Raw genomic sequence first — 57671 nt, 5'->3', positions numbered from 1 at the left:
CAGCTCTCTGAGCCTGTTCATTGCTCCGATGGCTACAGTATCGGTGAAAGCAAAGACTGCATCAAATGGTATATTCTTTTGAACTAACATATCCACCAGATTCTTTCCATCATCGAAAGTAAGCCCACTTTTGATGATGGAATTTGTATCTAAAGGTATCTTAAACTTGGTCATTGCGTCTTTGTAGCCTCTAGTTCTCTCGACCGAGTTATATATATCATTTGGACCTTGCAAATGTATAATTTGCTTGCGTCCACTACGAATCAGATGTTCTACCAGAAAAAAAGCCTTTATATAGTCGTCGACAATTACCTGAGGAACATCCAAAGCGTAAGGTATACGATCGTAAAAAACCATTGGCATTCCTTCATCTTGCAATCGTTTGTATTCGGCAATGTTTTCTTTGTAGCTGCATAGACAAACAATAATTCCATCCACCATAAATTGCTCCATCATTTGTAGATTTTCGCGTTCGCGCGTCGGATCTTCGTTAGATTCGGCTATGATGACTTTTATCCCTTGATTGTAAAGCACGTTTTGTATACTGTTGATAACCTGGGATGCAAAAGGAGTAACCATCTCAGGAACAATGACTCCTACTGTATTTGTTCGTCCGTATTTTAGGTTGGTAGCTACCGGATTGGGCTTGTATCCTAATTCTTTAGCGGCTTTAAGCACTTTCTCTTTCGTTTCCTTACGGATATTCTTATCATCTATCAGAGCGCGTGAAACAGTAGATACTGAGATTGTTAGATGCTTGGCTATATCTTTTATTGTGACGCGTTTCATACAGTATTCGGTTTATTCGAATCTAATGTAGTAATTCTGTCCCAAATTTCCTAGTCGAATGAGAACGTTTGCAGATTTTGGGAACGTTCTCGCAATCGTTTGCAGGTATTAATCTTCAAAAATATTATTCTACTGATTACGAACATTATACATTTACACAAGAGAACAATAAAAACACAATAAAATATAGAAATCATGAAAACATCAATTAATTCTTACAACTTCGATCGTCAACAAGTAAAAGCAGGTATCCTACACATTGGTGTAGGCAATTTTCACCGTGCTCACGAAGAGTTTTACATCAATCAGCTACTTAGTGATAAAATACAGAGCAACTGGGCTATCTGTGGTGCTATGCTGCTTCCTAGTGATGAAAAGTTATACAAAGCTCTGAAAGAGCAAAATAATGAATATACCCTCACTGTATGTGGTCGTGACGGTAGAGATGAAGTTTACCGTATAGGATCCTTAGTAGAACTTATTTGGGCTATCGAAAAACCTGAAGCTATAATAGATAAGATAGCTGATAAGGATATCCGCATCATTACATTAACCATAACCGAAGGCGGATATAATATTGATAAAAGCTCAGGTGAGTTTATGTTGGAAGATGAGAACATAAAATACGATCTGAATAATCCTCAAACGCCTAAAACTGCATTTGGATTTGTAGCCGAAGGATTACGTAGAAGAAAAGCCGAAGGAAATGGACCTGTAACAATACTTTCGTGTGACAATTTGCAACACAATGGAAATACAGCCAAGAAAGCATTTACTTCTTTCATTCAGGCACAAGATTCCGAATTGGCTGCATGGGTAGCTCTGAATGTGACATTTCCAAACAGTATGGTCGATCGTATCACCCCGGCTACACGTCCCGATGATATTGAGAGGCTTAATGCTCAGAATGGCACTTCGGATAAAGCTCCCGTTTATTGCGAAGATTTCATTCAGTGGGTTGTCGAAGATAACTTCATTGCAGGACGTCCTGAATTGGAAAAAGTGGGTGTCGAATTTACCGATGATGTTACAGCCTATGAAAATATGAAACTAAGTCTGTTGAATGCCTCGCATACATTATTGTCTTATCCATCTTTCCTTATAGGTTTCCGCAAGGTAGACGACGCTATGCACGATGAACAAATAGTGCAGTTTGTCCGCAATTTTATGAATATTGACATCACTCCGTATGTTCCGGCTCCAGGAAATACTGATCTTGAAGTATATAAACAAACGCTTATCGAGCGTTTCGGCAACAGAACTGTTAGCGATCAGATAGCACGTTTATGCTTCGATGGAATTTCTAAATTTCCTGTTTATATCATGCCTAATCTGGCTAAAATGATTGAAGATAAAGCTGATCTTGCTCGCGTAACCTTCTTGTTTGCTGCATATCGTCACTATTTGAAATATCGTAAAGACGATAATGGACAGAGCTTCGAAATTGCTGAACCATGGATGACATCAGAGGATGAAGCATTGATTAATAGTAATAATCCTGTCGATTTTCTCGGGTTATCTTCTTTTCAGAGTGTAGATTTGAAAGCAGCAGATCAATTTGTAAGTTTATACCAACGAATGGTACAAGATTTAAGCGAAATGGGAACAAGACAACTTCTTGATAAAATTTTAGCATAACCGATACGAATGATTTAAATACGAAAAGCCATGACAACACAAAAGAGAAATACCATAGGACCTTTTTTGGTACTGACATTCATCTATTTTATCGTTGGTTTCCTGACAACTGTCAACGGACAGTGTCAAGGACCTTTGAAAGTAGCTTTTTTAACGGAAGTTGGTGACCTGAAAAATACACTGACTACACTTATTTCGTTCTTTTTTTTCTTAGGCTATTTGCTGAATAGTTCTTTAGGAGGAAAATGGATTAATACTGTAGGATATAAGAAAACGCTGATACGAGCATTGATTATAATGATTGCAGGCTTACTTATGTATTTTCTTTCATCATGGTTTGCCGTAAATTTTGCAGATGTGCGTTTAGATATATCGGGCGATCTCATTTCGTATGGTTATTTTATCTTTTTAATGGGGTCGTTTCTGATGGGTACTTCAGCTGCAATACTTCAGGTGGTTATCAACCCGTATATAGCTGCCTACGATCTGCCTAATACACAGCCTGTACAACGAATGAATATAGTTTGTGCAATCAATTCGTTTGGTACAACGATCGCTCCGTTTTTTGTTACTGGAATTATGTTTGCCGGAGTAGCATTGGAAAGTGTTGAGGTTGATCAATTGATGATTCCGTTTATGGCTATTGCTTTGTGTGTAATTGTAACTACTCTAATAACATCACGTCTTAACCTGCCAGATATTGAAGGTACAAGAGCTGATAGTAACGAAAAATTGGAGCGTAGTATTTGGTCTTTCAGTCACCTGAAATATGGAGTCATAGCCATCTTCTTTTATGTGGGAGCAGAAGTAGCAATAGGTGTAAATGTTAATTTACACGCTATGGAACTGATCGAATCGGGCGATAATCTTTCATTTTTTGGAAAGAACCGTTTAGTACTTTGGGGGCTTGATCTGGGTATTCCGGCTTTATTGGCAACTCTTTATTGGGGAGGGATGATGATAGGTAGACTTGTATTCAGCTTTTTCAAGAATATATCGCCTCGGACATTGCTGACTACTACTACTTGTATAGCAATAGTATTGACGCTAATAGCTATTTTGTCGAATAACTTATGGGTACTAGTTTCGGTCGGATTATGTCATTCAGTTATGTGGGGTAGTATATTTACATTATCCATTCAAGGATTGAAAAAATACACATCGAAAGCCTCTGGCATATTTATGATGGGTGTATTTGGAGGAGCTGTTTTCCCTGTATTGCAAGGTATTCTAGCTGACACTTTGGGAGCTTGGCAGTGGACATGGATAATTGTTGTTATCTGCGAGTTGGTTATGCTGCTTTATGCTCAGATAGGATCGAGAGTGAAAGATGCTGAGTGTTTGAATAAAAGTTAAATTGAATCCACTCTATATCCTCAAATAAAATATTTTATCTTTATCGAATTAACTAAACAGAATCTCTAACAACAAATAGGCTTAACACTTAGTAGTAAACTTTAGCTTGAAGACGTACATTTGGTCATGTGACAAATCCTTTAGATTTTGATAGATTATATAAGGATGGAGCAAAAGGAAAAATTGCGTAATAAACCGCTAGAGGTATTACTTATAATTTAGAGCATCATTATGATTAAAAATATTTTATTAAAAAGACTAAATATTATTTTGCTTTTTGTCCTTTCTTTACCTTATGCTTGTTCAGTAACGACAAAGAAAGAAAAAGAAGTAGTTGATACAACAAATAATACAGATCCTTATTACATTATTGATAGCATTAGTCCTTATGGAAAAAGAATAAAAAAATATGGAGAGGATTCTATTTATGCATTTGATGCAGAGAATGATCGTCTATTTTATATTCTGTATTTGGATTCTCTATCAAAAAAACGTAGAGTAAAGTTTAACAATAGTGGCACGATTAATTATGTTGAATATAATTTATCTTCTGAAACGTCAGTAGGTTTAATAAATGAATATTATTATGATACATACGAAAACAGTATTCAATCACGGAGTTATAGAACAGATACAATAATAATTACGGATGGGAATCCTATTCATTGTTTTAGGCTTGATATTTTTTACTTTAAAAATAGTAAAATTAGTGGGATTGGATATACGGGTGCGTTTGGGGGGCAAAATGTTCCTGTAGGCACTCAAAAAGTATATAGCGAAGATGGTATGCTTCGAACCACTTTGGATTACGTTTATCCAGTACAGAAAGACTTGAATATGCCTATAAGTGAAGTATTCTCATATATAGTAGAAAAGGAGTATTATAACAATGGAAATCCTAAATGGGAGAAAAGATTCAAAAATTATGAATTATATGAATGGGAAAATGATGATGATTACTTAATTCCCATCGGCACGTGGAAATACTACGATGAGTCAGGAAAACTAGTCAAGACAGAGAAGCATTAATGAAATACCCTGACTTTGTCTTGCTAAAAAGAAATATAGTAAACTAGAGCAATCGATAATAAAGAAGGGAAAACTAAAAATATTGAATTTAATATAACTATCATAAAATCGGATTGGATTTAAATTTGTGGAATTATTGCTCGCTATTTTGGCTAGCGGGAGATTCTAACGGAACTTTAGAGGCTTCAGGAGTGTATGGACCCAAACTTAAGAGAATAAAAGGAAAGTTAGTAGAAGTGCCAGATACAGAAGATATGGGATATTGGGCAATATTTAGAGTGGTAAATATATTGGGCGGATTGATGGAAATAAGACCCCCAAAAATATAGAAAAACACGAATCTAAAGAATTTAAAGCTCTAAAAAAACAAATGAAAGATTTGTTTGATAATCCGTTATATTTCGAGCGTTTATTTGAGAAGATGGATAGAATAATGCAAGATTCAAAGCGTACTACCTCATGGGATCTGGGAGGAGATTAAAAGACGATAGATTAATTAACTTTGGTGTTATTAAAACATAACAAATATGAAAAAAAACATTTTATTTTTTTTAGTTATATTTTTTTATTCGCCTGTAATGGAAAAAACGTTCATATTGAAGAGGTTGAACTTAGCGTAGATCACGAAATAAGAGTTGAAATGCCAAGTGTTGATAGTACTTTAATTACTATATCAGATCCATTTTATCGGATTTCTCAAGATAAAGAAGAATTGGATAACTGGAAGATGGAAGTTCGTGATAATGGTAGCGAATACTATTATAACCTATTAGTCTCCTACTATGATGAACAACCTAAATTGAGTGATGAGCTAGTAGAGTTAATAGAGATAATGATAACTAGACATAATGACAAAAGTGAATATCGATTAGACTATTATTGTACTGTGAGTAAAAATGAAGTTAAGAATAAAAAGGTTATTATGAAGAAAGCGATTAATTATCTAGAACAAATAATTCAGATGGAAGGTGCTAAAAGTTTTCATTCTGTTCAAGCGAGAAATGAATTGTCTGATATCTATAGAAAAGGTATTTATGTAAAACAAGATACTATACTAGCTAATTATCTCGAAAGTGGGGGGTGTAATCTTGATTCAATAAAACATGCCCGAAATTTTAAATAATTTGAGAAACAATGAAAAGTAATATATTATTGTTGTTCTATGAGTCATTATTCGCTGTATATAGTTATCTATAAAACAGATTGTTTTATTAACTTTAGCCAAAGTTGCATGCAGATTGCATGTTCTTAAGAATAAAAAAGGTTTAGACTGATGTCTAAACCTTTGATTTTCAAGGTGACCTCGGAGGGGCTCGAACCCTATCCGTAAAGATCATATATCCAGAGTCTTTAAAGATGTCCTTTTACTAACTCCACCTATTTCACCTTAAATCCTATTCTGCGTTTTGCGGGTAATTTCTTCGATAAAGATAATAATATTTTTTTACCAAATATCAAGACTACGTCCTAAGATTATTTTCCACCGATTGTCACATAATATAAATCTATCATGAGCAGACTCTTTGAATTCAACATCGATTTCGATGTTGAATTCAAAGAGCGAATCTTTTATCTGATCAAAAGTAGATGTAGCCATTTCCATGTAATTGAGATCATTCCACGTAATAAGGTGAATAGTGAGAAGCTGTGTTCTTGAATTCTTTTTACTAATAAGTACACATAACTCTAGGAAATTTTTAAATTGATGTGGTAAGCGAATATAGGGATCTTGAATGATGAATTTGATTGCTCCTTCTAAGCATTGTCCGAAGAGATGATCGTAAGAAATTTTAGGCTGATTTTCCCTAATATGTTTCGATCCTCCCTATAGAGGCATAGACTTCACATTTCCATAATTTTGCCTCACTTAAAAAGAAGTAAAATGATGGAAATAGATTCGTTTAATGTTCTGCTCTTCCTAAAGAAAATAAAACTATTGAAGAATGTTGAAGCATCCGTATGTATGAGAATTATCGTAAACAGAGTTCGGGTCGAAACAAGTATTCGCAAAAGGATTAACCATTCCCTATGGAATCAGGCAAAAGAATGTCTTCGTGGCAAAGACCGTAAATCAAACGACCTGAATAAGTTTATTGATGAAGCTAGAATAAGCTAGAATAAGGCTGTATAATATTCATCATAAAAGGAAGAGGAATTATCTATTACAGTAGAAATTTTGCGAGATAAATTTTTCTGTTTAGAAAAGAAAGAAGAGTCTAAAACACTCACAGCCGTTTTTCAGGAGCGTAATGATCGTTGTCGCCAATTAGTCGGGTTTGCGGTTAGTATTTTTAAACACAACAGTAATTTTTATCCTTCATATAGCATCTTTAGTATTGGAATTTGTATCTCTTTGATAAAGAGATGCAAATATATGTCAGAGATAGAGAAGAATTCTCATCCCGTTTTGAAGGGAGCAAGTATTTTCAATATCTGAGATTAGAGTTGGTAGATTGTTATAGTATTTATAGTTTCCTGGCCCCATTAAAAAAAATGATTACTCAATCTCAGGGGAAGGTCTATTTTTATTAATAAATTCTTTAGGAGATACTTTATATGCCTTGGTAAATACCTTGGTGAAATAAGATGCAGAACTAAAACCGACCATAAAAGCAACCTCATTGATACGCATATCTCCTTCGAGTAACAGTTTGCAAGCTCTTTTGAGCCTGTAATCTCTGAGATAATCACCAGGTGTAGCTCCGCATAGACTTTTCAATTTACGTTGTAAGTTTGATCGGCTCATCCCTAATGTATCAACTAAAGACTCGACGGAGAAATGTTCATCCGAAATACGAAGTTCTATTTCTTTATTAAGTTTATTGAAGAATTCTTCGTCTTTTTTATTTGTAACAAGCGAAGAATAGGTGGCTAATGGGTTTTTATGAAAAGTATCTAGTATTTTTTTACGATTGTCAAACAAGCTTTTTATTTGAGCTTTTAAGTACATGATAGAAAAAGGTTTTTCAATGAATACATCTGCCCCTGATTCTAATCCTTCTATTTTAGTACTGATTTCAGTTTTGGCAGATAGTAATATTATAGGAATATGGCTGAAATTGAAATTTGATTTTACGGCTTTAGTAAAACTAATCCCATTAATATCTGGCATCATTATGTCTGATATTATAAGATCATAAATTCTTTGTCCATCTAGTATCGTGAATGCTTCATGGGCATTGTATACCACACTGACATAATATTTATCTTTCAGGGAGTTTTGTAGGTAAGAAACTATTTCCGGATTATCATCAACAATGAGAATGGAGTATATATCTTCATCATGTATGTCTTTTTCACCATAAATGCTACTTGATAAGTTGTTATTTTCTAGGACTAATCCTTGTTGTTCGCGTTCTAGTGAAATATTTGAAAATGTAAAAGTAAAAACAGTTCCTCTTTGTTTTGCGTCGGCTACAGATATAGATCCATTGAGTGCTTCCGTAAGATATTTAACCAAAGAAAGTCCTATGCCGGTTCCTATATTTCTATCTTCTTTTTGTACCTGATAAAATGGATCAAAGATTAAGCTTTTATGCTCATCCGAGATCCCTCGTCCATTATCTTCTATCCAAATTGAATATGTGTTGTCTGTTTTTTCCTCTAAAGATATAGTTATTTTATCTTTTGTGTACTTCATAGAGTTTGTGAGAAGATTACCTACAATTTTAGTGAGTGCATCAATATCAGTTCTAACCTCACATTCCTTATTTTGTGGAGTTTTTAGGTTAAAATCTATCCCTTTTTTTTGAGCAGTCTTACTGAATCTGAAGTACATCTCTTTCATAAATTTTTGAAGATCGACTGATTCGGGATTGACTATGTATTTCGCCGAATCCATTTTTCGGAAATCTAATAGTTGATTGACGAGTGTATTCAGACGATCGCAATTTTTTTCGATAATTGATAAATTACGTTTTGTCACATCGTTGCCATTCCCCGAACTAATAATTTCTTCAAGAGGTGCATTTATCAAGCTTAATGGAGTACGTATTTCATGGGCAATAGTTGTAAAAAAATCTATTTTGGACTTGAAGGCTAAAGTTTCTTGTTCCGATCGATATGCATCCAGATGCTTTTTCTGTCTTTCGATACTCTTTTTAAGGTAATACTGTATTGAGAAGTAAACCAGCAATATCGCTATAATGATATATAATAGAATTGCAGTCTTAGTCATCCAGAAAGGTGGTAGAATCTTAATTGTAATGGATGTACCTTCTTCATTCCAGATGCCATCATTATTTGATGCTTTTATTTCGAAGACATAATCACCTGGAGATAAGTTCAGATAAGTAACTGTTTTATTATTATGTATATAATTCCATTCATTGTCAACATTTTTTAGTCGGTATGCATATTGATTTTTAGATTCGGAAACATAACTAAGACTAATATATGATATTGAAAAAGACGCTTTATTATATGGAATTTCGATCAATCGATTTTGATTTAATGAAGTTTGTAATTTTTGATTAAGAAGCTTATCATTCTTATCTAAGAGAGCGACTTCTGTTATCTTGACAGTAGGGACAACCATATTCTCTTTCACTAGTAAATCTTTGGGATAAAAACTATTGAATCCATTTACTCCTCCGAAATAAAGTTTGCCATTTTGAGATTTATAGCTTGCCTTAAAGTTGAACTGATTGCTTTGAAGCCCATCTTCTTTATTATATAGCTTGATGGACTTCAGGTCATTGCTCATGCATATTAATCCTTTGTTGCAACTAATCCACAAATTTCCGAACGAGTCATCCAGAATTCCATAAATTACATTATTCGGTAGGCCGTTATCTTCCGAGATATTTTTGAATGAATCAGTTTTATAATCGTAAATAAAGAAGCCTCGTCCTTCACTTGAGAAAAGTAGGCGTTTTTGACTATCGATATAAATATCTGTCAATTTGCTGTTGACAATAGGATCATCCGAAGAACAGATATAATCGTATGAAATCCATTTATTGGATTCAATATCGAATTTTTTAACACCAGCTCCGTATGTCGCAATCCAGAGGTTACCATAGTTGTCTTCTTCCATGTCATAAATAAAACCTCTAACTTCGGTTATTCTTTCGAAACTATCTGTTAGCCTGTTATATCTGTTCAGTCCTACAGGCGTTCCTGCATAGATATCTCCAGCTTTAGTTTTATATAAAGAAAAAATACAATCATCATTTATTGTGGTTGTATCACTGACTATACTACGCATGTTCGTTATTTTTCCTGTTTTGATGTCGTAAATGTCTATTCCTCTCGAGAATGTTCCGATCCATAGATTATTCTCATCCAGAAGCAGGGCATGTGTATTATGATATGAAGTTTTGATGGGTTGAGTTATTCTTTTAGTTTTTGTATCCATATAATTTACACCACCATCTTCTGTTGCAATCCATAAGTTCCCATGTGCATCTTCACAAAATTGACTGACTGCTTTGCCTGATAATGAATAGGGTGCCGTAGATGAGTGATATAGTTCGATGTTGGATGGGAAAGGAGTTAGATAATTGATCCCCCCGAAATAGGTTCCAATCCATATTCCACCTTCTTTATCTCTTGTTATAGAATATACATTCTGATCGTTTAGACTATAACTTATGTTTGGCTTATCTAATCTTTGTACTTCATGTGTTCTGGTATTAAATATATATAATCCATCATCTGAGCCAATAAATATCAAGTCGCTAGAATAATGAAAGAGCTTTCTGATATGTGTAATGTAGAATGGATTGGATTTATTGCCCAGATGTGTTTTATAGGTATTACTCTGTTTATTGTACATGCGTAATCCTTCACTCCATGTCCCAAGCCACATATTCCCATTTTCGTCTTCATAGATAGATAATATTTCATGCTCCGAAGAATTTGTATAGCTGAACATGCACTCAATCTCTTCTAGTTGATCTGTAGTCGTATTGTATCTGAGTAACCCTATACGCGTACCGACCCATATTACGCCTGATCTGTCTTCATAAATAATCCATGTAGCATTTTGATTTAAATCATGTTTAGATAGGTTAATTCTCTTGAGTGAGTTATTTTTAAGATCTAAGACAAAGATTCCTTGCGACATCGTTCCAATCCAAAGATTTCCATCTTTGTCTTTCAATAATGTGTTTATAGCCGAAGTTATTTTATATCCGTCTTTGGTCGACAAATTTATCAAATTGAAGGTTTCGTTGTCTGTATTTAAAGAATATAATCCAGCGTCAGTTCCAACATAGATAGTATTATTATCAACTTGAATAATACTGCGTATGAAATTATTTTGTAATGTGTTTTTTTCAAGAACCTGACTGCTAGTGCCTCTATAAGTTTTGAATGTATGGCCATCATATTTATTAAGACCATCTTTAGTTCCAAACCACATAAAACCATCCGAGTCTTGCATAATACAATATACACTACTTTCGGATAGCCCATTGTCTACGGTTATTCTCCTGAAATGAAAATTATAAGTATCCTTCCCAAATAAGACTTCGGTGGAATATGAAAGAGCAAAGAAACAGAGAAATAAGATAACTAATTTTTTCATACTATAAAAATATACCTTATAGTTCGAAATTCATTATTCGGCTTTAGAAATAATCGTAAATTTCAGTCAAATACGTGTATTAATTAGTCATGTAAAAGGGACTATCTATTTTTACCGTTTTTTTACTCAAAATAACATAGCTTAAATATTCATGTCGTAATATATTTGATTTTAAAGCCAAGAAAGCTAATCAGAAAAATACAAATCCTTAAAATCAATAATATTATGAAGTAGAAAATCTATGTCGTTTTTTAATTTTTTATTTATTAGATGTCTAATACAAAATCTAAATCCATGTTAAAAAAAATCTTATCATTATTATTAATTTTTTGTTCAATAACAATATATGGACAAAATATCAAATTGACAGGAACTGTTACGGATGAAAAAAATGAAACCCTCATCGGTGCAGCGGTTTCTGTTAAAGGAACGAATAGGGCAACGATAACAGATCTTAATGGAAATTATGAAATTGAAGTAGCCTCAGGTGAAACCTTAGTTTTCTCATTAATAGGTATGGTCAAACAAGAAATTGTCTATAATGGACAAACAAATCTTGATGTTGTACTTGCCGTAGATAATAAGCTATTGGAAGAAGTTGTAGTTATCGGTTATCAAACAATAAAGAAAGCCGATTTGACTGGTGCAGTATCAGTTTTTAACCCCGATAACATGAAAAATACAATCGTTTCGGGTTCAGTCGGAGATGCATTAGGTACACTTCCTGGATTAATGGTTCGTACAGCGGGTAATCCCGGGAGTGAAGGTAAAGTTGTAATTCGTGGTACAGGAACATTCGGTAATTCAGATCCACTGTATGTTGTAGACGGTGTAGTTTCGGAAGCAAACAGAGATTTTAACTATAATGATATTGAAAGTATCCAAGTCTTAAAAGATGCCTCAGCTGCAGCTATTTATGGGTCGCGTGCGGGTAATGGAGTAATTATTATTACAACTAAGCAAGGTAAAAAGGGAGATATGAAAATTGACGTTTCTTCAAGATTATCACTTCAATGGTTACCTAAGTATGACTTAGCTGGTCGAGATCGATGGATAGAATTGAATGACCTTGCTTTTGCTAATGGGGGAAAATCTCCAGCTAATCACTATGAAGCCAATACCGACTGGCAAAAAGAGGTATTCAAAACAGGAGTTGTAAATGATCATAATCTATCTTTATCTGGAGGTAGTGAAAAAAATACCTATTTTTTCTCAGCAAACTATCAGAGTAATTCAGGTACAACAATAGGGACAGACAGCAAGCGCTATACTTTGCGTAGTAACACTTCTGCTTTCCGCGATTTTGGAGAACATGTACGTTTCAAAGTTGGCGAAAATATAACTTTAAGCCACTATGGAGTAAACGAGCTGAGTACAAATCCTATAGTCGATGTATATAGAATGCTACCTACTATTCCAATTTATGACGAAAACAATAGTGGTGGTTATGGCTTTGGTAATGGATCCAGGGATGTGACATTTGGAGTAAATCCTTTTGCGAGAGAGAATTTCGAAGATACTCGTAACAGTAATTTACGTGTAAGAGGAAATGCTTATACCGAATTGGAAGTACTGAAGATGTTTAAATATAGATTTAACTTCGGTTTTAACTATAGTAATGATAAACATAAATATCTTCGCAAAGAAGGATATTGGACATACAATCAACCTTACGATCCTTCAAATTTAAATCGTAGCCAAGCTCAATACAGAGGTTTTGTATTTGATAATACTTTGGAATTTAACAAGCAATTTGGAAAGCACTCTACCAATTTTGTAGTTGGAACAAGTTATCAAACAACAAATTATGAACAAATATGGGGTACGAAGAACAATGTACTGACAAGCGGTGACAATTATTTTACGCAACTTGATGCAGCATTGGAAATGTCTAACTTAGGTAGCTATAAAGATATTTCAAAATTATTTTCAGTATTTGGACGTCTTAACTATAATTTTGACGAGAGGTATTTGTTCAGCTTCACAATTCGTCGTGACGAATCTTCTAAGTTTCCTAAAAAAGACCGTGTCGGTTATTTCCCATCAATCTCTGGAGGATGGCGAATAAGTAATGAGAAATTCTTTAATGTACCTTGGGTTGATGATTTGAAATTAAGAGCCAACTACGGAGTGTTAGGTACCTCAAACAATGGTTTATACGACTACATGAACTTGATAAACTTAAGACCTCAAGTTGTCTTTGGAAACGATGGGCTACAACCGGGTATGACTCAGACGGCACTTGTTTATCCAACACTGAAATGGGAAGAAATGAGTCAGTTTAATGCCGGATTTGATGCAGTTATATTGAATAATCGCCTATCTCTATCTGCAGATTATTTCATCAAAAAATCGAAAGACGTTTTGACTCAATTACCAATATCAATTTTCTTAGGACATTCGGGAGCTGCACCATGGGTAAACGCTGCGACTATAGAGAATAGTGGTCTGGAAATTTCTGCTACTTGGAAAGATAAGATCAATAAAGATATGGATTACAGTTTTGGTGTGAATTTCTCATATATAAAAAACAAATTAACATCTCTAGGTGATGGAAATCCAAACGGAGAGTTCAATCAATGGGATACAAAATCAAAAGTTGGTCAATCTATTGGACAATGGTATTTGATCAAGACAGATGGTTTATTCAAGACTATAGAGGAAGTGCAAGCACATAGAAACAGTAAAGGTCAATTAATTCAGCCGAATGCTCAACCGGGAGATGTGAAATTCATTGATGCAAATGACGATGGACAAATAACTGATGCTGACCGCCAATATTGTGGAGAGAATATGCCTAAGTTCGAACTAGGTATAAACCTTGGCTTCCGTTATAGAGATTTTGATCTTCAGATGGTGTTAAGTGGTGCTTATGGACACAAAATATTTAATGGTCCGCGTAGTGCAATGGATTTGTTCAGTGACAACTCTAGCTATCGTGCCGATTATGATCCTTGGACACCAGATAATCCGAATGCAAAAGATCCTCGTCCTATCTATGGTGATAGTCGTAATGTACGTGGCGAACAAGATCGTTGGCTAGAAAGCGGTAGCTATTTGAGAGTTAAACAAATAGCTTTGGGATACAATATTCCAAAATCTCTTATAGGCAAATATATTAGTAATTTACGCTTGTATGTAAATGCTCAAAATCTGATTACAATAACACCTTATAGTGGCCTCGATCCTGAATTCTTGAATACAAATATGTGGGATAGAAGCTACGATGGTGGTGCATTCCCAAATCCTAAAGCTGTTACTTTCGGAGCACAAATTACATTTTAACTGTTAAATACTAAAAAAATGAAGAAATACATATATATACTTTTGGTATGTCTTGGGATTAACTTCACGTCTTGTGAGACAGATGTGGTTAACCCTAATACTGGGCTAACAGAAAACTTTTGGACCAATGAGCAAAATGCCAAATATGGCTTGAATGCAGCTTATAATTATTTTTATAAGCCGGAAACATTTAGTCGTTGGATATGGTTTAGACTAGATTTGACCTCTGATGAAGGCTTTAGTGCAAGCCCATGGGCCGAACTTAAAGAATGGACACAATTTAATTATAATAATTATAATTTTTATGAAGGAAATAATGGGACTATAGGCGCTTTTTATAGAGCTATTTTCAGGGCTAATCAGGTACTTCATCATGTGCCAAATATCGAGTTTAAGAACGAAGATGATAAAAATGCCATATTAGCACAAGCATATTTCTTAAGAGGATTTTACAATTATCATTTGGCTTTACTTTGGGGTAGTGATAACAAAAGCCTTGCTATCATGCTCGAAGATAAACTCCCTGAACCTTATGATCGTCCAGAAGGGCATACAGGAAAAGAGGTTTTTGAACAGGCTATTTCTGACTTTTCTAAAGCATTAGAATACAATATACCCGAGTCGTGGAATGATGACGAATTAGGAAGAGCTACTAAAGGAGCAGTGTTAGCTTATAGAGCTAAAACTTACATGCAACTTAGTGATTACGAGAAGGCTAAACAAGATTTATATTGGCTAGTTGAAGGTGATGGTAAACATCTGTACGGATTAACTTCGAATTATTTTGATAATTTCGATAAAGACACTGAAAATAATATCGAATCTGTATTTGAGATTCAATATTCGGACATTCACAAAGCCCCAGCAGGTGATGGTGACAATGATTTGAACCCAAATTTAGGTCTTAACCGCGGACAATTTTTTGCACCTCCTGGTATTGGTTGGACTGACGGAGAGCTACGTCCTTGGTTGGTTGAAGAGTTTAAAAAAGAACGTGACTTGAATGGAGAATATGATATTCGTTTGAAATACACAGCATTCTACGAAGGAATGGAAAACGACTACAAGAATAATGATATGATTTATTCAATCGAGAGTAATTCTAAAACATGGAGTCAAGACAACTGGAAAGGACGTGTTTTCTTCCGTAAATATGGAAGCGATTATTATAGAGATTACGATGATTATCACAACCCAACGAATGTACGTTTAGTACGTTATGCTGACATCTTGTTGTTGTATGCAGAGTGTATTGCTCAAACTGGTGGTACTTTGAGTGAAGCTGTTGCGTATGTTGATCAAGTAAGAGCACGTGTTAATATGCCTTCATTGGCTAAGAATCATGCTGATGCTGCTTCAAATAAAGATGCTTTCTTGAAACGTTTGCAAACTGAACGAGTATTGGAGCTAGCAACAGAAGGACATCGTTGGGGCGATATCAAGCGTTGGGGATTGTTAGATACTCAAGAAGGAATTAATGAACTTAAATCTCGCGATAGCGATTTCAATAACTTTGTAATAGGAAAACATAACTGTTTGCCAATTCCTTCGGATGAAATAAATAATAATCCGAACATTAAACAAAATCCAAGTTATTAAAATTTGAATACTTTCCTCGATTTCGATTTCAGGATCGAGGAAAGTGTTTTTAAATATATTATAATGAATAAATTATATTATTTGATAATCTCTATTTGTTTCTCTATTCTGACTTTTTCTTGTTCGTCGTGCAGCGATAATGACAAGAAAGAGAAGAACGTAGATGTAACATATCCGGTTCCTCTAGGAGATCCTTTTATTATGTTGTATGACGATACGTATTATGCGTATGGAACAAATGCTGAGGATGGAATAGAAGTCTATACGTCTCATGATTTATTGATATGGGAGAAGAATCCGACATTGGCGTTACATAAAGATAATTCGTGGGCTGATCGATGGTTTTGGGCTCCAGAAGTATATTACATAAAAGAAAAGAATAAATTCTATATGTACTATTCTGCAGATGAACATATATGCGTTGCAACAGCCGATTCTCCGACAGGTCCTTTTATTCAAGATGTAAAAGAACCAATGATAGCAGATGAAAAATGCATAGATAATTCATTGTTTGTTGATGAGGATGGCACTCCATATCTGTATTTCGATCGCTTCAATGATGGACTGAATATTTGGGTTGCACAATTAGAAAATGATTTGAAAACAATTAAAACCGAAACATTGGTAAAATGCATTAATGTTTCGCAAGAATGGGAAGAAGTATTTCCGCGCGTTAACGAAGGGGCCTTCATTACAAAGCATAAAGAAAAATATTACCTGACCTATTCAGGGAATAGCTATGAAAGCCAATTTTATGGTGTTGGTTTCGCTACTGCCGATTCGCCAATAGGTCCATGGGTGAAATACGAACAAAATCCAATATTACAGAAGCCTGAAGATCTTGTAGGAGTAGGGCATAGCGCTATGTTTAAGGATAAAGAAGGTAATCTGAAAATCGTTTTTCATGCTCATTATTCAACATCTAGTATACATCCTCGAGCAATGTATATCATGGATGTTAAATTTACAGATACAGAGAACCCTATAATGAAGGTAACTGGTAATATATTGCGTCCTAAATTGAAATAATACTTTATGAACAAGACTTGCTTACTATTAATCTGTTCGTCGCTTATTTTTTCTGCTTATGCAAATGTTTTTGCTCAAAAAAATAATGTCGAAGATGATGTACGAATATCATGGGATTATAGTTCGATGCAAAAGATTGCACCTAAAGGTGGTTATCCGCGACTGTTACGTTTGCAAGACTCTTCAATTATTGTTATTTATGAAACAAGAACTGGAAGCGTTGAATATAAACGTAGCTACGATAATGGTAAGACTTGGAGTTATCCTATTCAGGTATTTACTCAATTTATGTACAGCAATTTGTCAGGAGAGTCGACAATCGTAAATATTGCAAATCCTGAGATAAAACAATTAGCAAACGGAGATCTGATTATTGGATGTAATTATCGTCCTGCTAAAGCAGAAATTGCTCCTTACTCAATCGTGATTAGGAGAAGCAAAGATAATGGCAATACATGGCTTTCACCTCAAGTATTATACAACGCAGCACCTAGATTCACAGATGGATGTTGGGAACCTTCGTTTTTGCAGTTACCCAATGGCGAGTTACAGGTCTATTTTGCTAACGAAAATCCGTATCAAGAGTCTGAAGAGCAAGAGATATCTATGATATGTTCGTTTGATAATGGAGAAACGTGGTTGCAAAAACCTAAAACCGTTTCTTTCCGTAAAAATAGACGCGATGGTATGCCTGTACCCATTATTGGTGAAGACGAGATGATTGTCGCTATTGAAGATAATTATAAAGAGGCATTTAAGCCATATACAGTCAGAACCAAATTGTGGAATAATTGGGAAAGTCCTGTTTTGGGAAACTCTGAGATGAGAGAATATTCTCTTACCACGAATATGCCGGATTCTATTTATATAGGAGCACCATATCTGATACGCTTGTCTAATGGGCAGACTGCACTTTCATACCAAACAACAGAAAAACGTTCTTCGGAATGGGAATTATCTACCATGGAAGTTGCCATCGGCGATAAAGATGCGCGGAATTTCAAATATCGTACAAGACCATTCTGTGTACCTCTAGATAAGGAAGCTAAGTGGAACTCACTAGCTATGTGGAATAAAGATACTATTGTTGCTGTAGCTTCAAGTAATTTTGATAATCAAGATGTTGCACCATGGATAATCAAAGGATACATGATTCCGTCCAACCTGATTATAAATAAGAGATCAGCTTCTACCCCCCTTCTATTTATTGGGTCAAGAGGAAACACACGTGCAGAAATAGAAATTAATGAAGACAAAGAATTCATCTTTATTTCTGCTCAAGTGACAGACCTCTCTAAATCGAAGCTGGATGGTGTGTCTATATACCTTGCTTCGGGTAAAAATAAATATAAAATATTTAGTAATAGAGATGGCAATATGTCGGTATGGAAAGACGAAAAAGGTGAATGGCTATCTGACCTCAAACACAAAGTTGAAGTAGAAACTCAAAGTACAGATATGGGTTATAATATGCTGTTCTCTATATCTAAAAAGAATTATCCTCACTTTACAGATAGACAGTTTTATTTCAATGCATCTCTCTCTGCATACGAAGCTACCAATGTTGGATATGAAGAGACTATTGCGAATAGTAGAATTGAGGATATTGGCACATGGCTTAAGGTAAACTAATAAAAAAATATTTCAAAGAAATGAAAAAGAAAGTATTGATTGTTTCGTTTTTTCTACTCTCGTTTTTATTTGCGAACGCACAAAACATCGAGAAGAGAATAACACTTAAAACTCCAGGAAATCCTTCAAAGACTTTAATTTTAAATGAAAAGTCAGATGGTAAAATGGAGGCTTCAGAAAAAATTCCGTTGAATATAACTCGTCAGCTAGAGAAAATCGGAAATGCAGTTCGGGTTTATGTAACATTAGAAGCTACTGATGTAGTTTACTATAATTACGAGGAAATATATAAATTGATAGCAAGTCATGATGATTGTCTTTTCTATATGCCTGGTTTTTGGTATCGCCGTAATTTGCGATCTCCCAAAGAAGCTCCATCATTCTACACAAGTGATAGTTGGCGAGTGCGAGAAGACCGTTTAAGCGTACCTTTGACAGGTATTTTTAATGAGAAAAATGGAGAATATCATACTGTATTGCGAATAGATGATTTCAAAGATGAAAGTTTGGCTTGTCATAGTCATGGAGAGGTAATTTTATCGGATAAAACATCTATAGGCTTTACTGGTTTTCAGAATGTTGGAGGAAAATCGGCTTTAGTATATGGTTTCCCATATAATGAAGCTCCCAACACCTATATTCGCAAACTTACTTTAGATCCGGCAGTAAAAGCTTTTGAAAAAATGGAAAAAGGCGAAACTCGCCAATTAACATGGGAAATTAATGTTAACAAAACTCATAATTTTTCTTCATTTGTAGCAGATGTTTGGAACTACTCTTATGATACCTTCAAACCGCAAAAATACGATAAGCCTACATCAATAGAGAAAGCAAAGTCAGATCTGACAAAGTATTTTGTTGCAAGTTATGTAGATAAATATCCTTTAAAATATTTTTCAGGAGTACATATGCGTACTGACGATTGTGAAAGTACTGGTAGCGTTGAGGTTGGTTTTGTAGGACGTGTCCTTCTTAATGCTTTCAATGCTTTAGAATATGGAGAAGCAAATAACAGACCTGAGTTGGTACAAATGGCTAACAGTATTTTTGATAGTTACTTAAAATATGGCTTTACTCCAAATGGTTTTATTCGAGAATTTGTGAATTACGACGACAATTCAGAAACCGATATTTACAGTATCCGTCGCCAATCTGAAGGGGTTTTTGCTGTCCTTAATTACTTAGATTATGAAAAGAAACAAGGGCGTAGGCATCTGGAGTGGGAAAATAAAATAAAATCTATCCTGGATAACTTCTTGAAATTACAGGAAGAAGATGGCAGTTACCCTCGTAAATTTAAAGATAATTTCGAGATTACTGACCATTCGGGAGGCAGTACACCATCAGCAACATTACCCTTGACCATGGCCTACAAATATTTTAATAACAAAACATATCTCGAAAGCGCTAAGAAAACAGCTGTGTACCTTGAAAAGGAATTAATATCTAAAGCCGATTATTTCTCCTCTACATTAGATGCTAATTGCGAAGATAAAGAAGCTTCCTTATATGCATCAACAGCAATGTATTATATGGCAATGGTTACAAAAGGAAAAGAGCAGCAGCATTATATAGATCTAGGTAAAGAAGCTGCATATTTTGCCCTTTCATGGTACTATATGTGGGATATACCATTCGCTCAAGGACAAATGTTGGGCGATGTTAATTTCAAATCTAGAGGATGGGGAAACGTATCTGTTGAAAATAATCATATTGATGTCTTTATTTTTGAGTTTGCAACAGTTTTAGATTGGCTATCAAAGGAATGTAGTGAACCTCGTTTTGCTGAATTCTCGGCTATAATCAAAAGCTCTATGTTGCAACTAATGCCTCTTGAAGGGAGCATGTTTGATATTGGAAAAGAAGGTTATTATCCAGAAGTCGTTCAGCATACCAACTGGGATTATGGTAAGAATGGTAAAGGATTTTATAATGATATATTTGCACCAGGTTGGACTGTTGCTTCACTTTGGCAGATGTTGTCACCTGATCGTGTAGAGTCTTATTTTAAATATAAAAACAAAAAATAATGAATATTATAAAACAGTTGCTAGTTGTTTCAATACTGATTGTTAACCTATCAGGATGTTCGGGGGGAGGTTCTTACACGGCAGAGAAAACCGATACAAATAATAGATATAGTAATCCGGTTATTGCATATAGTCTGCCCGACCCTACAATATTAAAAGCTTCTGATGGCTATTTCTATCTCTATGCTACAGAAGATACAAGAAACCTCCCTATTCATAAATCGAAGGATTTAACAAATTGGGAATTTGTAGGTACTGCATTTACTGATGAAACGCGTCCTAATTTCGAGCCTAAAGGTGGAATCTGGGCTCCAGATATTAACCTTATTGACGGAAAATACGTTTTATATTACTCTATGTCGGTTTGGGGAGGCGAAGAAACTTGTGGTATTGGTGTAGCAGTTTCAGATACTCCTGAAGGACCTTTTACAGATAAAGGAAAACTGTTTAGAAGCAACGAGATAGGAGTTACAAATTCCATTGATCAATTTTACATTGAAGAGAATGGGAAAAAATATTTACTCTGGGGTAGTTTTCGTGGTATATATGCTATAGAGCTTTCGGAAGATGGATTATCTGTCAAAGAAGGAGTAAGAAAACAGCATATTGCAGGAACAGCATTTGAAGGTACTTATATACATAAGCGTAATGGATATTATTACTTTTTTGCATCTGTTGGTACTTGTTGCGAAGGAGTAAACAGTACTTATCAATTAGTTGTTGGCAGATCAGATAATTTATTTGGTCCGTATTCTGATAAATCAGGAAAAAGCATGCTAGATAATGGCTACGAACTTATAATTGATAACAATGAGCGCTTTGTTGGTAATGGACATTGTTCCGAAATAGTTCAGGATAGCGAGGGACAAGATTGGATTTTCTATCATGGAGTTGATGTCCAAAATCCGAATGGAAGAGTTTTACTTTTAGATCAGATAAAATGGTCTGAAGATAACTGGCCTTATATTGAAGGGGGTACCCCTTCATTATCCGCAAATAAACCGATATTCTAAAATAATAAAATATATCATGAAGAAAACAGTTCTATTATTATTCATTTTTACAACTCTTTTTTCCTGTACTCCTAAGGAGAAATCACTCCCATTATTAGCGAAGAGTGCTTTTGAAAAAGTAGTAAATGGTAAAGAAGTTTCTCTTTATACTCTTAAAAATGGTGATTTGACTATGCAAGTAACCAATCTTGGTGGACGTGTAGTATCGCTTTGGGTTCCGGATAGAGATGGACAAATGGAAGATATTGTATTGGGTAATGCCAATATAGATAGCTATCTCAATCCTAGTGGCGAGCGATATCTGGGACCTGTTGTAGGACGGTATGCCAATCGTATTGCTAAAGGGCAATTTACTCTAGATGGCGCAACCTATCAACTACCGATCAACAACAATGGACAGACATTACATGGTGGACTTAAAGGCTTAGATTTGGTAGTTTGGAATGTAGATTCTTTCAATGAGAACCAAATTACTCTGTCTTATCTATCTCCTGATGGAGAGGATGGTTTTCCTGGCAATTTGACATTGCGTATGATTTATACACTTACTCCCGACAATGAGTTTAAGATTGAGTATGAAGCAACCACAGATAAAACAACGGTGATTAACTTATCGCATCATGGAGTTTTCAATCTGAAAGGGGAAGGTAAGGGAACGATTACCGACCATATATTGAAAATCAATGCTAGTGGTATCACACCTGTTGACAGTGTTCTTATTCCGACAGGAGAAATTCTATCGATTGAAAATACTCCATTTGACTTTAGAAAACCGATGGCTATAGGTGATCGCATAAATGAAGCGCACGAGCAGTTGAAGAATGGAGCAGGTTATGATCATAATTGGGTTGTAGATAGAAATACTGAAAAAGAGGTTGAATTTGTAGCTTCGATCTATGAACCAACAAACGGACGTATAATGGAAGTGTGGAGTGACCAACCTGGGATTCAATTTTATAGTGGCAATTTCTTTGATGGGAAATCTGTAGGGAAATATGGTCGTACACAGAATTATCGAGAAGGTTTTGCATTAGAAACGCAACATTTCCCAGATTCACCTAATCATAAAAGTTTTCCTTCAACTCGTTTAGATCCAGAAGATACATATTCGCAAATCTGTATTTATAAATTCAAAATCAAAGAAAAATAATGAAGAAGCTTATAATTTTATTGATGCTGTCATCCGTCTTGACACTTTCGGCGCAATGGTCACCTGCAGGAGATAAGATTAAAACGTCTTGGGCAGAAAAAATTGATCCTAGTAATGTATTGCCAGAATATCCTCGTCCTATTATGGAACGATCAGATTGGAAAAATCTGAATGGTTTGTGGAACTATGCAATAAAACCAATAGGAGAAGCTGAACCTAAAGCTTATGATGGGAAAATTTTAGTTCCGTTTGCTGTAGAATCAAGCCTGTCAGGAGTGCATAAAAATGTTGGTAAAGATAATGAGCTTTGGTATCAACAAACTTTCACAGTACCATCAGGATGGAAAGGTAAGAATATATTACTTCATTTTGGAGCTGTAGATTGGAGAGCAGAGATTTTCTTGAACGACATCAAGATAGGTACTCATGAAGGAGGATTCACTCCTTTCAGCTTCGATATTACTCCATTTCTGAAATTCGGAGATCAAAAGCTGGTTGTAAAAGTCTGGGACCCAACTACTGATGGTTATCAGGCAGTTGGAAAACAGCATACAAATCCTGATGGAATATGGTATACACCAGTTACAGGAATTTGGCAAACAGTATGGCTTGAGCCTGTAAGTAATAAACATATAACATCGATCAAAGCTATACCATGTATCGACAGCAAACGTTTGAGTATAAATGTTAATACAGAAAATACTATAAAAAATGATTTGGTTGAAATCATAATTAAAGATGGGGCAAATATTGTATCTAAAGCTAAAGGTGCTGTAAATCAGGAAGTAGATATTCATATTCCAGCTATGAAATTATGGTCACCTGAATCTCCTTTTCTATATGATATGGAAGTTAACCTATACTCAAATGGTAAATTGCAGGACAATATAAAAAGCTATACTGCTATGCGAAAAATATCAACAAAACGTGACGATAAAGGTATTGTGCGTTTGCAGTTGAATAATGAGGACTACTTCCATTTCGGACCATTAGATCAAGGTTGGTGGCCTGATGGATTGTATACGGCACCAACGGACGAAGCTTTGTTGTATGATATTCAGAAAACAAAAGATTTTGGTTATAATATGATCCGTAAGCATGTAAAAGTAGAGCCTGCTCGTTGGTATACACATTGCGATCGTATTGGCATTCTTGTTTGGCAGGATATGCCAAATGGAGATAAATCTCCTCAGTGGCAAAACCGTAAATATTTTGAAGGAACAGAGTTGAAACGTAGTCTTGTATCAGAGAAGAATTATTTCAAGGAATGGAAAGGTATAATGGACTATCTGATCTCTTATCCATCGATAGTAGTTTGGGTACCATTTAATGAAGCATGGGGACAATTCAAAACTGAAGAAACAGCTGAATGGACTAAAGCATACGATCCGTCGCGACTAGTAAACCCAGCTAGTGGAGGTAATCATTACCGTACAGGAGATATGTTAGACTTACATAATTATCCGCATCCTGAATTATATCTGTATGATGCCGAGAGAGCAACTGTTTTAGGTGAGTATGGTGGTATCGGTTTTCCGATCGAAGGACATCTTTGGCAGACTGACAAGAATTGGGGATATATCCAGTTTAAGTCTAAAAAAGAAGTCACTGACGAGTATATTAAGTTTGCAGAACAATTAAAGAAATTAGCTAAAGCAGGTTTCTCTGCTGCAGTTTATACTCAGACAACAGATGTAGAGGGAGAGGTTAATGGTCTGATGACTTACGACAGAAAAGAAATAAAAATGGACGAAGACCGCTTGACTAAAATCAATAAAGAACTAATTAATGTGTTGAAATAAAATATTATAAATACTTTATAATTTAATACTATGATGACAGTTCGAATAACTATACTTTTTTTTCTTTTGAGCATAGGTTTATATGCTCAAAATGGGTACAATGGGTTGAATTCGAATATGGGTAACTTATATATGTTATCTAATGCAAAAACACGATCGATAAGCCCTGAAAACTTCACTGGTGAAAAAGGCAAAGGAGGGATGGCAGACCCTATTGCCGATAAAGATAAACCTAATAGAGCCAACTCGGCTTCTCAAGCCAGAGATCTAGGTCAAGGTTGGAAAGTGAATCCTTATATTAAAATTGCACCTGAAGAGATATTTACGTTAGCTGAGATTGATGGTCCTGGTGCTATACAGCATATATGGATGACTCCGACAGGTAATTGGCGTTTTTCAATTATTCGTATTTATTGGGACGATGAAAAAGAGCCATCTGTGGAATGTCCTGTCGGGGATTTCTTTTGCATGGGATGGGGTGAATATGCTCCTCTTTCGTCGTTAGCAGTTTGTGTAAATCCGGGGAGTGCTTTCAACTGTTATTGGACTATGCCTTTCAGAAAGAAATGTCGTATAACAATGGAAAATGTTAATGATCAAGAATCAATGAATCTATATTATCAAATAGATTATACATTGACAGATGTTCCAACAGATGCAGCATATTTTCATGCGCAATGGAGACGAACTAATCCAAATTCGACTTCAGATTATACAATCGTAGATGGAATAAAAGGAAAAGGTCATTTTGTTGGGCTTTATTTAGCTCAGGGTGTAAACAATAATGGATGGTGGGGCGAAGGTGAAATAAAATTCTTTATGGATGGTGATAAAAAATACCCAACAATTTGTGGCACTGGTTGCGAAGACTATTTCTGTGGGTCATACAATTTTGATAGAGGAGGTCAGTACAAAGAATTCTCGACACCTTATTCTGGCTTACATCAAGTTATTTGCCCTGATGGAGCTTATAGATCACAACAACGTTTTGGAATGTTCCGTTGGCATATAACTGATCCTATTCGTTTCGAGAAAGAGCTTAAAATTACTATTCAAGATTTAGGTTGGAGAAATGGAGGACGTTATCTACCACAAAAATCAGATATGGCTTCTGTTGCCTTTTGGTATCAGACAGAACCCCATGCTCCATTTCCTGCATTTCCATCGTGGGAAGAATTAGAAGTAAATTAAAGATTGATATTCTTCTGCTTTTATCCTAAAAGATCAAACAACCCCATCTAAATTGGTGGGGTTGTTTATTCTGAAATATGATTGACAAATCATTCATGTTTTAAATAGTCAAAATAAATTAATGATTACCCGTAGTGTGATACGTATAGTAAGCTTACTCAAGAGACGTTGGAAAGATGACTTAGGAAAAATACATAAAGGAGGACATATTATAGAGATAGATGTTCCATTATCCAGATTGCCGTATTTTGATAGTCAATAAAGCTAACGCCATAGATTCGTCCTTCTTCATTCTGACGGAATACCGGTTCTATGTTTTTCTCTTTCAATAGCAATTTGAACTCATCCATTGACCCTGATTGCTGCATCGCTTTAGCTAGTATCGGTTTGAGATATTCTTTTGTCTTATTGTCCTGTATCTGTTGCTTCCATTTCTCAACGTGTTTTTCAAGAGCTTGCATATTAATAGATTTTCCAAAGAGTGAAGACTTAAAAGGAGTACCGATTTTTTCTTTTTTCATCGTTGTTGGATGATCTATTAGTGCTGAATACGCAAGTCCGTAATAAGGCTTTCCTTTTTTCAAGCCTTTGACTTCTTCTACACTTACATTCACCTTCTCTAAAAGTGTTCGGAACTCTCCAACGGATTGGAATTTATAATTATTCAATAGAGCTTCAATAATATTACCCACTTGCTGTTTTACATTGCCTTCTTTGTAATTGAGCGGTTTGGTTGGAATGCTATAGGCTTGCTGTTCCTGCTTGGTAGCCGGATGAAGATTAAAATCTTTCTCTATTTGTCTGCATACTTTCATCGAACGTAAATTCTCAAAGTTAGAATCTAACTTATTGCCCGTTTCATCTACTCGGATGGATACGGTATGAAGATGGACTCTATCTATATCCGTATGTTTAAATACTACATAGGGCTGATTTCCATAACCCATGTCTTCCATATAGCGGTCGGCTATGGCTTTATATTGTTCATCCGTGAGTATGTCTTTTGGATTCGGATTTATCAATGCACAATTGAAAAAGAATAATATTTCAAGAAGCCAAACTCAGCAATCGCACAATAATAATCAAGATCAGTCTACTAGTATAGTCGGCTCTATTATAGATGGACTAGGCGGATTAGTAGTACCGCAATCGCATGGGGATGATTACGAGGATAATCAACTCAAAAACAGATTGGATTACGAGGAAAAGAAGCGTAAGTGGAAAAACAAATTCAGTAGAGGTTTGTAGGAATAACAAGCAAAAACGAAGAGTAATAAACAATAATAAAAAATACAATTATGAGCGATTTATCAGCAGTCAGCACGATGTTTGAAGAAGTTAAACATGTGTTAAAACGAATTGAAGCTAGTTTAATAAAAACTAACAATAATGAAAAGCACGAAAATAGTATAAATCCAATCGATTTAACTGAAATAACAGATCAAATAACCCAATCAAAGAATGAAATAATCTCAAAGTTGGAACAAGTCGGACAAACTCTAACAACCCCTAAAAGAGTCCATCATCGTATATCGGTTGACGTAAAATCCTCGTGGGTATCCTTTACTTTGGTTGGCTTGCTTTTATCGTTAATCACGACATTATGTTTGTGCTACAAGTTGAAACAAGTGAATAATCAGCTAAACGATAACGATCTGAAATACCGTTATATCAAAGCTTTCAGTAAAGCCGATTCGGTTAGTATATACAAATTGGAAAATGTCTTTGAGTACAATCGTGATTCAAAAGTTATCAGAAAAATCCGTAAGTCTGTAGAGAAATATGAACAGAATGTCATTGATAGAGCAAGACGACTGGACCAGGCCAGATTAAAAGAGGAGGAGGCTAAGAAATTGAGAGAGACCATTCAGTAAATAATATAATTTATTGTTGTGTTCTTGTAATTTTCGATTAAACTAGAAATTTATATGAAGTAAAAGTTGTAGCAAGTTACACCATTTACTTCTGAAAAAAATGCACCATTAATTCTATATTATTTTAATGACTGACTATCTGATACATTACCTAGAACAACAATAAATATCAGTATTACAATTAGATATTATAAAGTGTAGTGTGCTTATAGTTATTCTTTAGGTGTAAAATACGATAGCCATTTTATATTAATAGGCATTTAAGAAAAATACATCCTTAATTATTGTTAATTATTTGGTGAAGTTAAACTATATTGTTCTTTACTTGGACTTTTTTTTTATAAATTTAGTAACTAGTTAATCTCAAAATGAGAAATCCCTAAGACCTACAAGATCACAGAATCTAGTATTAAAGCACGAAATCTTAAATGAAGTAATCTTATTATTTGCTTGTATCAAAGATTTTAGGCATGTAAATAATATGATATTTTAAATATTATATTACATAAAAATAAATTAGTAAAGCACATCTTTTGTGCATATTATTAATAATTTAAATTTATACAATTATGAAAAAACTAGAAGTACTGCAAGATGGTAATGCGGATGACCTTGATCTATTAAGTGATGAAGCAATGAACCGTTTAAAAGGAGGAACAAGTTGTAAAAAAGGATATTCTGCAGATTTCTGTGAATGTGGCTATAGCGGGCCGGCAATGCCAGACGAGCATATGTAGGCTATCTGATAGTTTTAATTATCATTAGAAGCTAAGTTTTACAGAGCTTGGCTTGTAATGTGTTTATTGAAAAATACTAGATTATGAGATACTCAAAATACAACGTTATAAAAAAAATAAACAATTCTACTTGGATTTTTAATTGTCTAACGAATGCATTTTTAAAAATAGATAGTTCTGTTTTGGAAAATTTGGAAAATGAAGTGGATATTAGAGCACGACTTTTTAAAGAAGGCATTCTAACCAACGATGAACATGAAGAGTATCGTTACAAGTATTTATATTATAATTCAGCTTTTGGTAATAAACGAATAAATCTCTATATAGCTCCAACAATGAATTGTAACTTCTCTTGTTTTTATTGCTTTGAAGAAGGGAATAAAAAAGTTGGTAAAATGTCTAAAGAGGTCGAAGATGCTATAGTTACATATTTAGAAGCAAACAAAGATAAGGATATTTCTATCATTTGGTTCGGTGGTGAGCCTCTCTTATCATATAAAGTTATTCTATCAATATGTAAGAAATTGCATGATAAGAGAATTGCATTCCATTCTTCAATGATTTCAAACGGCAGTTTATTGACAAAGAGTAAAATTGATAGTATTGGTGAGCTAAACTTGACTCATATCCAAATATCATTGGATGGCTTAGCTGAGGTGCATGATAAACGTCGTTTTTTTCAGAATAATAATCCTTCATTTGATATAATAGTCTCTAATATAGATTATTTTTTAAAAAGTACAAAAATACCTTTATATATACAAGTTGCAGTAGATAAAACTAATAGTTCTTCGTATGAAGAGCTTCTAAACTATTTTACTGAAAGATATCCAGAATATATGGAGAGCAAGCGAATGGGAGTTGGCTGTAATTTTGTATTGAATAAAACGGAATTCGATCTCAAGTCTAACTGTTATACTAAGGATGAAATATATATGAAGAATATTGAGAATACATTTTCTAATACAACTAATGACTTGAGGCCTTTTTTACCTGGGATTGCACCACATTGTATGTTTCGAAACCCAAAATCATTTGCAATAGACCCATCTGGAGATATGTTCAAATGTATCGAACATTTAGGAAATCCCCTGTATAAGGTCGGAAATATATTACATAAAAATATATCTTTAACTAAGATATCCCAAACTACATTTGAGGCGGATCCCTTTCTGGACCAAGAATGTACTTCTTGTAAAGTCTTTCCTATTTGTGGTGGAGGATGTCCAATCGATAGAATAAAGAAGCTAAAGGGCGAAGATATTGACTACTGCTCTATTTATAAAACTAGATTGGCCGATATGCTTCCATATCTTTACAAACAGCATCTACAATGAAAGGTCACAGTATTCTTGCATTATCATTATTGCTGATTTCAACATCTATGTTCTCTCAAAAAGTAATCTTGAATGGGGAAGTAAGACGTAGTGATCAAAAAATAATAGATTATTATAGTATAGAGTTATTGACATTAATCCCAGACACTACTGTGATATTTGGAGAAGCTTATTCAACTCCAAACTTTAAAATATCGGAGAATCTAAATAATCCAGTACTGATCCGAATATCATCTATGGGATACCAAACTCAATACAAAGAGATAAATCAGAACCAAGATACATTGTCTATTGATATTGGAATAATATATTTGAAGCCATTACCATTTGAATTATCAGAGTTTATAGTTACAGGAAAAAGACCCCCACTCAAAATAAAAGATGGTAATATCATTATTAATGTGCAAAATACTATGCTTAGTCATACTGGAAACCTTGTTGATTTACTTAAAAGGACTCCAGGTATTATTATGTCTGGAGAAAAAAAGTTTAGTGTTCTAGGTAGAAATGAGCAAGCATTAATTTTAATAAATAACAGGGAAATAAAAAATATAGCGGAGCTAGAATCCTTAAGATCTGTTGATGTAGAAAGTATCGAAATAGACAAAAGTCCATCATCGCAATATGCAGCATCAGTAAAGTCTTTAATCCATATCAAAACAAAGTTGCTACTAAAAGATATGATCTCGGCACAAATAGCGAATGATTCTTATTTTAAACGAAAAGTTTCAGATAATCCGTCGATGAGAATTGCATATAGAAGGGGTGTTATATCATCAATGATGAGTTATAATTACGGTTATTGGGATGATAAGATATATGAAAAATCATATAAGGATATTTATAATGAGAATTATACATTAAGTAATAACTCAGATTATGTATCTCGTTCAAAGTTAAATTCTCATACAGTATCAATTGGTTCCGATCTTTTTTTAGGAAAAAATAGGTTTGGTGTACAATATCTTTATCGAGGATCAGATCGGAGTGGAAATAAAATTAGTGAAAATACTATTCTTAAAGATGCTAGTGCTATTAATAAACAAATAAGAGATAAATCACATCTTGACCGAACATTGCATAGCTTTAGTTTAAATTATGTCTACGAGAGAAATAAAAACTCAGTATTATCTTTAATTGCCGATTTTGCTAAGGTTGCAAACGATAAAAAAAACTCTATTGAAGAAAAAAATAAAGATGTGGAATCAGCCACTATGGTTAATGTATTTAACCGTAGTCTATATAAGGTTTATACGGGGTATCTCAACTATAACTTTACGATAGCATCGGATTACAAAATTGATCTTGGGGGCCAATATTCATTTGTCGATAATTCTACTCAGATATCATCTAAAAAGAGCTTCGCTCCTAATCCTGATAAAGAAAAGACTATACAAGAAGATGAGACAATCGCTGGATATATCAATATACGCAAAAAATGGGGAAACCTGAGTGGGTATTTAGGCTTTAGATATGAATATGCCGACTCAAGAGTAAATTTGTACTCGTCAGACACAATACAACGTATGAATAGATATTATTCGGATATTTTCCCTAATTTAAGGTTGAACTATAAAGCATCTGATAATGTAAATCTTACCTTCAACGCAGCAAGGCGCATTTCCCGACCTAGTTTTAGAGAACTGGACCCCAGTATATATTATGAAGATTCATTGAGTTATACAGCTGGTAATCCGCTTATTAAGCCAACATATATCAATGAAGTAAGTGTTGGAGCTGATGTCGGGAATAGTATTTCGATGAATATGAGATATTCATACTACCACGACCAGAGAGTACAAACAGCAATCGCAGATGGGAACAACTCAGATGTGGTAAAGATGATACCTATTAATCTTAAAAAGTCTGAATCTTTCGCATTTGATATTATGTACAGTTATTCTTCAAAGAGATTTGATGCAAATTGTTCTGTTGGATTGCAACTTCCAAAGGCTAGGATAGCATACTTGGATGGAACTAGGCAGATTAATAAAATATCATGGAATATGAACTTAAATATCGAATTTTTAATTAATAATCATTTTTCATTATATAGCAACTTTACTTACTCTAGTTCAAACGAATCTTTATTAACATATGAGCACTCAACCAATGATTTGACTATTGGTGTAATAGGATTTTTTTGTAAAAAAAGATTAACTATTGATTTGTCTGGAGTTGATTTGTTGGATGGTTCTAATTGGAATAATTGGGATGAAAAATATATGAATATAGCATCGGGGAGTAGGGGTAGTTACGATTCTCGTGGGGTGCGTTTGAATATTGCTTATTCTTTTGATACAAATAAAATCACTTTAAAGTCGAAGAGAAGCAATACTTCTGTATTGAATCGAACTAACTAACTATTAGTATAAATTGAAATATCTATGCTAAAGCGTGATGGAAAGAGGATGCATATGAGAAAATTCCCCAATTATACACAGTTGGATGAGATGGACTGTGGTCCTGTGTGTTTGAAAATAATATCAAAGTATTATGGACGGGATTATTCAATCCAGTATTTACGAGACAGATCTTTCTTAACGCGAGAAGGAGTGTCTATGTTAGGTATTGCAGATGCGGCTAAAGATATAGGTTTTAGTACTCAAGGAGTCCATATAAACTTTAGTCAGTTAGCAAATCATGTGAAATTGCCATGCATAATTCATTGGAATCAAGAGCATTTTGTAGTGTGCTATAGTATTATAAAGAAGAAAAGAAACAGAACTTTTGTTAAAATATCTGATCCACTAGGAGAAAAATATATATTGGAAAAATCTAAGTTTCTAGAGTGTTGGATTGGAAAACATTGGAAAAATGAAAGTAAAGGTGCTGCACTATTATTGGAGCCAACCCCTAATTTCTATACAAACAAAATCCCAAAGAAGAGTAAGGGAGTGGCTTTATCCGGTATATTTAAATATATAAGATCTTATAAGCCTCAGCTTATTTTACTGGTTATAACTCTTCTTATTGGTGGACTTTTTTCCTTTATGCTCCCTTTCCTTACTCAAGCTGTAGTCGATAGAGGGATTGGTAATCGTGATCTCAATTTAATCACCTTGATTTTAATAGCTCAGTTAGTAGTTTTTGCTACCCAGTTAACATTCGAGTTTATTCGAAATAGAATAACCTTAAAAGTCAATAGCTATGTTAGTATATCTTTAATATCTGATTTTTTGCAAAAATTAATAAAATTACCATTGCGTTTTTTTGATACAAAAAATATAGGAGATATAATGCAACGAATTGAAGATAATGATCGAGTTAAATCCTTTTTAACTGGCTCAACTTTAATGACACTATATTCAATTGTAACCTTTATTGTTTTCTCTGTAATCTTAGCTTATTATAATTTTACGATTTTAGTAATTTTTATTGTTGGAAATCTATTGTATATATTGTGGATTTTGCTATTTGTTAGATATCGTCGCAAATTAGATATAATTCGATTTGCACAAGCAGCTTCAGAACGAAGTAGTTTAATCCAAATAGTGAGCGGTATGCAGGAGATTAAGCTTAATAATTGCGAAAGCCAACAGCTTCAGAAATGGAAAAAAATACAGTTGAAATTATTTGATATAAATATAAAAAGTTTAACACTAGGGCAGTATCAGCAACTTGGATCTGTCTTTTTTAGTCATACGACCTCTCTAATTATAACATTTATATCAGCACGTTCAGTTATAGAAGGTAGTATGACCTTAGGAATGATGATGGCTATAAGTTATATCATAGGATTGTTATCAGGTCCTATTGCTCAGGCAATAAATTTTATTCAATCAGCGCAAGATGCTAATATAAGTTTGGAAAGACTGGATGAAATCCATAGCAAAGAAGACGAAGAACAGCTGTCTTTAAATAAAATATCAAAAATGCCAACTGTTAACTCAATTCAGTTAAATAATCTATACTTTAGCTATGATGGTGCTCATCGAAACTACGCTCTTCAAGCAATTAATATAGAAATCCCAAAGAATAAAGTAACAGCTATAGTGGGAGCTAGTGGAAGTGGAAAAACAACATTGGTCAAACTTCTTTTAGGCTTTTATAAACCATTGAACGGGATAATTAGAGTAGGAAATGTTTCTTTAGATGATATTAGCCCTCGTCTGTGGAGAAGTCGAATAGGAGCGGTTATGCAAGATGGTTATATTTTTTCAGATACTATAGCTAACAATATTGCTATTGGTGTAGAGGATGTTGATCCGGAAAAGCTATCTAAAGCTATTGACGTCGCAAATATTCGTGATTTTATAGAATCTCTACCATTGAAACTAAATACTAAAATTGGATTTGATGGCAATGGTGTTAGTTTGGGGCAACGACAACGTATATTGATTGCTAGAGCTGTTTATAAGAATCCTGATTATCTTTTTTTTGATGAAGCAACAAATGCCTTGGATGCTAATAATGAAAAAGTTATTATGAATAATCTAAATCGATTTTATGTAGGTAAAACAGTTGTAGTTGTAGCACATCGTTTAAGCACTGTTCAAAACGCAGATAAAATAATTGTGTTAGAGAATGGGACTGTCATTGAAGAAGGAAATCATGATATTTTAATAAGAAAGCGAGGCGCTTATTTCCAACTTGTCCGAAATCAATTAGAGTTAGGTTGTTGATGCGTTTTTATAGTTGCATGCAAATTGCATGTTCTAAAAAATGGAAAATGTTTAGATGTATGTCTAAACATTTGATTATCAAGTGACCTCGGAGGGGCTCAAACTCCTTTTATAATGGACACTTATTCAGAGCCTTTAAAGGTAATCTTTTACAAACTCCACCTATTTCACCTTAATTCTAATTCGTCATTTTGCAGATGATTTCTCAATGTAAAGTAACATTTTTTTTTTGCAAGTTGTACAATACTTATAAAATCATTTATATATAATTAAGATTATCAATTGAATCATGGCATTTATTCAAAGTAATATTAAAATAGGTTTGAGTATCTAATTCTAATTGAAAGGACTTTCTTATAAAAATCAATGATTTTAAATGATGGTTTATCACTTTTAATAAGCTTTAAATCTTGAAAACTAGTTATTGATTTCACTTATTCGAAATTTAGGATAGCACTATTAGATTTACTCTTTAATTTCTACTGGTAGGACTCCGTTGTTCGCAACAATTATATCGCTAGAGTTTTCCACAACAACAGCTCTAGAACTCCCTGATATTTCATTGTTGATTACTGTGATGTCTTCTGTGCCAGATATATATATAGCACTTTCTCCTAATGCCCGAATGACATTATTCCTTATTGTAATATTTTTATTCAACTGATCAGGACGCACTTTTAGACCATTTATCTCTGCACTTATTGTACTTCCCTTTTGACTCCCATGCCCATAACCACAATCAATAAACCAATTATTCTCAATAAGTATATTTGTAACAGGATTACCTTCTCTCCATCCAGCCTCTGCTCCTAATTGTATTGCCGAACCACTACTAGCTTGCACTACATTACCCGCAATTCGCACATTACTTGTCTTTATTAAAAAGGCTCTTGCCATATGACTTCGAACAGTACTATTCAGTATTTCCACTGAAGGTTGACGAGTCAAATTAATCATATAGTATTCTTTCGGATCAGAAACAAACGCTTTATCAAGGGTTACAATTACTTCCCAATCATTTACTGATATTTCAACTCCCTCTACAATATAGTGTTCTATTGGGCTTAAACTTTTGTTGTCAACAAGTGCTATGACATCTCCAACATCTGGATAATCTAAAGATAATGCGTGTAAATCTGCATTTTCGACAGTCAATCGTATCTTGTTATTTTCTTTTTCTTTATAAATACTCCAATAGTAATTGTGAATGTTTGTACAATCGTCACCTTGTCCTCCAAATTTACATCCGTCAAACAATATTCTCCCTTTACAACTCGTAAAATGAGTGGCATCAGTATTTGTAGATGTTACATTTCCAGGACTTGGTATAACCTGTAGATTCTTCATCGTAATATTTTCTGATCTATGTCCTACAACGCCCATTCCTGGCTGACTATGGATAACTATATTCTCTAAAAGAATATTTGAAGATTCTTTTATTAATACTCCTGCTCTATTATGTCCACAATGTCTAAGAATGCAAATATCCCCAACTCTAGGATTAATATTCGAATAAACTCTAATTGTTTGTTTATCAGTTAACAGTTCTTTTTTTTCATGCCAACCTCCAGCATATACACGTTGTCTTGTTGTGTCAAAGAAGTGGACTCTTCCTGTAGCTATATCTGTAAAGTAGGGATAATTAACTGTGTCTACTTTCATATCAAAGTAGGTAGGCGTAGATTGTATGATTTTTCCTTCAGTAAATGGAGTCCTCTTATGCATTAGTTTAAGGCCTTTTATAGTAACATTACTAGCATTAGTTATTGAAATAGCCTCATACCAGCCTTCTTGTATAAGGGTTGCACCTTCGGCTTCTATTGTTATATTATTAAACCTATCTAAGTCTAAAGCAATCACATATTCACCATTTGGCTTAAAAAAGTACCCTTGAACATCCTCTCCATATTGACCACTTATAGCTTTGTATTCATACTCTAAAGCTTTGTCATTTCTGTAATTATAGTTCCCTGGAGGGATAATGAGCGTTGCTCCGGGATTCTTTCTGCACTCGTTTAGAGCTTTTATAAATGAATGGGAATCATCGATACCATCATTTGGTATCGCTCCATATTCTTTTATATTAAATATTTTACTATTCTGCGCTTTTACTACTGTAGCAGATAAAAAGACCGAAAAAATGAGGTAAATTAATATGTATCTATACTGTTTATTACACATTATTCTTCTACTTATTATTGTTATTATTAAAAAAGAAAATTTTTATTAAGAGTATACTTTCATGACATGAAGAAACAACTTATTGAAATCTCCGGAGTTATCGTATTATATGGCTTTAGAATTTGGAGCTTACCATTACAACTTATGTACTTTACATTCCAAACATAGTTAAATTGTTTTATATTTCCTCTTTGGAAGTCTATTTTATGTGAAAGAATATTCGAAAAATGAATAATAATCTTCATATGTGTTTATAAAACAATCTTACTTATTTCATATAATAGCTGTTTCAGTTAGTATTTTATCTGAATTGTCCTTAATTTTATGTAATCTTGTATAATTAATTAAAAATCGATGCTATTTCCATGAAAAAGGGAGCACTTTGTATTGTTATTCTATTCATAACAAATTATTTATTGTTGTCCAATGTAAATTATGCTGTTTTTGCGAATTTATCTGTTGATAAAGGACTATCTCATAGTGATGTCACAGATATAACTCAAGATCAAATAGGTTTTATTTGGTTTGCTACCTATAATGGACTTTGTAAGTATGATGGTAATGAAATTAAAATTTACCGAATTGACAATTCTAAATTAAGTAATAATAGAATTCAATGTCTTTATGCAGGGAAGGATTCTTTATTATACATAGGTACCGAAACAGGAGGCCTTAATATTTATAATTCAGCTACCGATTCTTTCCAGTCATACTTACATCAATATGAAGATAAGACAACAATATCTTCAAATACGATACTTCACCTTTTTGAAGATTTGCAACAAAATATATGGGCTTGTACGAATAATGGCATATCTAAAGTTGTACAAGATGGGCCGAATAAGATTAGTTTCAAGTCATTTTATCCATCTTGTAATGACAAAAGAATAACATCAGGATGTGCTCTGAATAGTGAAACATTGCTGCTTGGAACCGGTAATGGAGCCTTACAATTGAATACAAAAACAGGAGAATGTATGCCATTTCATTCAGATAAAATAAAAAACTATGTACATACTATTCTGAAGAGATCTTCGACAAACGATATTCTGTTAGGAACCAAGAATGGATTATTTAAATACGATCCAGATAGAGATGAAGTTAGTTATATTTCCGATCAAGAAGCTCTTTCCGCAATAGAAGATTCGAAAGGGAATATATGGATTGGGACCCGTAATAATGGTTTATGTTTTCTAAATAGAGATCTTCAGATTATTCAGACATTTCAAGCGGATATCTCAGTTCCAAACTATATTACAAATAATGAGATCAAATCATTATTTGAAGATAGATCTGGAATACTGTGGATCGGATCGATTGGGGATGGAGCTTTTAAAATGAATCTAGCTAGTAAACCGATAAAATATTATACTATTGAAAATAGAGTCGAAGGCAGGGTAACTTATACTAAAACTATAACATTTATTGAGGATCGAAACAATTTGTTGTGGATTGGGACTAGAGGTCGAGGAATAGAAATATTAGATCGTAAGACAGGGCGAAGAATCAATTTAATAGATTCGAAGAAAATGAATATAAGGCCTGAAGATATTTCGGCATTTTATCAGGATAGAAATGGAGCCATGTGGATTGGTACATGGAAAGGTTTATATTATCTGTCTCCTAAAGAAACTCATAATATAATGTCTCTTCAAAACGTTAATTTTATTAACATATATCCCGAATTCTCAAGTTTAGACATAAGTATCTATAAGATTCATTCGGATCGTGACTCTCATATCTGGCTTAGTACGTCCAACGGAGTCTATCACTACATTCCTTCAGTAGATAACTATTATCGGGGAAACTTTATCCATTATAGTCATGAACCCTTTAATGGTAATTCCATTACGGATAATTTTGTGACGGATATATATGCTGATACGGAAAGTGAAGTAAAAACTATTTGGATTGGGACAAGAAAAGGACTCAATAAGTTGACTTTCGAAGATATTGGAGTTAAAATCAGGCAAATCGAAAAACTAAAGTTTAGAGACAAGGATAAAAATAAAGATTTTATTTCAGTAATTCATTCTGATTCCAAAGGGCGACTGTGGATTGCTACTTTAGGTAGTGGACTTTATCAGATGGTGAATGGTCGATTTGATGATACTATACCTAGCTTCATTTCTTATGATAATAGCAATTGTAATTTTGTAGATAATGAACTAGAATCTCTCCTGGAAGATAATCATGGAAATTTTTGGATCGGAGGACGGGGAATAACTAAATTTAATCCGGATAGCAATACGATTAAAGTATATAATACTAAAGATAATCTTCAGAGCAATTCTTTCAAAATTTGGGCTGCATGTAAATTGAAAAATGGAGAGATGATTTTCGGCGGGAATAAAGGATTCAACATATTTTATCCCGATAGCCTTAAAGATAATACTGTTACTTCTCAGATTCTTTTTACAGGGCTGTCTATATTCGAGCATAGAGTTGGAATTAATGACACCATCAATGGAGACATCGTGCTTTCGAAATCATTAGCAGAGACAAATCACATCACACTCTCTCATAAGAATAATAGCATAACATTTAAGTTCTCATTACTGCATTATGCCTCTCCGCACAACAACGAATATAAATATAAACTGGAAGGATTTGACGAGCAATGGTATTATACGGATGGAAGTAACCCCCAAGCTGTATACACGAATCTGAGACATGGTACATATCGCTTTGTAGTTTATGGTGCAAATAGCGATGGAGTATGGGCTGAAATACCAGCTACTCTAGAAGTCGAAATTACACCTCCTTTTTGGGAAACAAAATGGGCATATTTCAGTTATTTCTTATTGTTTCTTTTGTTTTTATATTTTATCAGATTATCTACGTTGAAAAAGGCTAGACAGAAACTTAGCTTAGAGATGGAAAGAAGTCTACGTGAGAAACAGCAGAAAGATTATGATAACAAATTGCAGTTTTTTACAAATATATCACATGAGCTAAAAACACCTTTGGCTCTCATATCTGCCCCCGTAGAAGAATTATTAGATAGTCCAAATATCGGGCAAAAAACGCGTTGGAGACTAAATATTATAAATCAAAGTGTTTTGCGATTAGTAAAACTAGTAGAACAGATTCTAGATTTCAGAAAATATGAAAAAAGTGCGATGACGATCACTATTTCAGAAGTTGACATTGTACCTGCTATGAAAGAAATACTTATTCTTTTTGCATCTTATGTTGAAAATAAAGGAGTTATTATCAGGAGTGACTTTTCAAAAGATCGCATAAATCTTTATGTTGATAGCGATAAGATAGAAAAAGTTCTATCGAATATACTTATTAATGCAGCAAATTATGCTCCCGAAAATGGGAAAATAGATTTTAAATGTTGGGACGATGAAACATCAGTATATTTTTCGGTAACTGATAATGGAAAAGGGATAGACGCCTCAGATACTGAAAAAATATTTGAACCTTTTTACCAAAGTAACAACTCTCTTAATGGAGGAACGGGCATTGGATTATCATTAGTTAAGTATATAATTGATCAACATAAGGGGCAAGTATGGGTTGAGTCTGAACCGGGAGTTAAAACTACTTTCTACGTAAAACTGAAAAAAGGGAAAGATCATTATAATTCCGCTGAGATAACAATCAAAGAGCCTCAAAGCTTATCTTCTTTTATTACAGATGAGTTTTCTATGAAACATGAATTTGAGAATTTAGAGGAAAAAGCCAGTTCTTTAGTATATGATAAAGAAGCAAGTGTCTTATTGGCTGATGATAACGATGAATTTAGGAAGTATGTGGCAAGTATATTACAGCCTCAATATAATATTCTACAGGCCGCAAATGGGCTTGAAGCTTATGAAATAGCTATAGCTGAACAACCTGATTTGATAATAAGTGATGTAATGATGCCCGAAATGACAGGGATAGAGCTTTGTGAAAAAATTAAAGAAAATACTTCTACGTCACATATTGCTGTCTTGTTGTTGACCGCTCGTACTATGCAATCGCATAAGATAGAAGGTTATGCGATTGGAGCCGATGCTTATGTCACGAAGCCTTTTAGCCTGAAACTATTTAAAACCAGAGTAGATAATCTTATTAAAGCGCAGAGTATGCGCAGGGAAATATTTAAATCACAAATCAATCTTGAACCATCTGAAATAACTATTTCATCATATGATGAGAAACTATTGAAAAAATGTATTGATACTATTGAAGAAAATATGCAAGATGTCTATTTTGGAGTTGAAGAATTGTGTGAAAAAGTTGGTGTTAGCCGTCCTCAACTTTATCGGAAAATTAAGTCATATACAGGACTATCTCCAGTACATTTTATTCGTAGTATCCGGCTTAAAAGAGCTGCTCAAATCCTAAAGCAGGATAACTATTCTATAACTGATATAATGCTTCAAGTTGGGTTTAATAATGCTTCGTATTTCGCCAAAGTATTTAAGGAAGAATTTGGATGTACGCCAAAGCAATACGGTCTCGAAAATAAATCTGAATAAAATATGCTAGCCCTTATAGAACACTGTAAGAGGCTATATAATGCTTGAAATTCAAAAAATGCAATTTTTTGAACGATTTGGTATATCTGCTTTTTTGACTTGTTTTTAGTTTTTGAACGTTTCCGATCTTAGCTTTGTATCAATCATCTCGTATGTTTGTTCCGTATATATTAAAATCTTTTACAAATATGAAAAATGTAAGTAAAATACGCTTAAAAGAGAGTGCAATCTTTGTGCTCCTATTTGTTTGTTTTTTCATAACATCGTGTAATGATGAGGACCAAGAATGGCGCAGTGATATACGCGAGTTGAAAGTCGAACTTGAGGATGATGTTGCTATGCAAAATGCACCTTTTATTTTTACGGACTTATCATTAGGTGTGAAATCCAGAATTTGGGAATTTGAAGATGGTGATCCTGCAACATCGAATGATCCGGTAGTTAGTGTCCGATTTACCAAACCTGGTAAAAAAAAATGGACACTAAACCTAGTATATGATAATGGAACCACTGAAAGTCAAACAATGGAATTGGAAGTTAAGGAGCCATTAGTTGCAGTAATAAATATTGAGAAATTGACTCCATTAGGATGCTTACCACTAGATGAAGATATTCAGTTTTCTTTGGAAATCGAGGGAAGTTATTCTTCTATTGAGTGGAAGTTCGAAAATGGGAATCCATCCACATCTATCGAAACCAATCCTATTATCAGATTTGCTAAAGAGGGACCTGTTAAAGCTTCCGTTAAGATTTATCGCGAAACAGATGGGGCATCTGTCAGGTTGAACAAAGACCTTTATATAGGTAATTATCCGATGCTTGTTGCATATACTAAGGCGGATATGGATAGCTGGAATTTCGATGCAGGTAAAAGTATCGGAAAATGGACTGTCTGGAATGGCTCTGCAGGTGTAGACGAAGTAGGAAATGGCAAAGCTGTGCGTGTTTCAGGTGGTGCCAATGGTTCGGCTAATTGTTTGGAAATAAAATATAATAAAGCGAATGAACATTGGCAGTTCTTTACTCGTGATAATTGGATTAATAATGCGCAACTTGAGAAAGGTAAAAAATACGAATTCAAATTTTGGATGAAGGCAGATGCTAATTTTCTTCTTAAGCAGGTATTTGTTATGAATAATTTACCAGAATGGTCATGGAATGAATTATTAGGAGCTCATGCTGGAAATAATTGGGTTGACTATTTCCCTGAAATACCATTTGAGGTACAAAACGAAACTGTCCTTTTATATGCTGAAAATATACCTATTACAACTAGTTGGAAAGAGTTTAAATATGAATTTACCGTTGGAGACAAAGATCTAATTGGAGTATCGCTTCCAAATAGATTATTAAACGTATTCCCATCCTTTGCTATTGAATCCGATCAGCCCAGATCGATATATATTGATGGAATAATGATAAACCTTATTGAAGAATAATATTTATAACTAAAAATATGAAAAAACATATAATAGCATTATGCCTTTTACTTTTGAGCATAGCAACGTATGCCCAAACAGAAATAACAGGTGTGGTTTTGGATGAAACAGGAATAAGCATACCTGGAGTAGTAGTGGTAGCTGTTGGCGAAAAGACAAATGCAGTTACAGATATTGATGGTGCATTTCGTATAAATGTACTAGGAAAAGAAAGTATACTTCAATTCTCAATGATGGGATTTAAACCAGAGCGTATTAAGGTAGGTAACGGTACACACCTTAAAGTGGTAATGAAAGAGGATGTTGTCGGACTTGATGAAGTGGTAGTTGTTGGATATGGAGTTACTCGTAAAAGGGATTTTACTGGTTCGGTTTCATCGATCCGTTCAGAAGACTTAGAAAATAGTGTTCTTTCATCGCTCGATGATGCTTTATCGGGAAGTGTAGCTGGTTTGATGGTCCAATCAGGTAGCGGACAACCAGGTAGCTCTTCTAATATTCTTATACGTGGAGCAAACTCTTTGACCGGCTCTACACAACCTTTGATTGTTGTTGATGGTTTCCCTTTATTCGAAAATAGTACTAGTGCAGGTGGTGGAATGGATGATAAAGGTGGAGGTAGTAGCGCTTTCTCTCTTATAAATCCTGATGATATTGCGTCAATAGAGGTCCTTAAAGATGCTTCAGCTACAGCTATTTATGGCAATAGAGGCTCAAATGGTGTCATTCTGATCACGACTAAAAAGGGGATAGGTAGTGGAGCTAGAATTCAATATAACTCATATTATAGTTCTCAGAATCTACCTCGTAAATACGATGTGATGAACTTCCAAGAATATGCCGAGTTTCAGGCTTTGACTAGTCCGAATAATGGTATGTTCGTTAATCAGAAGACTGGAGAAATGCACAACTTTGATCCTAATATACGTTCAGTCGATTGGCAAGATGAAGTGTATCGTACAGGTTTCATTCAAAACCATTCATTGTCGATGCAAAACTCGACGGAAAAGACAAACTTCATGATATCATCATCTTTCATGCAAAATCAATCTATCATAAAAGAAACAGACTGGAAAAAATTTACGGCAAAGATGGGTGTAGATCATTCGATATCAAGTAAGCTTAAAGTTGGAGCCGATATATACTACAATAGAGTGAGTGATAAAGGAGTACCTACAGGAGGAGGAGATGGCTCTGCAATCGGTACGATCATCGGTACAATACTGGCTCGTCCTTTTATTCTAGACGAAACGACACAAGCCTACTTCAGAAGAGCTGGAGTTGATCAAGGTACTATTGATAGTGACTTAGCTGGTTATCGTGATAATCCATTAAATATGGTTAGAAGTATAGACATGAACAAAGTAATGGAAAATACAACTTTTAATGCCTATGCGGAATACAAAATACTTGATAACTTAATTTTGAAAATTACAGGAGGATATAATACATATAATTTAAATCAAAAACAATTTTATCCTAAATCAACGCCTACAGGTAAATTTTATAATGGATTGGGTATAGTATCTAATATCAATAATGATAGTTGGATTAACGAAAATACTATAACATGGATGCCTAAATTCGAAGGTGGTCATAGCTTAAATATCTTAGGCGGTGTTACAGAACAGGGTTGGAAAAGTAACTATTCAAGAAGCGAGTTCTCTTCATTCGATAACGAATCTCTAGGGTACGATAATGCCCAGATGGCAAAAAATTTTAAGACTTACACAAGTGTTGGAGAAACTAAATATTTATCATTTATCGGTCGTGTAAATTACTCTTATAAAGGGAAATATCTAGCAACAGCTACTATGCGTAGAGATGGTACATCAGCTTTTGTAAATAACAAATGGGGTAATTTTTATTCGGGTGCTTTAGCTTATAACATAATGGAAGAAGATTTCATCAAGAAAATAGATGAAATATCAAATCTTAAGCTTCGATTAAGTTTAGGTGAAGTCGGTAACTCAAATGTCCCTACTACAGGAGCTTATTCTCAATTGTATGCGACAAACTATAGTTTCAATAATTCTATATCGGTGGGACAATCGCCCGCTAGTTTGGCAAACGAGAATCTGAAATGGGAAAAAACACGAGAATGGAATATTGGGCTTGAAGTTGGATTATTCAATAATCGTTTAGCTTTGACAGCCGATTTATATGATAAAACAACGAATGATCTGTTGCTTGAAGCTCCAGTTCTGAATATTTCAGGTTTTGATAAGGCATGGGGAAATATAGGGAAGTTAAATAATCGTGGTATCGAACTCAGTTTGAACACTGTGATTATTGATAAAAAAGATTTAGGTTTGACATTTAATCTGAACTTCTCAAAGAACATTTCTAAGATCAAAGAACTAGGGCAAAATGGAGCTCCTATATATCTCGGAATAAGTTATTTGTCGGGATCTCAAGGACAGCAGGCAATAATTTTACGAGAAGGAGGTTCTATTGGTGAAATATATGGTTATCAGGCTGAAGGTGTATATGGAGCAAATGACTTCTATAATGATGGGACAGCTAAAGAGAATGTAGCTATTGCAGGAATAGGAGAGAAGCCTGGTTGGATTAAATATAAAGATATATCAGAGGATGGCAACATAACATCGGATGACAGAACAGTAATAGGTAACACCCTTCCTGATTTCTTTGGAGCATTTAGTACAGGGCTGCGATGGAAAAACTTCAATTTGGATCTTGTTTTTCAGTATTCATACGGCAATGATGTATATAATGCGAATTATGTGCAAGCAGCACGCTTTGGCTCTACGCAATATAATCAAATGAGATTTTTCAAAGATAGATGGACGCCGGATAATCCGACAAGTACACAATACTCCGATATGCTATTCGGTACTATATCATCGGCCTTTGTTGAAGATGCATCATTCCTTAGATTTAAAACAGCTCGATTAACATATTCTATTCCTTCTAAAGTACTAAATAAAATAGGATTTGTGAAAAATGTTAAGATATATGTAGCAGCTGATAATATTTACACATTTACCAAATATTCGGGCTATGATCCTGAAATTACAGGTTCACAAAAAGCAGAGAATATGTCCGGAGCTCTTACCTCAGGTTTTGATTATGGAGTTTTTCCTAAAGCAAGAATATTTACAGGAGGTTTTAATATCACTTTTTAAATAAGAATAAGATGAAAAAATATATATTGATTCTTTTAGCCGCTTTTAGCTTTTGGTCTTGTGATGATTTTTTGGATACACCAGTTAAAAGTAATATCTCAACATCAAATTTCTTTAAAACAAAAGAGGATTTTGAGATGGCATTGACAGGCGTTTATAATACACTAACATCGGCAGAATGGGATGCCGGACATCGATGGGGAAATTATTTCGAAGGACTATTGTATTTGGGAAGGGTTGGTACCGATGAATGCTATATTATATATGGAGATTATGACCAACAGATATCCAATTATACCTATACTCCAGATAATTACATTGTATCACGAACATGGTTTGTCCAATATGTTGGAATTTCACGTGCCAATACTATTCTTGATAGATACGAAACAAGTAATGTCAAATTGTCGGAAACAGATAAAAATAGGATATTGGGAGAAACTTATTTTTTACGAGGATTCTTTTATTTCACCTTAGTAAGATATTTTGGCGAAATACCTCTTGTTTTACATGAAGTGGTGGATGTAAGTACTCTTAATACAGAAAAAGCTTCGTTGGAACAAGTGTATGAACAGATAATAAATGATTTCAAAAAAGCTGAAGAATTACTTCCCGTAACCAATACAAATGGACGTGCTCACAAGTATGCTGCCACAACTTTACTGGCTAAAGCATATTTACAAATGGCCGGTGAACCGTTGAACGATCCTAATGCAGCTAGTCTGGCAGAACAAGCTACTTCAAGAGTCATAAATAGTGGCTTATTTAATTTAGTTGATAATTATTTTAGCCTCTTCGATGCAAGTAATGAATATAGCTCAGAATACATATTTGATGTTGATTTCTCAAATACTGAAGATGCAACTCATTATGGGGGACAAGTTGGTACAGTGGATGGTATTTCGACACCGTATGACTTGTATTGGCAAAAGGTAAGAACATGTCAAGAATTTTATGAAAAATTTGATTCTAAAGATAACAGACGTAATAGTATAGCAGACTTCAGATATATTCTTCAAGGCGATGAATTAGTTGTGGATAGAACTCCTTCTGTTCTCGAAAATAATTTCTTCGTTTATAAATTTAGACACCCATTGAATGAGGCAGACAGAGGTAGTACATGGGTCAATTGGTCCAATCCGATAAACTTTCCTATAACACGTTATGCAGATGTACTTCTTATGCAAGCCGAAGCTTCGGCTAGAGCAGGTCAAAATCCGACATCCGAAGGTTTGGAGAATCTCAATAAAGTAAGACGACGTGGTTTTGGAGTTGATATTAACACACCTAATGCTAGTGTCGATTTACCAACCATGGAATATGATAAATTTATGGATGCTGTTTTACAAGAAAGAAGTTTTGAACTCTGTTTCGAAGGACATCGTTGGTTCGACCTTGTTAGATTTGGAAAACTTGAAAAAGCCGTTAAGTCGCTTAGCAAATATGAGCAAACTTTAGAACATACTCAGCAAGCCGTAAATTTCAAAGCAAAGCATATTGTATTGCCTGTACCTCAGGATGTCATAGATACGTCAAATGGTAAAATAACACAGAATCCTTTGTGGAAATAATTTAAAATTAAAGTTATGAAACATATATTATCTAGAATGTTATTAGTGGCCGCAACGATCACATTTTATTCATGTGACAAAGACCTTGGGTTGGATACTAAATACGACAATAGTCAGAGCACTATAATTCCTGATCCGGATGATAATTATAATCCTAATAAAGTCGGAGAATGGGATCAATTTACATTATCTGATAAAAGTATTATAAATCAAGTGGATGCAGATATGAAGGGTTACTGGCCTGATGGTAAATTATCTATAATAAAAGATGATACAAGTGGTAAATATATTTGCTTTTGGGGTGAGAAGTATAGTTATCGCACAGAAGCTGATACTCCTTATCCAGAAGATCATATATCACAAGTAACAGAAGCTAACAGAGTATTCGGACAAGGTATTAGTGATATAGCCGGATTTAATGATGGAGGTTCATGGTTTATAGGAGTGCATAAATTGGCTGATGGACGTTTAGCCGGTTTCTTTCATGCCGAAAGCCATTGGCCGGGTGATGGAATAGCTTATAAAAGCGTAGGGGTAGCTTATTCTTCTGATAATGGAAAGACGTGGACTTCGGGAGAGAAAATACTGAATGTGAATTTTCCAAAACCAACTACTCCTACATGGAGTGGTCTAGGTGATGGTTGTGTTGTCTATAATAAAGAGTTAGGTAAATTTATCTGTTATTACTCAGCTCATATCGAAGATGAAGACTTTAAAATCTGTATGGCTGCATCTGATGCAAATGATGGTGTCTCTGGTTCTTGGAAGAAATGGAATGGAAGTGATTTTGCTATCTCAGGATTTGATGCTGCCACCGGATTGGGAGGGGTTGATCACAAGATAGAAGGTTTATCTTCTATTGCTGGGGCAAATCCGTCTGTGATGTGGAATAGTTATCTTAAGCGATGGGTAATGGTTTATTCTAGTTGGGGACAAGCCATATATATGTCCACTAGTGAAGATGGTCTGAACTGGGAAAAGCCTATAAGTATAACTGACAAGGAAGAACCTGCAACTTACCCTAATCTGATAAGCAGCAAAGGGGATTTGGAAGGAGCTGTTATAGTTAAGATTTATTACGGATCAAATCAAAATAATTTAGGAATTAGAGATTTCGCTTATAGAACAATTACTTATAAATAGTGTAACTATATCTACGTAATAAAGTTTCAATAAATTGAATGTAGAGATACAAGTTTAATGATAAAAAGGGGTTGTCCCAGCTAGACAACCCCTTTGTATAAAAATAATAAAATGAGAATTATAATATTATTCATATTTACAGTTCTTCTGATAGGATGTGCTTCGCCTCAATCAGAAAAAACAGTCGAAGTACCTTTCTCTGAAGATGTAGAGGACTATACTCCATTGATATGGGATATTCTAAAGTCCAATCCTAAAGGTAATATCAAAATAAAATTTGGCGATGGCTCATATAAATTTTATCCTGAAAAGGCATATGAAAAGTATTTGGCTATATCCAATAATGATAATGGACTTAAACGAATAGTTTTCCCTATTCAAAATATGAAGAATGTGACGATAGAAGGTACTGAAAATACAAGTTTCATGTTTCATGGAAAATTAGTCCCATTTTTTCTCTATGAAAGCGAGAATATAAGTATTGAGAATATAAAAATAGATTACGATTATCCTTTTGTGCTTGAAGGTACTGTTATTGCTAACGATAAGGAGAAAATGAGTTTTGATCTTAAAATAGATGATGATACACCTTACAAAATAGAAGACAATAAACTATTCTTCAAAGGTTATGATTGGGAGATAGGTTTGGGTGAGAACATCGTATTTGATTGTGAAACTCGTTCTCCAATATATTTTACCTCGAAGTACGAGATAGGAAATTCACATGAGGTTACAGCACATGAGGTTGCAGAAGGAGTAGTACGCTTATCGGGTGTAGCATCGGTGGATGTACCACCTGTTGGGGCAATATATACGGATAAAGGGCCTCATGGCAAGAATAGAGAAGTTCCTGGATTTGCTATTCAAGAATCAGCTAATATTAATCTGACAAATGTTACTGTATTTAGAGCTGGAGCGATGGCTCTAATTGCAGAAAAATCTGAAAATATAACGCTTGATTCGTATAAGGTAAAAGTGCATAATGGTTCAGGTAAAATGCTTTCTGCTTCTGCTGATGCAACTCATTTTGTAAATTGCAGTGGTCTTGTTAAACTAAATAACTGTATATTCGAGAGCATGCTTGACGATGCTACAAATATACATGGTACATATATGTGTGTAACAGAACATCTGGGAAAAAACAAAGTGGCACTTTCGTTTGGACATTTTCAACAAGAAGGCTTCAGTTTGGGTAAACCCGGCGATAGTATTTTATTTCTCAATAGGGCTAATTTAATGCCTTTGTCGAAATCTGTCATAAAAAAACTAGAGCAAATCGACGAAAATCATTATGTACTAGAAGTGGATCAAGATTTGACTGCTTATCAGAATTTATCGGTTGCTGTCGATAATATTTCATATTACCCTGATGTGGAAATTTCCAATTGTTCAGTCAGATACAATAGGGCAAGAAGTTTACTAATATCTACTTCAGGTAGAGTAAATATCGAAAATAATTATTTTGCATCCATGATGGCAGGAATTCGTATTTGCGGAGATGCTAATTATTGGTTCGAGTCTGGTCGTGTTAGTGATGTCACAATAAAAAACAATACATTCGAAGATTTAGGCAAAGGTGGGCATAATCCACAAGCTATTCTTCAGATTGATCCGGTTATCCCTAAAGATAATAGAGCCGATGGGATATTCCATGGTAAAGTTATTTTCGAGAATAATGTTATAAAGACTTTCGATAATCAGGTGATATACGCACTTAGTGTTGATAGCTTGATCATTAAAGGCAATCAGTTTATAGACTCAAAAACTCATTCAGCTATATTCCCAAGTTTATCTGTCATTGATGCTCAATATTGTAATCATATTATTATTGACAATAATGATTTTAGTAAGTGGAAACCCGATTTCTCATTTAGCATTACAGAATGTAAAAATGTGGGAGGAAATGATGTTGAAAAAATAGAGATTCAGAATAATACAAATAAATATTTTTACGAAAACTAGTGGCTATATGTGGTAAATAGTTCTCTGTGTAGTTATAACAAACTTATGTTTTCAAATTGTGTATTTGAGATGTAAATTTTTGCAAGACATCTGTATTTATAAATAAAATAAACATGGTTAAAAAACGAATATTATATTGGGGTGGAGCAGTAGCTGTTATATTGTTAGTCATTGCTTTATTCTGGAGCTATCGGCTTTGTTATATTGCGCTGCATCCACCTCGTGATAAGGCTACTTATGAAAGTATGGGACATTCGTATCCGCAAATTACAGAATGGCTCGACTCAATTCAAGTTTATGGTGCATTACGTGATACGACGATCTTGAACGATAAGAATGAACGATTGTATGCACGTTGGATTGCAGCAGCTGAACCAACTAATCGAACAGCAGTAATTTTACATGGTTATCAGGGGTCGGGATTATCAATGCTTATGATAGGTTACATGTTCAATCATGATCTAGGTTTAAATGTTCTCCTTCCTGATCTAAGAGGGCATGGTGAAAGCGAAGGTGGAGCTACTTATATGGGGTGGGCAGAACGACACGAAGTGATTCGATGGATAGAAATTGCTGATGAAATCTTTGGAGGAAATACGCAAATCGTTATTCAAGGAATCTCGATGGGTGGAGCTACGACTATGATTGCAGCAGGAGATTCAAAATTACCATCAACAGTACGATGTGCGATTGAAGATTGTGGATACACCTCGGTTAAGGATGCTTTTTCTGTCTCGTGGAACGAAGATTTGAAATATCTGAAATTCCCATTATTCAACCTTGGTGATATGTGGTGTCAAATTCTCTATGGATGGAGCTTTGCTGAGGCTTCGCCTCTTAACTGTATGAGCAACTGTAATCTTCCAATGCTCTTTATTCATGGCGAGAAGGATTCTTTGTTGCCAGTAGAGATGGTACATCGTCTATACGAAGCCAAACCTGGAGAAAAAGAATTGTGGATTCTTCCAGATGTGGATCATGGTGCTGCTTATCTTGATCAGCCAGAAGCCTATACAGAGCGTGTACGTACTTTTATAGAGAGTTATTTTGAATGATTGTCAAACACTTTAATCTAAAAAATATGTTGAAAAATTTATTATTTATAATTATGTTCGTCACATCCATACTCACAGTCTCAGCCCAACGTTGGCAAATAGATGCTGGAGGAGGAATTGTCTGGCATCCGAGTGGTGATTTGCCTCACAACGATCACATCGAAATGAGTGGTGAGCAGACTTCGGTAATCCTCCGGTGGGGTGTAGATAAAAAAGGAGCTTTTCATGCTGAACGCTCATTAGTGTTTCCCATGTTACGTGTACTTCCAAATGATACGCACGCCAGTCTAATGAGTCGCTTTGCTACCGATTTTGCATCTATGCTGGCTATCAATACTAATCCAGTTGGATTCAATGCCTCAGCCTTACAATTCGAAAAAGTTAAGACTGTGGCTATTGATGGAGCACTTACTGTGCAAAGTATATGGGGCTTCAATTCGGTTGGAGCAGGATCATCATATTCCGAAGATCCCGACCCGGTTATAGAAATGGTTCGGACTATTTTTCCGTCTCGAACATTGCCGGTTGTTTGTGAGCGTTACATAATCCGAAATATCAGTTCGAAACCATTTGAGGTTACAATTCCTGAATTTTCGCAAGTCATTACAACCGATCCGGCAAAAAGCCCTGTAGAACAGGCATATGTGTTGCGTGCAGATCTTTTGGGAACTGGAAATCACCGTTTGCAACCTAATGACTCGATTGTATTTGATGCTGTTTTGCAGGCATACCGAGATGGAGAGGAGCCTCAGTGGCCAGATGTTGCAAAGGAATACGCTTCTCGTATGGAGTTCGCACGTCAGGATGTTGGAGGATCGTTAATTTTGGAAACTCCAGATCCGATTATTAATACCGAATTTCGTTATGCTAAATTCCGTGCATCAGAGAGTATATTCCGTACTCGAGGAGGATATATGCATGCTCCTGGAGGAGAATGTTACTATGCTGCCATATGGGCTAATGACCAAGCCGAATATGTCAATCCATTTTTCCCTTTCTTAGGATATGATATCGGAAACGAATCGGCATTAAACTCTTTCCGTCACTTTGCCCGTTTTATGAGCCCAGATTACAAGGCAATACCAAGTTCTATCATTGCTGAGGGCGACGATATTTGGAATGGAGCTGGAGATCGTGGCGACGCTTCGATGATAGCGTACGGAGCTGCACGTTATGCCCTGAGTAGAGGAGTGAGAGCTGAAGCTGAAGAGTTATGGCCACTTATTGAATGGTGTCTTGAATACTGTCGTCGACAACTCCTTCCTGAGGGTGTAGTTGCTTCAGATACCGATGAACTGGAAGGACGTTTCCCTGCAGGTAAGGCAAATCTTTGTACCTCAACACTCTATTATGATGCACTCCGTTCAACAATATATTTAGCTCAAGAACTTGGAAAGTCTACAAAAAAAATACAGGAGTATAAGCAACAGTCAGAGGTATTGGCAAAAGCTATTGAAAATTACTTTGGTGCGAATGTTGGAGGATATGAAACATATCGATACTACGATGGAAATACGAAATTGCGTTCATGGATATGTATGCCACTCATCGCAGGATTGAAAGGTAGAACAGAAGGGACAGTACAAGCTCTTTTAGGTCCAGAATTAATGACTGAAGAAGGACTGTTAACAGAGCAAGGAAGTACAACTTTCTGGGATCGATCAACTTTATACTCCTTACGAGGTATCTACATTGCAGGACAGACAGATCGTGCTACTGAGTTTTTACATCACTATTCAGAACGACGTTTGTTGGGAGACCATGTTCCATACCCTATTGAAGCATGGCCCGAAGGTGAACAAAGACATCTATCGGCCGAGAGTGGTCTTTACTGTAGAGTTATTACTGAAGGCTTATTTGGACTTCGTCCTACAGGACTCCGCTCATTCGATCTGACTCCATCACTCCCAACAAAATGGGATCAAGCTTCTTTAAAACATATTAAAGCGTTTGATTCAGATTTCGATATTATTGTACAGCGTATTTCTGATGGACGTTTGCAGGTCAATATAACTCAGAAAGGTAGAAAAACGCAACAATTCCGTATACACGCAGGAAATACTATAAAAGTAGTACTTCACTAACTCTAAAAAGTGGAGGTGGAATTTGAACTTTATCTAATGACATTACCTGTCAACTAGAAAAGGCAGGTTAATGTTGTTAGCCAGAGAAAGGTATATGTTTGGTATTTTATAATTGGGAGAGTTCAAAGGGGTACTTCTTTGAAGATTAACTATTGTATGAGAAATATTTATCAATTAAAATTGCGAAATTTTTGTGCTCTAATCTTGATGACGATGTTTATAGGTACAAGCTTGTCTTGTCAGAAAAGAACATTTATATCAATAAGTGAGTTTGGACTTCTACCTAATACAGGAGAAGATGCTCGTCCTTACATTATAAAAGCCTTGGAAGTCTGTAAAGAGCAAAGGATAAGAACTCTTACTTTCCCTAAAGGTAGATATGACCTTTATCCAGATAAAGGTCAATTAAAAGAAAAGAATATTCTTAAGCAAAAAGCAACAATTGGTATAAATTTTGAGGGACTTACTGGTTTTACCTTAGATGGTAACGATTCTGAATTCATTTATCATGGTAAGATGGAAATAATGTCTGTCCATAATTGTCAGGATATAATATTAAAAAACTTTTCTGTAGATTGGGACCATCCGATGATATCGCAAGCTGAAATTATTAATGCTCAGGATAACTATCTCGATATTGAAGTAGATAAGGATAATTATCCTTATAAGGTGACAAATGGAAAAGTCCTTTTTATTGGTGAAGGGTGGGAATTACCTATTATAACGATGTATTCTACATTGTATGACAAAGATAGTAAAGAGATAGCGTACAATACATGGGATTCTACTCTAGGTGATATATTTGAACAACCTGCAGAAGAAATAAGTAAAGGTGTTATCCGTTTTTACGGAAAACCTGCTATAAAACCGGATCCCAATAAGATGGTTGTAACTCTCTTTCATGTGCGTTATTTTGCAAATGGTATTGTGATGACTCATAGTAAAGATATTTTGCTAAAGGATATCAAATTATATCATAGTTTGGGCAATGCATTCTTGGGATATCGCACAGAAAATATAACAATGGATAATGCATCAGTGATAGTTAATGACGAAAAAGGTCGATATTTCAGCTCTGTAGCTGATGCTTCTCATTTTGCTGAATGTGCAGGAACTATTCTAGTCCAAAATTGTGCGCATACTGGACAGGCAGATGATTTTATAAATGTACATGGAACTAATGTTAAGATAACTGATGTCGTAGATGATTATACTTTGAGAGTTGCTTCTAATGGTAAAGGTAATGGAATGTCTGTAACCGTTGGCGATGAATACTGGTTCATCCAACTAGACGATGCTCAACGTGGAGAGGTTAATAAAGTAATAAAGAAGGACTCTTTAACTGACGAAAAAGGGGGAGATTATTTACTCACTTTTGCTAAACCTATACCGAAGAATATTCAGGGTGGAGATTTTATCGAATGTAAAACATGGAGTGCAAGTTTAGAAATTCGTAATTGTAAGGTATTAAAACGAAATAGAGCAAGAGGAATACTTGTCACGACTCCGAAAGATGTTATCATAGAAGATAATTATTTTGCATCGGCAGGTGCTGCTATTTTGCTTGAAGGAGATTTTGATTATTGGTATGAAGCAGGAGCCAATAATAATGTTCTGATTAGGAATAATATATTTGACAATTGCTTGACATCGGGGAATAAGAGTGGCTCTCGTAGTGAATGGGGTGAAGCTATAATAACTATCACTCCATCGTATGTGCCACGAACAATAGATGATAAAACTTACCATAAGAATATTAATATATCGAATAATATTTTCAAAGTTTTCGATGCTCCTCTGGTAAGGGCTATTTCTGTCGATGGATTATATTTTATTGATAACAAAATAATCAAAACAGATGATTACAAGCCTTATACGTGGCAGAAATCTGCATTTTTATTGAATGGTTGCCGGCAAGTTGTGATTGGTGAAAATCGGATTGATGAAGCATATACTACAAGAAATATCCTGATAGAGAATATGAAAGAATCAGACGTTAAAACTAAAAAACGAAGTGATTTTGTTATAAAGGAATTGAATTGTGTTGATATTCAATAAGATTCTATATATCATTAATTTTTAATACCCCAATTTTTGTTGGGTGTATTACCCAGCCATAATTCTAAGATCCCTCCCTCTATGAAGTCTGAGTGTAGAAGTTGATAGGAATTGTATTCTCTTCCATTTAAGAGTGCGCGTTGTATGTAGCAATTCTCTTTCGAATTGTTATGTGTTTTGATTTTAAATTCAACTCCTTTATAATAGGTAGGGTCAAGCTTAATGGTTACTTCATCAAAAACAGGACTTGTAATATCATAAGTCGGATTGCTTTTTGATCCTCCATCCAAACTAAAGAGGCCTATTGCCATTAGTGTACTGATTCCCCCCATTTGTCCCTGATCTTCGTCATGTCCACCATATCCTTTGTTGGGTGTAATTGCTCCATGAGCTTGTTCTTTGACACGACGAACCCAATATTGGGTTAACCATGGTTTACCAGCATGAGAAAATACATGAGCATTTGAGCATCCAGGCTGATTTGCATAACTTATATACCCGCCTCCGTAACCATAAACAAAATCACTAGGGATTGCTTCTTCGAATGCATGATTCAGCATATGACACAAACTATCTTGTCCTCCCATCAGTGTAGCTAATTGGGGTATATCATGTGAAAGCCCAAATGTTGCTTGCCAAGCATTGGCTTCAACATATCCATAACCATCCAGTGGATTGGTATGCAGCCAAGTCCCGTCCTCTCTTTTAGGTAAGATAAGTTTCAGGTCTTTATTAAAAGAATGATGCCATCCTGATGATCTTTTATGAAAATATTGATAATCACTAGGCTTTTTCATTTTTAATGCCATTTCGGCTAAAGCCCAATCTTCGAAGGCCCATTGGATAGTTAAGCCTGCCTGATCGGGACAATATCCATTTTTTATATAAAAGTCCAGTTCTTTATCCATATCTAAAGCTAACATTCCTCCTTTAGCATGATTTCTCTTCATGGCGTTATAGCCAATAGTCGGATTCCATTTCTTTGTAATACCTCTTTGATAGGCACTCGTAATGAGTGAGGTTGCAGGACAACCAGTCATAATGTAAGAATATCCACCAGCATTTGGCCCGCGTGGCAACAAACCTCCATTTGTATCGTATTGAATAAAAGATGCAGCAAAGTCATCTAGTACGGAAGGGTAGGCTAGTCCCCATAGTGTATTCAAGTTCCATTGACTCAACCAAAGGGCATCGGAGTTATACATATGATGAATCGATTTGCCTAATTTATCTTTAAGTAATTGCCTTACTTTCAGTTGTACCCCATAGGTATGCGATCCTCTTCTTTCGCCACCCTGAGTATAATCGGGATATTGACCATTGAAATCATCCAGCTTATGTCTTCCCAGCAATGTATGCCAAAGATCAGTATATAATTTAATTCGCTGAGCATCCGTACCTCCTTTTACATCAATCTTGCCGAGCCATTCATTCCACTCTTTTTGTGAACTATTTCTTACAGTATCAAAATCCCAGTGATTACAATCATTCAGCAGATTTTCCTTTGCATTGGCAACACTCACATAAGAAATAGCCATTTTTATCTTTATTTGATCACCTGCTCTGACTTTATACTTGGCACTGACACCCGATGTAGGTGCGTCGTGATAAGTCCAACCAGAACTTTCTCTCGGAGTACTTTCTGTTGTTCCTTGCAAAGTTTCAATATCTGGATGATATTCGGTATCATTGTAAATAATACTTGAAAACTACCCCACTAATCTACTTGAAAAGTATACCACCTGAGGAAGTAAAATGATCAGTTTTAACAGTTTCTTGATTGTTAAGATTCTTTATTTTATTAACAAATACTCACATTATAAATTCCTTTGTGTATGATTAAAACACAGAGGATAAAATGATTAAAATGGTGGATAGACAACAAATTATACACATGTATCGA

Annotated in this window: 35 protein-coding genes and 1 pseudogene (1 of these 36 running past the window's edge); 30 read left to right on the top strand and 6 right to left on the bottom strand. The window is 34.7% G+C overall.

The window, feature by feature from the left end; genetic code table 11:
• Positions 1-789, bottom strand: partial view of a LacI family DNA-binding transcriptional regulator gene (locus C1A06_RS12010; RefSeq protein WP_101690456.1) — the 5' portion only. 216 nt of this gene lie to the left of the window's left edge; 789 of the gene's 1005 nt are visible here — the first part of the coding sequence; the start codon lies at positions 787-789; its stop codon lies beyond the left edge, outside the window.
• A gap of 195 nt (positions 790-984) precedes the next feature.
• Here C1A06_RS12010 and C1A06_RS12005 point away from each other — a divergent pair, with 195 nt between their 5' ends.
• The 5 genes from C1A06_RS12005 (at position 985) to C1A06_RS11985 (ending at position 5935) form a co-directional block, all read left to right on the top strand.
• Positions 985-2427, top strand: a complete 1443-nt coding sequence (locus C1A06_RS12005) for a mannitol dehydrogenase family protein (protein WP_101690455.1) — start codon at positions 985-987, stop codon at positions 2425-2427.
• Positions 2428-2457: 30 nt separating this feature from the next.
• The gene (locus C1A06_RS12000; RefSeq protein ID WP_101690454.1) at positions 2458-3783 is read left to right on the top strand and encodes an MFS transporter; all 1326 of its coding nucleotides are present in this window, start codon (positions 2458-2460) and stop codon (positions 3781-3783) included.
• Between the two features lie 231 nt (positions 3784-4014).
• Positions 4015-4812, top strand: a complete 798-nt coding sequence (locus C1A06_RS11995) for a hypothetical protein (protein WP_101690453.1) — start codon at positions 4015-4017, stop codon at positions 4810-4812.
• A gap of 113 nt (positions 4813-4925) precedes the next feature.
• Positions 4926-5141 (top strand): hypothetical protein, encoded by a 216-nt coding sequence (locus tag C1A06_RS11990; RefSeq protein WP_101690452.1) that lies wholly within the window; start codon positions 4926-4928, stop codon positions 5139-5141.
• A 173-nt stretch (positions 5142-5314) separates the two neighbouring features.
• Positions 5315-5935, top strand: a complete 621-nt coding sequence (locus C1A06_RS11985; RefSeq protein ID WP_145996401.1) for a hypothetical protein — start codon at positions 5315-5317, stop codon at positions 5933-5935.
• Positions 5936-6256: 321 nt separating this feature from the next.
• On the opposite strand, the gene C1A06_RS11980 is transcribed toward C1A06_RS11985, so the two are convergent.
• Positions 6257-6601 carry an MIT C-terminal domain-containing protein gene (locus tag C1A06_RS11980; protein WP_281253956.1) on the bottom strand — a complete coding sequence of 115 codons (345 nt, stop codon included), beginning with the start codon at positions 6599-6601 and terminating at the stop codon, positions 6257-6259.
• Positions 6602-6694: 93 nt separating this feature from the next.
• On the opposite strand from C1A06_RS11980, the gene C1A06_RS15260 reads away from it, so the two are divergent.
• The gene (locus C1A06_RS15260) at positions 6695-6928 is read left to right on the top strand and encodes an Arm DNA-binding domain-containing protein (protein WP_245872059.1); all 234 of its coding nucleotides are present in this window, start codon (positions 6695-6697) and stop codon (positions 6926-6928) included.
• 381 nt (positions 6929-7309) lie between these two features.
• Here C1A06_RS15260 and C1A06_RS11970 read toward each other — a convergent pair whose 3' ends face one another.
• A complete protein-coding gene (locus C1A06_RS11970) occupies positions 7310-11344 on the bottom strand; it encodes a hybrid sensor histidine kinase/response regulator transcription factor (protein ID WP_101690449.1) in 4035 nt (1344 codons plus the stop codon).
• Positions 11345-11638: 294 nt separating this feature from the next.
• Here C1A06_RS11970 and C1A06_RS11965 point away from each other — a divergent pair, with 294 nt between their 5' ends.
• The 9 genes from C1A06_RS11965 to C1A06_RS11925 all read left to right on the top strand — a co-directional run bounded on the left by C1A06_RS11965 (position 11639) and on the right by C1A06_RS11925 (position 26075).
• Positions 11639-14629 carry a SusC/RagA family TonB-linked outer membrane protein gene (locus C1A06_RS11965; RefSeq protein WP_101690448.1) on the top strand — a complete coding sequence of 997 codons (2991 nt, stop codon included), beginning with the start codon at positions 11639-11641 and terminating at the stop codon, positions 14627-14629.
• Positions 14630-14647: 18 nt separating this feature from the next.
• A complete protein-coding gene (locus C1A06_RS11960; RefSeq protein ID WP_101690447.1) occupies positions 14648-16228 on the top strand; it encodes a RagB/SusD family nutrient uptake outer membrane protein in 1581 nt (526 codons plus the stop codon).
• A 63-nt stretch (positions 16229-16291) separates the two neighbouring features.
• Positions 16292-17257, top strand: a complete 966-nt coding sequence (locus C1A06_RS11955) for a glycoside hydrolase family 43 protein (RefSeq protein WP_101690446.1) — start codon at positions 16292-16294, stop codon at positions 17255-17257.
• A gap of 6 nt (positions 17258-17263) precedes the next feature.
• Positions 17264-18889, top strand: coding sequence for a sialidase family protein (locus C1A06_RS11950; RefSeq protein WP_101690445.1), 1626 nt, complete (start codon positions 17264-17266; stop codon positions 18887-18889).
• Between the two features lie 20 nt (positions 18890-18909).
• Positions 18910-20919 carry a hypothetical protein gene (locus C1A06_RS11945; RefSeq protein WP_101690444.1) on the top strand — a complete coding sequence of 670 codons (2010 nt, stop codon included), beginning with the start codon at positions 18910-18912 and terminating at the stop codon, positions 20917-20919.
• Between the two features lie 8 nt (positions 20920-20927).
• Entirely contained in the window at positions 20928-21932 is a 1005-nt protein-coding gene (locus tag C1A06_RS11940; protein ID WP_245872063.1) for a family 43 glycosylhydrolase, read from the top strand.
• Positions 21933-21948: 16 nt separating this feature from the next.
• Positions 21949-23082 carry an aldose epimerase family protein gene (locus C1A06_RS11935; protein WP_101690442.1) on the top strand — a complete coding sequence of 378 codons (1134 nt, stop codon included), beginning with the start codon at positions 21949-21951 and terminating at the stop codon, positions 23080-23082.
• Positions 23082-24884, top strand: coding sequence for a glycoside hydrolase family 2 protein (locus tag C1A06_RS11930; RefSeq protein WP_185116843.1), 1803 nt, complete (start codon positions 23082-23084; stop codon positions 24882-24884). The genes C1A06_RS11935 and C1A06_RS11930 overlap by 1 nt, the downstream gene beginning before the upstream one ends.
• Positions 24885-24914: 30 nt before the next feature.
• Positions 24915-26075: a glycoside hydrolase family 172 protein gene (locus C1A06_RS11925; RefSeq protein ID WP_101690440.1), complete on the top strand. Its 1161-nt coding sequence runs from the start codon at positions 24915-24917 to the stop codon at positions 26073-26075.
• 209 nt (positions 26076-26284) lie between these two features.
• Here C1A06_RS11925 and C1A06_RS11920 read toward each other — a convergent pair whose 3' ends face one another.
• On the bottom strand, positions 26285-27097 hold the full coding sequence (locus C1A06_RS11920) for a relaxase/mobilization nuclease domain-containing protein (RefSeq protein ID WP_159461415.1): 813 nt from the start codon (positions 27095-27097) through the stop codon (positions 26285-26287).
• On the opposite strand from C1A06_RS11920, the gene C1A06_RS11915 reads away from it, so the two are divergent.
• From C1A06_RS11915 to C1A06_RS11895, 6 genes are all read left to right on the top strand, one after another.
• Positions 27045-27323 carry a hypothetical protein gene (locus C1A06_RS11915; RefSeq protein ID WP_145996400.1) on the top strand — a complete coding sequence of 93 codons (279 nt, stop codon included), beginning with the start codon at positions 27045-27047 and terminating at the stop codon, positions 27321-27323. The genes C1A06_RS11920 and C1A06_RS11915 overlap by 53 nt on opposite strands.
• Before the next feature lie 50 nt (positions 27324-27373).
• Entirely contained in the window at positions 27374-27949 is a 576-nt protein-coding gene (locus tag C1A06_RS11910) for a hypothetical protein (RefSeq protein WP_145996399.1), read from the top strand.
• Between the two features lie 569 nt (positions 27950-28518).
• Entirely contained in the window at positions 28519-28686 is a 168-nt protein-coding gene (locus C1A06_RS15180; protein WP_185116842.1) for a hypothetical protein, read from the top strand.
• 83 nt (positions 28687-28769) lie between these two features.
• Positions 28770-30023 carry a radical SAM/SPASM domain-containing protein gene (locus C1A06_RS11905; RefSeq protein WP_101690436.1) on the top strand — a complete coding sequence of 418 codons (1254 nt, stop codon included), beginning with the start codon at positions 28770-28772 and terminating at the stop codon, positions 30021-30023.
• A complete protein-coding gene (locus C1A06_RS11900) occupies positions 30020-32386 on the top strand; it encodes an outer membrane beta-barrel family protein (protein ID WP_101690435.1) in 2367 nt (788 codons plus the stop codon). Before C1A06_RS11905 ends, C1A06_RS11900 begins: the two co-directional genes overlap by 4 nt.
• Positions 32387-32434: 48 nt before the next feature.
• Positions 32435-34648: a peptidase domain-containing ABC transporter gene (locus tag C1A06_RS11895; protein WP_185116845.1), complete on the top strand. Its 2214-nt coding sequence runs from the start codon at positions 32435-32437 to the stop codon at positions 34646-34648.
• Positions 34649-35113: 465 nt separating this feature from the next.
• On the opposite strand, the gene C1A06_RS11890 is transcribed toward C1A06_RS11895, so the two are convergent.
• Positions 35114-36829, bottom strand: coding sequence for a right-handed parallel beta-helix repeat-containing protein (locus C1A06_RS11890; RefSeq protein WP_101690434.1), 1716 nt, complete (start codon positions 36827-36829; stop codon positions 35114-35116).
• Positions 36830-37194: 365 nt separating this feature from the next.
• Between C1A06_RS11890 and C1A06_RS11885 the strand changes: the two genes are divergently transcribed.
• The 9 genes from C1A06_RS11885 (at position 37195) to C1A06_RS11845 (ending at position 55768) form a co-directional block, all read left to right on the top strand.
• On the top strand, positions 37195-41307 hold the full coding sequence (locus C1A06_RS11885) for a hybrid sensor histidine kinase/response regulator transcription factor (protein WP_101690433.1): 4113 nt from the start codon (positions 37195-37197) through the stop codon (positions 41305-41307).
• A 188-nt stretch (positions 41308-41495) separates the two neighbouring features.
• Positions 41496-42746 carry a carbohydrate binding domain-containing protein gene (locus C1A06_RS11880; protein WP_145996398.1) on the top strand — a complete coding sequence of 417 codons (1251 nt, stop codon included), beginning with the start codon at positions 41496-41498 and terminating at the stop codon, positions 42744-42746.
• 17 nt (positions 42747-42763) lie between these two features.
• Complete coding sequence (locus C1A06_RS11875) at positions 42764-45895, top strand: SusC/RagA family TonB-linked outer membrane protein (RefSeq protein WP_101690431.1); 3132 nt, start codon at positions 42764-42766, stop codon at positions 45893-45895.
• Positions 45896-45906: 11 nt separating this feature from the next.
• A complete protein-coding gene (locus C1A06_RS11870; RefSeq protein WP_101690430.1) occupies positions 45907-47466 on the top strand; it encodes a RagB/SusD family nutrient uptake outer membrane protein in 1560 nt (519 codons plus the stop codon).
• 15 nt (positions 47467-47481) lie between these two features.
• Positions 47482-48609, top strand: a complete 1128-nt coding sequence (locus C1A06_RS11865; protein ID WP_101690429.1) for a sialidase family protein — start codon at positions 47482-47484, stop codon at positions 48607-48609.
• 111 nt (positions 48610-48720) lie between these two features.
• Positions 48721-50571: an alpha-1,3-galactosidase-related protein gene (locus C1A06_RS11860; protein WP_101690428.1), complete on the top strand. Its 1851-nt coding sequence runs from the start codon at positions 48721-48723 to the stop codon at positions 50569-50571.
• Between the two features lie 113 nt (positions 50572-50684).
• On the top strand, positions 50685-51626 hold the full coding sequence (locus C1A06_RS11855; RefSeq protein WP_101690427.1) for an alpha/beta hydrolase: 942 nt from the start codon (positions 50685-50687) through the stop codon (positions 51624-51626).
• Between the two features lie 26 nt (positions 51627-51652).
• Positions 51653-53710, top strand: coding sequence for a glucosidase family protein (locus C1A06_RS11850; protein WP_245872057.1), 2058 nt, complete (start codon positions 51653-51655; stop codon positions 53708-53710).
• Between the two features lie 213 nt (positions 53711-53923).
• Positions 53924-55768 (top strand): hypothetical protein, encoded by a 1845-nt coding sequence (locus tag C1A06_RS11845; protein WP_101690426.1) that lies wholly within the window; start codon positions 53924-53926, stop codon positions 55766-55768.
• Between the two features lie 14 nt (positions 55769-55782).
• On the opposite strand, the pseudogene C1A06_RS11840 reads toward C1A06_RS11845, so the two are convergent.
• Positions 55783-57438, bottom strand: a pseudogene (locus C1A06_RS11840) (glycoside hydrolase family 92 protein); the annotation flags it as partial.
• Positions 57439-57671: the final 233 nt, after the last annotated feature.

This window comes from Dysgonomonas massiliensis (assembly GCF_900240225.1).
Lineage (GTDB): Bacteria > Bacteroidota > Bacteroidia > Bacteroidales > Dysgonomonadaceae > Dysgonomonas > Dysgonomonas massiliensis.
The sequence above is the reverse complement of the archived record's forward strand: the minus strand, read 5'-3'. Positions and strand labels throughout refer to the sequence as shown.

Excerpts from the sequence above, each read along its gene's own strand:
- C1A06_RS11970 (WP_101690449.1), bottom strand. The coding sequence starts at position 11,344 with ATGAAAAAATTAGTTATCTTATTTCTCTGTTTCTTTGCTCTTTCATAT.
- C1A06_RS15260 (WP_245872059.1), top strand. The coding sequence starts at position 6,695 with ATGATGGAAATAGATTCGTTTAATGTTCTGCTCTTCCTAAAGAAAATA.
- C1A06_RS11955 (WP_101690446.1), top strand. The coding sequence starts at position 16,292 with ATGAATAAATTATATTATTTGATAATCTCTATTTGTTTCTCTATTCTG.
- C1A06_RS11995 (WP_101690453.1), top strand. The coding sequence starts at position 4,015 with ATGATTAAAAATATTTTATTAAAAAGACTAAATATTATTTTGCTTTTT.
- C1A06_RS11850 (WP_245872057.1), top strand. The coding sequence starts at position 51,653 with ATGTTGAAAAATTTATTATTTATAATTATGTTCGTCACATCCATACTC.
- C1A06_RS11865 (WP_101690429.1), top strand. The coding sequence starts at position 47,482 with ATGAAACATATATTATCTAGAATGTTATTAGTGGCCGCAACGATCACA.
- C1A06_RS11870 (WP_101690430.1), top strand. The coding sequence starts at position 45,907 with ATGAAAAAATATATATTGATTCTTTTAGCCGCTTTTAGCTTTTGGTCT.
- C1A06_RS11855 (WP_101690427.1), top strand. The coding sequence starts at position 50,685 with ATGGTTAAAAAACGAATATTATATTGGGGTGGAGCAGTAGCTGTTATA.
- C1A06_RS11950 (WP_101690445.1), top strand. The coding sequence starts at position 17,264 with ATGAACAAGACTTGCTTACTATTAATCTGTTCGTCGCTTATTTTTTCT.
- C1A06_RS11885 (WP_101690433.1), top strand. The coding sequence starts at position 37,195 with ATGAAAAAGGGAGCACTTTGTATTGTTATTCTATTCATAACAAATTAT.
- C1A06_RS11880 (WP_145996398.1), top strand. The coding sequence starts at position 41,496 with ATGAAAAATGTAAGTAAAATACGCTTAAAAGAGAGTGCAATCTTTGTG.
- C1A06_RS11875 (WP_101690431.1), top strand. The coding sequence starts at position 42,764 with ATGAAAAAACATATAATAGCATTATGCCTTTTACTTTTGAGCATAGCA.
- C1A06_RS11925 (WP_101690440.1), top strand. The coding sequence starts at position 24,915 with ATGATGACAGTTCGAATAACTATACTTTTTTTTCTTTTGAGCATAGGT.
- C1A06_RS15180 (WP_185116842.1), top strand. The coding sequence starts at position 28,519 with ATGAAAAAACTAGAAGTACTGCAAGATGGTAATGCGGATGACCTTGAT.
- C1A06_RS12005 (WP_101690455.1), top strand. The coding sequence starts at position 985 with ATGAAAACATCAATTAATTCTTACAACTTCGATCGTCAACAAGTAAAA.
- C1A06_RS11860 (WP_101690428.1), top strand. The coding sequence starts at position 48,721 with ATGAGAATTATAATATTATTCATATTTACAGTTCTTCTGATAGGATGT.
- C1A06_RS11965 (WP_101690448.1), top strand. The coding sequence starts at position 11,639 with ATGTTAAAAAAAATCTTATCATTATTATTAATTTTTTGTTCAATAACA.
- C1A06_RS11935 (WP_101690442.1), top strand. The coding sequence starts at position 21,949 with ATGAAGAAAACAGTTCTATTATTATTCATTTTTACAACTCTTTTTTCC.
- C1A06_RS11905 (WP_101690436.1), top strand. The coding sequence starts at position 28,770 with ATGAGATACTCAAAATACAACGTTATAAAAAAAATAAACAATTCTACT.
- C1A06_RS11900 (WP_101690435.1), top strand. The coding sequence starts at position 30,020 with ATGAAAGGTCACAGTATTCTTGCATTATCATTATTGCTGATTTCAACA.
- C1A06_RS12000 (WP_101690454.1), top strand. The coding sequence starts at position 2,458 with ATGACAACACAAAAGAGAAATACCATAGGACCTTTTTTGGTACTGACA.
- C1A06_RS11845 (WP_101690426.1), top strand. The coding sequence starts at position 53,924 with ATGTTTATAGGTACAAGCTTGTCTTGTCAGAAAAGAACATTTATATCA.
- C1A06_RS11930 (WP_185116843.1), top strand. The coding sequence starts at position 23,082 with ATGAAGAAGCTTATAATTTTATTGATGCTGTCATCCGTCTTGACACTT.
- C1A06_RS11895 (WP_185116845.1), top strand. The coding sequence starts at position 32,435 with ATGCATATGAGAAAATTCCCCAATTATACACAGTTGGATGAGATGGAC.
- C1A06_RS11960 (WP_101690447.1), top strand. The coding sequence starts at position 14,648 with ATGAAGAAATACATATATATACTTTTGGTATGTCTTGGGATTAACTTC.
- C1A06_RS11945 (WP_101690444.1), top strand. The coding sequence starts at position 18,910 with ATGAAAAAGAAAGTATTGATTGTTTCGTTTTTTCTACTCTCGTTTTTA.
- C1A06_RS11915 (WP_145996400.1), top strand. The coding sequence starts at position 27,045 with ATGGCTTTATATTGTTCATCCGTGAGTATGTCTTTTGGATTCGGATTT.
- C1A06_RS11910 (WP_145996399.1), top strand. The coding sequence starts at position 27,374 with ATGAGCGATTTATCAGCAGTCAGCACGATGTTTGAAGAAGTTAAACAT.
- C1A06_RS11890 (WP_101690434.1), bottom strand. The coding sequence starts at position 36,829 with ATGTGTAATAAACAGTATAGATACATATTAATTTACCTCATTTTTTCG.